The sequence below is a fragment of the Lysobacter sp. CCNWLW3 genome, assembly GCF_036697405.1.
Lineage (GTDB): Bacteria > Pseudomonadota > Gammaproteobacteria > Xanthomonadales > Xanthomonadaceae > Lysobacter.
In genome coordinates this window covers 102223-159893 of sequence record NZ_JBAHWA010000006.1, presented here as the reverse complement: position 1 = coordinate 159893, position 57671 = coordinate 102223, and the positions used below count along the sequence as shown (strand labels likewise).

Sequence of the window (57671 nt, the reverse complement as noted above, 5' to 3'; positions counted from 1 at the left end):
GATGCGCGTCCGGATCCTGCGGTGCCAGCCGCAGCGCGTTGCGCGCGGCCGCGATCGCCTGCGGATACTGCTGCAGCCGGCTGTGCGCCGCCGACAGGTTGTTCCAGGCCTCGGGCCAATTCGGATCGCGCGCGGCCGCGGCGCCGAACCCGCTGGCGGCGGCGGCGTAGTCGCCCAACTGGAAGGCGGCGTTGGCATAGCGGAACGCCGCGCGCGCGTCCTTGGGCAGGCTTTGCATGGCCAGGCGCAGCAGCGGCAAGGCGGCGGCGGCCTGGCCGCCGTGCAGCAGGCGCGTGCCCAGGTCCAGCGCGGCCGGGCCGTCGTCGGGACGCAGTTGCTGCGCGCGCGTGGCCGCCGCCAGGCCGCGCTGCGTATCGCCCAGCGCCTGCGCGGCGACCGCGAGCATGCGCCAGGCATCGAAATTGGCCGGGTCCTGGGCCAGCACCGCTTCGCAGCGCAGGCGCGCCTGGGCGGCGTCGCCGCGTTGCAGCGCCGCATAGGCTTCGCGCAGCAGTCCCGCTGTCGCGCTCATTCCGGCGAACCGCCTTGGATCGCGAGAAAACCGTCCCGGCTGCAGGACGCGATCGGCACCGGATCGGGCATCAGTAACCCGCCGCCTGGCCGTCCTTGCGCGATTCGCTGGCGCCGACGTAACCGCCGTGGGGATTGACCATGATCGCCTGGTAGCCGCCGTAGGGCCCGTTGGCGAAGCGCACGCTGTGGCCTTTGCGCATCAGCTCGCGCACGGTCTCGTAGGGATAGCCGGTTTCCAGATCCAGCTCGCCGCCGTCGCTCATCGCCGTGGCCTGCCCGGCCGGGTCGGTGGAGCCGTCGTGCTGGATGCGCGGCGCGTCGCCGGCTTCCTGCAGGTTCATGCCGAAGTCGATCAGGTTCATCACGATCTGCGCGTGGCCCTGCGGCTGCATCGCGCCGCCCATCACGCCGAACGACAGCCAGGGCTTGCCGTCCTTGGTCACGAACGCGGGAATGATGGTGTGGAACGGACGTTTGCCCGGCTCGAACGAATTGGGATGGCCTTCCTTGAGCACGAACTGCTCGCCGCGATCCTGGAAGATGAAGCCCAGGCCCGGCGCCGCCATGCCGCTGCCCATGCCGCGGTAGTTGGACTGGATCAGCGAGACCATCATGCCGTCGGCGTCGGCGACGGTCATGTAGATGGTGTCGCCCTCGTCCAGTTCCTTCGGCGTGGCCGGCTGCACTTCGCGCGCGGCCTTGTCCATCGAGATCAGCTTGCGGCGCTGCTGCGCATACTCCTTGGAAATCAGTTGCTCGACCGGCAGCTTGCCGAAGGCCGGGTCGGCGTACCAGCGCGCGCGGTCGGCGAAGGCCAGCTTCTTGGCCTCGGCGAACAGGTGCACGTGCTCGGGGCTGCCGAAGCCGTAACGCGTGAGGTCGTAGCCTTCCAGGATGTTGAGGATCTGCAGCGCGGCGATGCCCTGGCCGTTGGGCGGCAGTTCCCAGACGTCGTAGCCGCGGTAGTTGCTGCTGACCGGCTCCACCCATTCGCCCTGGTGCGAGGCCAGGTCGTCGTAGCTCAGATAGCCGTCGTTGGCCTTGAAGTAGGCGTCGATGGTGCGCGCGATATCGCCCTTGTAGAACGCGTCGCGGCCGCCGTTGGCGATCTTCTCCAGGGTCGCGGCCAGGTGAGGGTTCTTCCAGGTCTCGCCGGTGCGCGGCGCGCGGCCGTCGATGGTGAACTGCTCCTTGAAACCCGGCCATTTCGACAAACGCGGCACCGAGGCGTTCCAGTAGTAGGCGATCACCTCGTGCACCGGATGGCCTTCGCGGGCGTAGCGGATCGCCGGAGCGAGGTCGTCGGCCATGGACTTGCGGCCGAAACGGCCGTGCAGGGCGAACCAGGCGTCGACCGCGCCGGGCACGGTCACCGGCAGCGGGCCGTAGGAGGGCACGTCGCTGAGGCCGCGCTTGCGGAACTCGGCCAGGCTCAGCGACTTGGGCGAACGCCCGGAGCCGTTGTAACCGTAGAGCTTCTTGGTCTTGGGGTCCCAGACGATCGCGAACAGGTCGCCGCCGATGCCGCTGCCGGTGGGTTCCATCAGCCCCAGCGCGGCGTTGGCCGCGATCGCCGCGTCGACCGCGCTGCCGCCGCCCTTCATCACGTCCAGCGCGATCTGGGTCGCCAGCGGATGCGAGGTCGCGGCGATCGCGTGCGGTGCGTAGACCTCGCTGCGGGTGGCGAAGGCCTTGCCGGTGACGCGGTCGGCGGCGGCGGCCGGCGCGGCGTGGCCGGCGGCGAGCAACACGCCGAGCAGGACGAGCGGCAAACGGTGGGGCACGAGGCGTGAGGTCATGGCGCGGCTCCGCGGATCGGACCGCGACGATAGCGCAGACCGGCGCGTCAGGGAGCGACGCGATCGGGTGGATCGCGACCCGACGCCGGCGTATGCGCGATATTCAACGGCCGTGGCCTGCGTGGCCGGGAATGCGCGCGCTTCAGGCCGACGGCAACTGCGCCGCGACCAGGCGCAGGTGCTGCACGGCGCTGTCCAGCGCGGCCGCCAGCGGCAGGATCGCCGGCCAGTCGTCCTGGCGGCCGGCGGCTTCCAGTTCGCCGGCCGCCTGCGCCAGTTCGGTCGCGCCGACCATGCGCGCGGCGCCCTTGATCTTGTGCGCCTGGCGCGTGAGGGCGATGGCGTCGCCGCCGTCGCGCGCGGCGTGCAGGGCGGACAGGTCCTGCGCGGTCGCGGCCAGGAATTCCTCGAGCAGGCCGATCGCCTCCGCGGCCGAGCCGCCGGTGAGCGCGCCCAGCACCTCGGCGTCCAGGGCCCGGGCACGATCGAGTTGCGGCAGCGCCGCCGTCGCGTCCGCGTGCGCGCCGTCGCCATCGGCCGGCCGGGTATGCGGCAGCCAGCGCTGCAGGCAGGTCGCCAGCACCGGCACCGACACCGGCTTGCTCAGGTAATCGTCCATGCCCGCGGCCAGGCAGCGTTCGGCCTCGCCCTTCAGCGCCGAGGCGGTCAGGGCCACGATCGGCGTGCGTGCCAGGCCTTGGCTCTGCTCGGCCTCGCGGATCGCGCGCGCCAGCGCATAGCCGTCCAGACCGGGCATGTGCACGTCCGACAGCAGCAGGGCGTAGCGGCCGCTGCGCCAGCGTTCCAGCGCCTGCAGGCCGTCCTCGGCCGACTCGCTGGCGTAACCGGCCAGGGCCAGCTGACGCGCGATCACCATGCGGTTGGTCGGGTGGTCGTCGGCCAGCAGCACCAGGCTGCGTTCGCGTTCGGCCTGCTCCAGGCTGGGCATGGGGCGCGGCGCGATCGCAGGCGGCGCCTCGGCGCTGTCGGCGTCGGCGGGCAGCTCCGACTCCGGCGCGCGCGCCAGGCTCACCACCAGGCGCATGCTGGTGCCCAGGCCGGGCCGGCTTTCCATGCTCACCTCGCCGCCCATCAGCTCGGCCAGGCGGCGGCAGATCGCCAGGCCCAGGCCGGTGCCGCCGTAGCGGCGCGTGGTGTCGCCCTCGGCCTGGCTGAAGGGCTGGAACAAATGGCGCTGCTGCTCCTCGCCCACGCCGATGCCGGTGTCGGTGACGCGGAAGCACAGCGTGTCGCGCACCGTGCCGTCGGCGTCCTTGGCGCTGGACCGCCATTCCAGCGCCGCCTGGACCAGGCCCTGCTCGGTGAACTTGAGCGCGTTGGACAGGAAGTTGCCGATCACCTGGCGCAGGCGCAGCCCATCGGCGCGATGCGCCGGGCCGACCCGCGAATCGATGTCGCACAACAGGTTCAGGCCCTTGCTCGAAGCCGCGCCGGCGTAGTTGGCGACGGTGCTGCGCAGCAGCGCCGGCAGCGCGACCACGGTCGGCGACAGTTCCAGGCGGCCGGCCTCGATCTTCGAGAAATCCAGGATGCCGCCGATGATCTGCAGCAACGAGGCCGAGGACTGCTGGATCACGTTGAGCGCGCGCCGCTGCTCGGGGTCCAGGCGCGAGTGCGCGAGCACTTCGATCATGCCGGTCACGCCGATCATCGGCGTGCGGATTTCGTGGCTCATCGCGGCCAGGAACGAGGACTTGGCGCGGCTGGCTTCCTGAGCGCGCGCTTCGCTGGCGCGCAACTCGCGTTCGAGCCGGCGGATCGCGCTGAGATCGGCGGCGACCAGCAGCAGACCGCCGTCGCCGCCGTCGCTGTCGCTCATCGCCGATACCGCCAGCAGGGCCGGCACCCAGGTGCCGTTGCGATGGCGCAGCATCGCCTCGCGCGGCGCGGCGCGCATCAGGGCCAACTCGCGCAGCGCGGTCCAGTCGGCCTGGACCGGACGGCCGAGACGGTCGCCGAGCTCGTAGGCCAGCGCCTGCAGGGCCTTGGGCTCGAACAGCGCATGCAAACGCTCGCGCGCCAGCAGGTCGGTGGCGTGCCAGCCCAGCAGATGCTCGGCGAAGGGATTGACCAGGGTGAACTGGCCCTGCGCGTCGACCGCGACGATGGCGGTCTGGGCCGCGTCCAGCAGCGAACGCTGGAAATGCTCGCGGCGCTCCAGCTCGGCACGAGTGCGTTCGTTGCGGATCAACTGCCCGGTGAGTTCGTTCTCGAAGCCCAGCACGTCGCGGCGCATCTCCATGAAGGCCTGCATCACCGTCGCCAACTCGCCGCTGGGCTGGTACTTGGGAGTGGCGGTGTAGTCGTGCTCGCGCATGCGCCGCGCCAGCCAGGTCAGGCTTTCGACGCCACGATAGGCGTTGCGCAGCACCTGCCGCCCGACCACCGCAGCGATCAGCAGGGCCAGCGCCGACAGGCCGATGCGCAGGAAGCTGGTGCGCCGGCTGCGCACGATGTCGTCGCGGACCACGCTGTCGGCCTCGACCAGGGCCAGCTCCGACAACAACTTCAGGCGCTCGGTGACCGGGTCGATGGCCGGATACAGGCGGGTGTCGGCGAAGCGCCCCAGGGCGTCGATGTCCTCGCGCACCAGGATCGCGCGCAACTCGGCGGCGGCCGCGTCGGCGGCCACGCGCGCCTCGCCGGCGGCGCGGAAGTGGACTTCCTCCTCGGGCGTGCGCGGCAGTTGCGCCAGCACCGCCCAACTCTCGTCGATGCGCCGGCGCGCTTCGTCGACGGTGGCCACGCCCTCGCGCCAGGGCACCAGGTCGTTGCGCACGCGGAAGGTGGTGTCGACCACGTCCAGGCCGTAGGCATCGGAGACCATCTTGATCCGGCGCAGGCCGCGCAGTGAATCGTCGCGCAGGGTCAGCAGGGATTCGCGTGCGCGGTACTGGGCGACTTCGTCGATCACCAGCACCGTCGCGCCGGTCAGCAGCAGCAGGCCGAACAGCGCCCACAGCTGGCGCCGGATGCTGAGCGTGCCCAGCCAGGCGCGCATGCGCGCGCCCTACTCCGGCCGCCGCCAGCGGCCGAGCACGCTCGGCAGATCCTCGCCGGGCACCGGCTCGGCGATCAGATGGCCCTGGGCCATGCCGCAGCCCAGTTCGGCCAGCATCTGCCAATCGTCGACGGTCTCCACGCCCTCGGCGACCACGTCCAGGCCGAGCTTGCGCGCCAGGTCCAGGCTGGCCTCGATCACCGCGCGCTTGCGCGGCTGCTCCTTGGCGCCGGAGACGAAACCCTGATCGATCTTGAGCTCGGTGAACGGAATCTGCGACAGCTGCGCGAGCGAGGAATAGCCGGTGCCGAAATCGTCGATCGACAGGCCGAAACCCTTCAGGCGCAGGCGCGCCAGCACGCCCAGGCCGCGCGCGGCGTCGCTCATCAGCGAACTCTCGGTGATCTCCAGCACCACCTCCTCCGGCTCCACGCCGGCCTCGCGCACCAGGTGCTGGAAGCGGTCGGCCGCGCCGCTGTCTGCCAGGGTCGCGGGCGAGACGTTGACCGAAAGATTCAGGCGGATGCCCTGCTGGTCCCAGCGGCGTTTCCAGCGGCAGCCCTCGATCAGCATGTGATCGGTGAGCAGGTCGACCAGACCTTCGCGCTCCATCATCGGCACGAAGTGCTGCGGACGCACGATGCGGCCGTCGCGATGGCGCCAGCGCGCCAGCGCCTCGACCCCGACCGGCTTGCCGTTGCCGAACTCGACCTGCGGCTGGAACCACGGCCCGATCTCGCCGGCGGCCAGGGCCTCGCGGATCAGCGCAGGCGTGACCTCGACCGGCTCGTCGGCTTCTTCGGCGTGCAGCGCATCCTCGTAGCCTTCCAGCGCCAGCTGCAGCTTGGCCAGGGTCAGCGGCTTTTCGACGTTGCCCAGCACGCGCAGGCCGTAGGCGCGGGCCATGGTCTGCACGGTGTTGAGCAAGGCCGGATCCAGCGCGCTGACCACCGCCACCGAACGGGCGAGGCCGCGCTGGGCGACGTGGTCGATGAACTCGATGCCGTCCATGCCGGGCATGTCCAGGTCGACCAGGATCACGTCCGGCGGCGTGCGCACTTCCTCGAGCAGGCGCAGCGCGCCGGCGCCGTCGGCGGCCTCGAACACCTGGGTGACGCCCAACTCGGCAAGCAGGCGCAGCGCCATGCGGCGCTGGAAACCATGGTCCTCGACCACCATCACGCTGAGCGCCGTAATCGACATGCCGTTCCCTGGTGAGACTGCCGCCCCTGGCCGCGGCGCAGCGCGCCGCGATCGCAACGGATTCGACTGTATCCGCGCATAGCGTTCAACGGGAACGGCGCCGACGAACGGTCGCGGTCGCTGCGTGGACGAGGGCACAGGCCCGCCCCGCCTGAGTCTTACGGCGAGAGCACCCGGCTGCGAGCAAGGCGCGACGCTGCGTCGCATAAAAAAAGCGGAGCCGAGGCTCCGCTTTTTTGTTCCGATCCGGACGCGTGCGCGCTTAGGGATACTTGGGCGGATTGGCGGCCCAGGCCGCCTGCACTTCCGCCAGCATCTTGCGCTCGGCCTCGGTCCAGGCCGGCAGCAGGCGCGCGTACTGGGCGGTGTTGCTCCACTGCAGCGGCTCGGTGCGCACGGCGGCGGCGTACCACTGCACGGCTTCGTCCTTGCGGCCCATCGACCACAGCACCAGGGCGAAAGTCGGCGGCATCCAGCTGGCGGTCACGCCGCGCGTGGTGGCCAGGGTGCGCCACTGTTCGAAGGCGCCCTTGTCGTCGCCGGCGCGGTACAGGTCCCAGCCGTAGTTCCACATCACCGAGCGCCAGATGCCGTCGGTGGCGTCCAGGCCGGACAGAGAGCGCGCATAGAGCTGACGGCCGAGGTCGACGCGACCGGCTTCCATCGCCAGGTGCGCGAGCTGCGCGGCTTCGGCGTCGGCACCGGCCTTGCGCTCGATGATGCGGCTGAGCTTCTGCATCGCCACTTCGCCGGTTTCGCGCACCACCACCACCGGCTTGACGGTGTTGGCGTCGGCGTCGAAATAGAACTCGGCGGGCTTGGGCAGCGGCTGCGTGGTGGACGTCTGGGCCGCCGCGGTTCCGGACACGGCCAGCGCGGCCGTCAACAACAAACTACGAATTCGCATGATCGATGGATCCCCCGTGATACCCCTACATGCTAACCCGAGCGGGGTCCGGATCGGGCCGTTCATCACGCTTTCTGCGCTGAATCGGGCGCAGCCGGGCCCCGGCGCGAGCGCCGGAGCCTGTATGGGCGGCGGACCTCAGCGCGACTGCAGGGTCACCCGCTCGATCGCCCATAGGGGGTCGTGGCTGCCGCTGGCGAACACCAGGCACAGATCGTGGGTGCCCGCGGTCGGTGCGATCTTGGCGCGCAGCGTGGTGAGACCGGCGGTGCGGCGCGCCGAACCCAGCGGCAGCACCGCGATCGGTGTGCCCTGGCAGCCGTCGGCGCGCACTTCCAGTGCGCCCTCGGCGCCGTTGGCGGCGCGGCTGACGATCTTGGGCGTGTCGCGCCAGAGCTGGAAGTTGTACGGCACCTGGCCGACCCGGACCTCGATCGCGCCGACCTGGTCCAGGGCCGCGCCCTCGTAGATCCAGCACGGGTCGAACACGTCGGCCTGCAGGACCGCGCGCGGCGAGCGCCCGCCGATGCCATCGGCCGGCGCATCGTCCTCCATGCGCAGGTTCAGCCCGCCCTTGCACTGGCGCAGGCGGTTGCCGGTGCGCTGGCTCAGCGCGGCCAGGTCGGCCGGCGCGTAGCGGCGCGGCGCCGACAGCGCGCGGCCGTCTACATAGGTGGCGGCCTGGAACACGGTCGGCGGACGCAGCTGCAGCGGCGCGGCGTACAGCGGCGACTGCGTGCTCAGCTCGCCCTTGCCTTCGAGGTAGCGGATCTGGCCGAAACCGGCCTGGTTGGACAATTTCAGCATCGGCTGGCCCTGGCCGTCGCGCTCGACTTGGTAGCGCACCGCGAACGCGGCGTCGGAGGCCTGCACCTTCTGCGCCTGGTAGCGCGCCATCTGCGGCACCAGCCGGCGCAGGAAGCCGTCCCAGTCGCGCGCGCCCTTGGGCGACCACACCGCTTCGGCCAGCGCGGCCGTGCGCGGGAAGTAGGCGCGTTCGACCGCGTCGAAGCTGCGCTTGTGCTCGGTCCACAGATTGGCCTGCGCGCCCAGCACGTGCTTGGCCTGTTCGGGCGTGAGCTCGGCGGGCACCGGCTCGAAGCCGTACACCGATTTCAGGGTCATCGCGGCCAGGCGGCCGGTGGCTTCGTCGTCGTTGTCGCTTTGCACATGATCGAAATACAGGTCCGGCGCCGGCGACAGCACCACGTCGTGGCCGGCGCGCGCGGCTTCGACCGCGCCCTTGGTGCCGCGCCAGGACATCACCGTCGCGCGCGGCGGCAGGCCGCCTTCGAGGATCTCGTCCCAGCCGACCAGGCTGCGGTTCTGGCTGCCCAGGTATTTCTCGATCCGGGCCACGAACCAGCTCTGCATCGCCATCTCGTCCTTCAGCCCCAGCGCGGCCTTCTGCGCCTGGATGGCGGGCGAGGCCTGCCACTGGTCCTTGGCCGCCTCGTCGCCGCCGATGTGGATGTAGCGGCCGGGGAACAGGGTGGCGACTTCGGCCAGCACGTCCTGCAGGAACGCGAAGGTGGCGTCGTCGGTGTTGAACAGATAGGTGTGCACGCCCCAGTCCGGCGACACCGGCGGCGGCGCCTTGAGCACGTCGCTCACGCCCAGCTCGGGATAGGCGGCGATCGCGGCCTGGGCATGGCCGGGCATTTCGATCTCGGGGACGATGGTGATGTAGCGTTCGGCGGCGTAGCGCACCACGTCGCGGATCTGGTCCTGGGTGTAGTAGCCGCAGTACGGGATCGGCGCGCCGCTGACCGGATCGTGGCCGGAAGCGCCGGCCGGGACGCGGCAGGCGCCGACTTCGGTCAGCTTGGGATACTTCTTGATCTCGATCCGCCAACCCTGGTCGTCGGTGAGATGCCAGTGGAAGGTGTTGAGCTTGTGCAGCGCCATCTGGTCGATCAGGGTCTTGACCTGTTCGACGCTCTGGAAATGGCGCGCCGAGTCCAGCATCAGACCGCGCCAGCCGAAACGCGGCGCGTCCTCGATGCGTTGCGCGGCGATCGTCGCCGCGCCGCGGCCGCCGTCGGCGGTGGCCAGCTGCCACAGCGTGACCGCGCCGTAGAACAGGCCGGCCGGCGCGCGCGCTTCGATGCGCGCGCCCTGCGGGCCGATGTCGAGGTTGTAGGCTTCGTCACTGGGCAGGGCGGCCTGGCGGTCGATCGCGAACACCACCGTGTGCGCGGCCTCACCGGCGGCGTTGCCGCTGGCGTCCACGTTGGGCGCGAATCCGCGCATGCGTTGCAGGCGGGCCGCGAAATCGCGCGCGATCCGCGCCGCGTCGGCGTTGCCGCCGGCGGCCTGCAGGCGCGTGCTCACGTCCAGCGCGAATACGCCCTCGCGCGCGAGCACCTTGGCCGGCAGCGGAATCACCGGCGTGATCTGCGAGGCCTGTGCGGCGGGCACGTCCGCCGTCGCGTCCTGGCCGCCGCGCTGGCAGGCCGACAATGTGATCGCCATCACCATCGACAGCGCTACCGTCGCGGCCACCGCCGCGCGCATGCGTTTACCGCTCATCCCCGCCCCCTCGTTGTCGTCCGACACTCATACAACAAGCGGGCCCGGCGTAACCGAGCCCGCTGTCGCAGCTGAACGCTACCGGATTGCCCGAAGCAGCGGTAGCGCATGAATCGTAGGGTGCGGTGAGCCGTAGGCGAACCGCACCATCGCGTCGGCCCGAAGGTTCGCGACGGTGCGGTTGCCACCGCACCCTACCTAGCTGCGGTCCCACCGCGAGGGTGGTCTATCAGTAGTTGAAACGGAAGTTCAAGTAGTACTGACGGCCGTTCTCATAGACCGAACGGGGACGGTCCTTGGTGGCGTAGTACGTGGTCTTGGGGTTGTTGAGGTTCATCGCGTCCAGGCTCAAGGCCATGTGGTCGTTGATCTTGTAACCGAACGAGGCCGACACGGTGTCGATTTCGTCCTGGTAGAAGGCCGAGGCGCGATCCAGGCCGCTGTAGAACTCCGAGCGGTAGGTGTAGTTGACGCGGGCGTTGAAGCGGTCGTTCTCGAACCACAGGCCGACGTTGTAGGTGTTCTCGGACGTGCCCAGCATCGGGGTGCCGTCGTCGGTGTCGGACTCGGCGTAGGTGTAGTTGGCGAACGCACCGAAGTAGTCGCCGATCGGACCTTCCCAGGCCAGCTCGAAGCCGTTGACCTTGGCGTTGGAATTGACCGGGATGGTCACGTCGTAGTCGACCATCGCGCCGTTGGGACGCTGCGCATCGATGGTCAGGTACTGACGGCGCACGTTGGCCAGCGAAACGTAGTTGTCGATGTTCATGCTGAACACGCCGAAGGAGAACAGCGCGCGCTCGCCGTAGTACCACTCCACGGTCGCGTCGAGGTTGGTCGACAGGATCGGGGCGAGGTTGGGGTTGCCGCCGGTGCCGGTACCGACGCCGTTGACCGCGGCCGGCGGGAGCAGCGAGACCGCGCCGGCAATGGCCGAGAAATCCGGGCGGGTCAGGGTGCGCGAAGCCGCCAGGCGCAAGACCACGTCGTCGGTGATGTCGAGCTTGAGGTTCGCGCTCGGCAGCCAGTCCTTGTACGTGTTCTTGGTCAGCACGGTCTTGTAGGCGCCGAACGCCGACGTGGTGATCGCGGCCGGATCGGTGGCCGAGGTACTCACGTAGTTGGTGACGTCTTCCTGGGTCTCCACGTAACGCAGACCGACGTTGGCCGTCCAGCGCTCGCCCTGGAAGTTGAGCTGGCCGTAGGCGGCGGTGCTCTTCTCCTCCAGGCCGTAGGCGCCCAGGTAATAGAAGCGCGAGACCGGATCGCGGTTGGCCAGGCGGTTGAACGCGGCCAGGCTTTCCGGCGAGAAGTACCAGATGTTGCGCGGGAAATTGCCGCCGATGCCGTTGGCGAAGTCGCCCGGGTAGTTGCTGAAGCCCTGCGGCCAGTTGGCCGGGTTGAACGGATCCTGCGGCAGGGCGAAGTTCGGGCCCTGCGCGGTGACCTGGTCGAGGTTGCGCTCGTGACGGGCCTGGCGCACGCCGAAGTCGATCGAGGTCACCAGGCCGCCGTCGAAGAAGTAGGTGCCGTCGACCTGGCCCCAGTCTTCCTTGTCTTCGACGTCGATGTCCTGGAAGCCGAAGATCCAATCCAGGCGGTAGTCGGTGTTGGGGATGCCGGGCGCGCCGGTGTTGGCGTTGCCCAGGTGCCAGTCGGCCGCGCCGACGCCGTTGAGGCCCCAGCCGCCGCCGCTGTTGAGGCCCACGTCCCACTCGGCCACGTCCTGCACCGGGGTTTCGCCGTGGCCTTCGGAGGTGCCGGCCTGGGCCGAGAAACGCAGCTTGTCGCTGACGTCCCACTTGCCTTCCAGGCTGAAGAACTCGGTGCTGGACTTGGCGCCCGGGCGCGAGATCTGGTCGTAGATGCCGAAGGCGTTGGACGGCGTGGCGCCCGGGGTCGGCGCGAAGTTGGCCGAGACCAGGGTGTTGTTGCGCACCACGTAGCCCGGCAGCGGCACTTGACCGTTGGTGCCGTCGAGGCCGTTGATGATGCGGCTGCCCCAGATCATGTAGTTGCGGTTGTAGTTGTCGGCCTTCATGTCCGAGCGGAAGTAGTTCGCTTCCAGCTCGAAGTTGTCGGCCGGCTTCCACTGCGCGGTGAACATGCCTCCGGTGCGCTTGCGCTCCTGTTCGAACAGCGCCGAGCCCAGCAGGGTCGGGAAGAACACGCCGACCAGGTCCGGATGGGCGATGCCGGCGGCTGTGTTGGCGCCGATCGCCTCGTAGCCGAGCAGTTCCTGGCCGTCGCGGCGCAGGTGGCGCTCCTCGCTGAAGGCCTGCACGGTGATGCCGAACGTGCCGTCCTCGTTCTTCCAGTTGCCCAGCACCGAGATCTGCGGGTCGGTCTTGCTGGGCTGCTCGGCGTACACGCCGCCGACCGAGCCGAAGATGCTGAAGCCCTTGTCGAAGTTGAGCGGGTTGCGGGTGACGATGTCGACGCTGCCGACCGCGCCGCCCTCGACCAGCTTGGCCTCGGACGACTTGCGCACGATCACCTTGTCGACCAGTTCGGACGGCAGCAGCGAATAGCTGACGCTGCGGCCCACGGTGCCGGTCTGGTTGAGCACGAACCAGTCGCCGGTGGCGATGTTGTGGCCGTCGATCAGGGTCTGGGTGAGGCTGGGGCTGGTACCGCGCATGGACACGCGGTCGTTCTCGTCGAACGCGCCCTCGTTGGCGCTGGCCGCCGAGATGTTGACGCCCGGCACGCGCGCCAGCGAGTCGGCCACGTTCTTGTCGGGCATCTTGCCGATGTCTTCGGAGGTGATGACCTCGACACGGGTGACGTCGTCGCGCTTGGTGTCCAGCGACTGTTCGATCGCGCCGCGGATGCCCTTGACCACGATGGTGTCCAGGTCCTTGGCGTCCGGCGATGCGGTGCTTGCGTCCTGGGCCACGGCCTGGCCGGCAAAGCCGAGGGCCGCGACGATACTGACGGACAGAATGGTCTTGCGAACTTTCATTGGGTTCTCTCCCTCGGGCTATGGTCCTCTCCGCCGCTCGATCTGCGTCGATTGGGCGAAGCCTGGTACGTCTGTTCCAGCGCCGTTGGTGGCCGGCGCCGGCAATTCAGCGGATAACGCGAAGCGCGCTGCCGGGCTCAGGCCTCATTGGCGTGCTCCAGGTACCAACTGGCGGCGCCGATGACGCCGAGTTGTTCGTTCTCGATCAGGCGCACCGGCACGCGCTCCAACACCGGGCGCATCGCGCCCTTGTTGAGCAGGCGCTCGCGGAAGGCGCTGGCGTCGAGGAAATCCTTGAGCTGCGGCAGGATGCCGCCGGCGATGAACACCGCCTTGGCGCCGCTGACCACGGTCAGGTCGCCGATCACGCTGCCCAGCAGCGCGCAGAAGGTCAGCACCGCTTCGCGCGCGATCGCGTCGCCGCGGCGCGCGGCCTGGGTGATCGCGGCCGGCGCGCGCAGGCTGGGCTCGATGCCGTCGATCGCGCACAGCGCGTCGTACAGGTTGACCAGGCCGGGGCCGGAGACCAGATGCTCGGTGGACACGTGGGCGCCGCGCTGCTGCATCCAGCGCAGGATTTCGATTTCGCGCGCGCTGCCGGGGGCGAACGCGGTGTGGCCGGATTCGGTGGGCAGCACCACGGTGGCGTCGCGGTACGGGATGCGCACCGCCGCGCCCAGACCGGTGCCGGGGCCGATCACCAGCACCGGGCCCGGCGCGGAATCGCTGACGCCGGGGGTGAGCAGGGTCGAGTCGCCGGGCGCCATGCACTGGGCGGCGTGGGCGGCGGCCTGGAAATCGTTGATGAACAGCACTTCGCGCAGGCCGAGCTCGCGGCGCAGCTCGGACAGCGAGATCCGCCAGGGCAGATTGGAATTGATGACCGCGTCGTCCAGGACCACGCCCGCGCAGGCGATCGCGACCCGGTCGGCGCCGGCGCCGGCGCCGGCGCCGGCCAGGAAGTCGGCCAGGATCGCGGACAGGCTGGGGTAGTCGGCGCACACGTACTTGCGGTGCGCGAGCACGGCGACCGCGCTTTCGCCCGGACCGCCCGCACGCACCAGGCCGACCCGGGTGTGGGTGCCGCCGACGTCGGCGGCGATGAACGGGGACGCGGCCGGGGCCAGCCTGCTGGCAGCGCTCATGCGGTCCGCTCCGGTCCGGTCGGGGTTGCGACGAGGGTTTGACCGCCCGCCCTTCCGGCGCGCATCGGCCGCGCCGCGCGGGGCGAAACCGCCGTCCGCTTCGAATCCCACTGCATCGCTTCCCTCCGTTGATCCCGGCCAGCCCCCGCTGGCGGAGCCGAGATTGCCCACCGTTTGACAACGTTGTCAACTAGCGGTCACGGATCCCTAACAAATGCACGAAAACTGCGAACTCGCGGCGTTTCCGATGATGCGGCGCAACATAGAACCGCGCTCGGCCGGGCCTGGCTCGGGCTGAGTTTTGGGGCTCCTTCTGGCTTGTCGGACAAAGTTGTGACACCTTGAGCCAACGGATGTCGTGCAGGTCAAATGCGATAGTGCCGTAACGCCGCGGGGCGCTCCCCGCGTTCCTGGAGGGGAGTCCTGAACACATGTCCACGCCCAATACCGGCGGCCCGCCGCAGCGCTATCTCGGCTCGATCGCGATCGTAGGCGCGCTGTTCTTCATCTTCGGCTTCGTCACCTGGCTCAACGGCCCGCTGATCTCGTTCGCGCAGCTGGCGTTCGACGTGAGCGAATCGCTCGCGTTCCTGATCCCCAGCGCGTTCTACATCTCCTACTTCTGCCTGGCCCTGCCTTCCTCGTCGATCCTGAAGAAGACCGGCATGAAGAAGGGCATGGCGCTGGGCCTGTTCCTGATGGCCGTCGGCGCGGCGGTGTTCGGGCACTACACGACGCAACGCATCTATCCCGGCGCGGTGACCGGCGTGTTCGTGATCGGCGCGGGCCTGGCGATTCTGCAGACCGCCGTGAACCCCTACATCAGCATTCTCGGGCCGATCGAGGGCGCGGCCCAGCGCATCGCGGTGATGGGCATCTGCAACAAGCTCGCCGGCTGGGCGGCGCCCTTCGTCATCGGCACCTTGGTCATGCACGGCATGGGCGACGTCGCCAGCCAAGTGGCGGGCGCCGACGCCGCCACCAAGGCCGCGGTGCTCAACGAGTTCGCCGCGCGCATCCACACGCCCTACATGGTCATGGCCGGGCTGCTCGCTCTGCTCGCGGTGGGCATCCTGTTTTCGCCGCTGCCGGAAATCCAGGCCGAGAAGGTCAACGCCGAAGGTGCCGACGGCGCGGCCGACGGCAAGCCGGCCGGACTGCTGCAATACCCGCACGTCTGGCTGGGCGCCCTGTGCATCTTCGTATACGTCGGCGCCGAGGTGATGGCGGGCGACGCGATCGGCACCTACGGCCACGGCTTCGGCCTGCCGCTGGACCAGACCAAGTTCTTCACGTCCTTCACCCTGGGCGCGATGCTGATCGGCTATCTGGTGGGTCTGATCGCGATTCCGCGCTTCATCTCCCAGGAGCGCTACCTCAGCCTCTCGGCCGTGCTCGGCGTGATCTTCACCATCGGCGCCTACCTGACCCACGGCATCGTCTCGGTCGGCTTCGTCGCCGCGCTGGGTTTCGCCAACGCGATGATGTGGCCGGCGATCTTCCCGCTCGCGATCCGCGGCCTGGGCCGTCTCACCGAACGGGGATCGGCGCTGTTGATCATGGGCATCGCCGGCGGCGCGGTGATCCCGCAGCTGTTCGTGCATCTCAAACAGCACTACGACTTCCAAGCCGTGTTCGCGCTGCTGATGATCCCCTGCTACCTGTACATCCTGTACTTCGCGCTGCGCGGCTATCGCGTCGGGCTGCGCCGCAACGCCAGCGTGGGCGCCGCGGCGACCCAACGCGGCTGATCGCGACGCGGCGGACCGGCGTACGTCCGGTCCGCCGCGAACGCCGATACCATAGGCGGCCGATACCGGCGCCAGGATCAGCCAGGACTTATGCAGCACGCGGATAGCAGCACCATCGCCACGCCCGGCGTCGCCGCCGGCGGCGACACCCAGTACACCAAGGACTGGTTCCAGGCCCATGTGCGCAACTGGGAACGCTGGCTGGACGGCTTTCGCGACCGCCCGGGCCTGCGCTTTCTCGAAATCGGCAGCTTCGAGGGCCGCTCCACGGTGTGGTTGCTGCAGAACGTGCTGACCCAGCCCGACAGCCGCATCGACTGCATCGACCTGTTCCGCCCCGACCCGCTGCAGGGCGACTACCACCAGCGCTTCCGCGCCAACGTGGCTCCGTGGAAGGACCGCGTCGGCGAGTATGCCGGCCCCAGCGCCGAGCAGCTCGCGCGCGTGCGCGGCCCCTACGACATGATCTACGTCGATGGCTGGCATACCGCCTTCGGCGCGCTCGCCGACGGCGTGCAGGCCTGGCCGCTGCTCAAGGTCGGCGGGCTGATGATCTTCGACGACTACCTGTGGATGCCGCCGGCCTATTACCAGGCCAGCAAGCCCAACAAGCTGGTGCGCGAGTTCTGGCGCGCGCTGGGCAAGCGCTGGCAGGACCGTGCGATCGCGCGCATCGCCGCGCAGACGCCCAAGCTGGGCATCGACGGCCTGCTGCGCACGCTGGAAGGCCAGTACGAGCTGGTCGAGCGCGGCTACCAGTTGGCGATCCGCAAGACCCGGGCGTTCGAGGACGTGACCCTGGAACTGGACACGTGAACCGCCGGCGCGCGCCTGTGCCGAAGCCGGCCGGCCGCGCGCGGCGCTTGCGTCGCGTCGGCGCCCGAGTAGGCTAGGCGCAACGCCCTTGCGTGCGAACGCGGCGGCGACTCCGATCGACTACCCCGAGGCAGCGGTGCGCCGACCCACGATCAAAGATGTCGCCGAACGCGCGCAGGTCTCGCTGAAAACCGTATCGCGGGTGATCAACGACGAGCCCAGCGTACGCGCCCGCACCCGCGCGCGGGTGAACCAGGCCATCGCCGAACTCGACTACCGCCCGGACCCGTCCGCGCGCAGCCTGCGCAGCGCGCAGCCCTACGCGATCGGCGTGGTCTACGACAATCCGAACCCCTACTACATCATCAGCGTGCAGAACGGCGTGCTCGCCGCCTGCCGCGAAACCGGCTACGGCCTGCAGATCCATCCCTGCGATTCGTCCTCGCCGCTGCTGGCCGCCGACCTGATCGACCTGGTCCAGGGCGCGCGCCTGGCCGGCCTGGTGCTGGCGCCGCCGATGTCCGAGCGCATGGAACTGGTCAGCGAACTGGTCGCGCACGGCATCCGCCTGGTGCGCATCGTCTCGGCCGCCGAGGACCCCAAGGACGGTGCGCCCTGCGTCTGGGTCGACGACCGCGACGCCGCCTACGACATCACCGAGCACATGATCCAGCTCGGCCACCAGCGCATCGGCTTCCTGTGGGGCGGCAAGTCGCACCGTTCCAGTTGGGAACGCTACAAGGGCTATGCGCAGGCGCTGGCCGACTACGGCATCGGCGAGGACGAGGACCTGGTGCTGCCGGGCGATTATTCCTTCGACGACGGTTTCCGCGGCGCGCGTCGCTTGTTCGCCCTGCCCAACCGCCCGACCGCGATCTTCGGCAGCAACGACGAGATCGCCGCCGGCGTGCTCGCGGCGGCCAAGTCCAGCGGCATGCACGTGCCCTACGACCTGTCGATCGCCGGCTTCGAGGACAGCCCGTTCTCCAAGCAGTCCTGGCCGACCCTGACCACCGCGCGCCAGGCCACCGAGGAGATCGCGCGCCACGCCGCCTACCGCCTGATCGCCGACCTGCGCCGCGAGACCGACCAGCCGCTGCAGATGCCGGGGAACGAAGGCTTCAGCCCGATCCTGGTGGTGCGCGGCTCGACCGCGCCGCCGCGGCCGCCGCAGGCCTGAGGCGCGGCGAGACGATCGCCGGCGTTCGCTTCGGGGTAGGAGCGGCGTAAGCCGCGACCACGACCCTTCGGCCGCTGCGCGATCGCGGCTTACACCGCTCCCACAGGGTCGGTGGCTTTGCACCTCTATGCGCTGGCGCGTTGGCTCGGCAACTGCTTTCTGTGGGAGCGACGTGAGTCGCGATTACGAATCTGCGGCCACCGCGAGCTCGCGGCTTACGCCGCTCCTACTCCATCGCCATGGCCGCCGCCTCTTGCGGCGATCAGCCGCGCAGCTTGGCCGCCGCGCGCGCCAGGGTTTCGATCTGCGCCCAGTCGCCGGCTTTTACCGCCGCCGGCGGGCACACCCAGGAGCCGCCGACGCAGGGCACGTTGGCCAGGGCCAGGTACTGCGGCGCATTGTCGGGGCCGATGCCGCCGGTGGCGCAGAAGCGCAGGTCGGGCAGCGGCCCGCCGATGCCGCGCAGCGCGCTGGTGCCGCCGATGGATTCGGCCGGGAAGAACTTGAGGTAACGGTAGCCGTGATCGGCCAGGGTCATGGCTTCCGAGGCGGTCGCCGCGCCCGGCAGCCAGGGCAGGTCGGTGCATTGGGCGGCGGCGATCAGGCTGGCGGACGCGCCCGGCGACACCGCGAAGGTCGCGCCGGCTTTTTGCGCTGCGGCGAAGTCGGCGGGCCGGCGCACGCTGCCGACGCCGACCGCCGCGCCTTCGACTTCGTTGGCGATCGCGCGCACCGCGTCCAGCGCCACCGGCGTGCGCAGAGTCACCTCGATCGCGGGCAGGCCGCCGGCGACCAGGGCGCGCGCCAGGGGCACCGCATGGGCGAGCTCCTCGATCACCAGCACCGGTACCACCGGCGCCAGCGCCAGCACGGCGGCGATGCGCTCCTGCAGATCTTGGATCGAATTCATCGCGGACTCCGGAAGGCTGGGGACTTAGGAACTAGGAACTAGGAACTAGGAACAGGCTACTCACTACTGGCTGCTCGTTGCCAGTAAGCCATCGCTCGCTGTCGCCGCGTTCAAGCGCGCGCGGCGACCTCATCGATGTGCTTGAGCAGATCGGCCGGATCCTCGTAGACCCGGAACGCGCCAGCGCGTTCGAGTTCGTCCTGGCCGTAGCCGCCCGACAGCAGGCCCACGCCCAAGGCGCGCGCGCGGCGTGCGGCCAACAGGTCCCAGATGCTGTCGCCGACCACGATCGAATGCTCGATGTCGGCCTGCAGCGCGTCGGCCGCGGCCAGGAACAGGTCGGGGTCGGGCTTGGCATGGCGGACCATGTCGCGGGTGATCACCGGCACCTGCTCCGGATCCACACCTAGCGCGAGCAGGTTGTGGCGCGCGGTCTCCATGCGGCCGCTGGTCGCGATCGACCAGGGGATGTCGTTCTGGCTGAGGTAGGCCAGCAGCTCGACCGCGCCCGGCAGCGGCCGGATCTGGCCGGCCTGCGCGCCATAGGCCTGCGCGTGCAGGCGGTGCAGGCGCTCGACCCGTTCCGGGGTGATGTCGATACCGGTTTCGCGCAGCAGGATGTTGGTGAACAAGCCGCCGCTCATGCCGATCTTGCGGTGGATGCGCCACACCGACAGCGGGATGCCGTCGGCATCCAGCGCCTGCTTCCACGCCAACACGTGCTGGTAGACGCTGTCGACCAAGGTGCCGTCGAGGTCGAACAGGAAGGCGGTGCGGGCGGGGGCGGGCATGGGGGCTTCCAGGATCGACTGCGGTGGTGAGCGAGGGTATCGCGGTTTGTGGTTTTCTGTTTTCTGTTTGCGGTTTGTGGTTTGTGGTTTGTGGTTTGTGGTTTGTGGTTTGTGGTTTGCGGATCAGCTTCTGCTTCGCATTGCTCTTTGGCCGTCATTCCCGCGAAGGCGGGAATCCAGTGACTTGGTTGTTACCGCCAACCCGACGGGACTGATCGAAGCCGTGCTGCATCGCCGCTCTGCATTGCATCCGCAGTTGACCCGGCGACGCGCTGAAGTCACTGGATTCCCGCTTTCGCGGGAATGACGGAAAAAAACGCGAGTTGCGACATCGCAACATTCAAACCGGCGTCGGCGCAAACACTCCCGCGCCCCTGTCCGCCGGCGCGGCGTAATCGCGGAACGCGGCGAACAGTTCACGGCCCAGGCCGACGTGGTGCCCGGACAAGTCGACGCGCGCGTGTTCGCGCCGGGTCCAGTCGTCCTCGGTGCGCAGGCTGAGGGTGCCGGCGATCGCGTCCACGCGCACGACATCGCCGTCGCGCAGCTGCGCCAACGGCCCGCCGCAGGCGGCTTCGGGGGTAACGTGGATCGCCGCCGGCACCTGGCCGGAGGCGCCGGACATGCGGCCGTCGGTGACCAGGGCGACGCGGTGGCCGCGCTTTTGCAGCACGGTCAGGGTCGGGGTGAGCTGATGCAGTTCCGGCATGCCGTTGGCGCGCGGGCCCTGGAAGCGCACCACCACCACCACGTCGCGATCGAGCTCGCCGCGCTCGAAGGCCTGCTTGACCTCGTGCTGCTCGCTGAACACCCGGCACGGCGCCTCGACCACCCAGCGGTCCTCGGGCACGGCCGAGACCTTGATCGCGGCGGTGCCGAGCTCGCCGACCAGCACCCGCAGGCCGCCGTCGGCGCGAAACGGCTCGGCGACCGGACGCAGTACGGAGGGGTCGCCGCTGCGGCCGGTCGCCGGCACGTAGGCGATGCGCCCATCGCCTTCGAGCCTCGCTTCGACGCGGTAACGGCTCAGGCCGGGGCCGGCCACCGTTTCCACATCGCCATGCAGCAAACCCGCGTCGAGCAGCTCGCCTATCAAGAACGCCAGACCGCCGGCGGCGTGAAAATGATTCACGTCGGCGCTGCCGTTGGGGTACACGCGCGCCAGCAGCGGGATCGCCGAGGACAGCGCGTCGAAGTCCTCCAGCCGCAGTTCGATGCCGGCCGCCGCGGCGATCGCGATCAGGTGCAGCAGGTGATTGGTGGAGCCGCCGGTGGCGTGCAGGCCGATCACGCCGTTGACGATCGCGCGCTCGTCGACGATGCGCCCGATCGGCCGGTAGTCCTCGCCCAGCGCGGTGATCTGCGCCGCGCGCTGCGCGGTTTGCGCCGTCAGCGCGTCGCGCAGCGGGGTGTTGGGATGGACGAAGCTGGAGCCTGGCAGATGCAGGCCCATCAGTTCCATCAGCATCTGGTTGGAATTGGCGGTGCCGTAGAAGGTGCAGGTGCCGGGGCCGTGGTAGCTGCGCGCCTCGGCTTCCAGCAGCTCGTCGCGGCTGGCCTCGCCGGTGGCGTAGCGCTGGCGCACGCGCGATTTCTCGTCGTTGGGCAGGCCCGAGGTCATCGGGCCGGCCGGCACGAAGATGCCCGGCAGGTGGCCGAAGTGCAGCGCGCCGATCAGCAGGCCCGGCACGATCTTGTCGCACACGCCCAGGTAGAGCGCGGCGTCGAACATGTCGTGCGAGAGCGCGATCGCGGTCGACATCGCGATCACGTCGCGCGAGAACAGCGACAGCTCCATGCCTTCGCGGCCCTGGGTCACGCCGTCGCACATCGCCGGCACGCCGCCGGCGACCTGCGCGGTCGCGCCGGCCTCGCGCGCGGCGGCCTTGAGCAGGTCGGGGAAGCGCTCCAGCGGTTGGTGCGCCGACAGCATGTCGTTGTAGGAGGTCACGATGCCCAGGTTGGGCGCGTGGCCCGAACGCAGCGCCTGCTTGTCGCCGCTGGCGCAAGCCGCGAAACCGTGGGCGAGGTTGCCGCAGGACAGGCGCCGGCGCTGCGGCCCGCTGCCCTGGGCGGCGTCGATGCGGGCCAGGTAGGCGTCGCGGCGGGCGCGGCTGCGTTCGACGATGCGTTGCGTGACTTGTGCGACTACGGGATGCAATGAGGTGTTCACGGGGACTCGTTGGCTGCAAAGCGCTGGCGATGGAGGTCCGGATCGGCGCGTGGCCCAGCATAGGGCGACAGCGCGCCGCGGGTGGGAGGGGCGAACTCCGCGGCGACGCTGTCTATGAGGTCCGCGACGATCACGGACTCCAATACAGGGTCGGCGGCGTGGGCGCGCCCGCCAGGACCGAACGGATCGGCAGGACGCTGCGCGGATCGCGCTGCACGGCGTCCAACAGGGCGCGCTTCTTCGCGCCTTCGATATGCAGGTATAGCGCCGGCGCGGTGAAGATCGCGCTCAGGGTCAGGCTCATGCGCGGCTCGGGCATGGCCTCGGTGCGCACCGCCATCACCGGCGCGCGCCCGCGCGGCTGCAGGCCGATTTCGCGCAGGCCCGGATTGTCGCGACCCAGGTCGGGGAACAGCGACGCGACATGGCCGTCCTCGCCCATGCCCAGCACCGCCACGTCCAGCGGCAAGCCTTCGTTAGCGATCTTGGTCAGCACCGGCATCAAGGCCGCTTCCGGAGTTTCGGTGGGGCGGTACATCGGCAGCAGGCGCGCGGCGGCGGCGTTGTGCCGCAGCAGATGATCGCGCAGCAGCTTTTCGTTGGAACGCGGATGCTCCGGCGGCAGCCAGCGCTCGTCGACCGGCAACACCGTCACCCGCGCCCAGTCCAGGGTCTGGGTGGCCAGCGCCTCGAAGAAGCGTTTGGGCGTGTTGCCGCCGGACAGCGCGATGCAGGCCTCGCCGTGGCGCGCGAGCGCGCCGCGCAGATCGGCCGCGACTTGTTTGGCCAGGGCCTGGGCGAGTTGTTCGGCATCGTCGAACAAGCGCTCGTGCAAAGGCAACGGCAGCGGTTCGATCACGGTCAAGCGCTCAGCCTGCATCTTCATGCCAGGTCCTCCCGTCGCGTTCTATCAAGGCGACCGCGGCGCTGGGGCCCCAGCTGCCGGCGGTATAGGGGCGCGGCGCTTCGGCGCCCGCGGCCCAGGCGGCGCGGATCGGGTCGATCCACTTCCAGGCCGCGTCGACTTCGTCGCGGCGCATGAACAGCATCGGATTGCCGCGCACCACGTCCATCAGCAGGCGCTCGTAGGCGTCGGCCTGGCGGCCGCCGAAGGCCGCGGCGAAACTCATGTCCAGGGGCACGTGGCGCAGGCGCAGGCCGCCGGGGCCGGGCACCTTGTTCATCAGCCACAGCTTCACGCCCTCGTCGGGCTGCAGGCGCAGCACCAGCTTGTTCGGCGCCAGCCGGCTGGACGGATCCTGCTCGGTGAGGTCCTCGAAGATCGAATGCGGCACCTGGCGGAAGGTCACCACGATTTCCGACACGCGCTCGGCCAGGCGCTTGCCGGTGCGCAGGTAGAACGGCACCCCGGCCCAGCGCCAGTTCTTCACTTCGGCCTTGAGCGCGACGAAGGTTTCGGTATGCGACTGCGCGCCCAGCTCCTGCGCGTAGCCCGGCACCGCGCGGCCGTCGACCGCGCCGGCCTTGTACTGGCCGCGCACGGTGTACTGGGCGGCGTTGCCGTTCTCGATCGGGCGCAGCGCGCGCAGCACCTTGAGTTTCTCGTCGCGGATCGCGTCTGCGGCCAGCGAGGACGGCGGCTCCATCGCCACCAGGCACAGCAGCTGCAGCAGATGGTTCTGGACCATGTCGCGCAGCGCGCCGGACTTGTCGTAATACGGCGCGCGCGATTCCACGCCCACCGTTTCGGCCACCGTGATCTGCACGTGGTCGATGTGCTCGGCCTTCCACAGCGGCTCGAACAGCGCGTTGCCGAAGCGCAGCGCGGTCAGGTTCTGCACCGTCTCCTTGCCCAGGTAATGGTCGATGCGGAAGATCTGGGTTTCGGCGAACACGCGGCCGAGCGCGTCGTTGATCGCGTCGGCGCTGGCGCCGTCCTTGCCCAGCGGCTTCTCCACCACCACCCGCGTCTTCGGCCCGACCAGGCCGTGCGACTGCAGGCGGTCGCCGACGACGCCGAACAGATCCGGCCCGACCGCCAGGTAGAACACCCGCACGCGCTCGTCGCCGGCGAACTCGGCCGCGAACTCCGGCCAGGCCGCGTCCGAGCTCAGGTCCAGACGCCGGTACAGCAGCAGCGCCAGGAAGCCGTCGATGGCGTCGGCTTCGCGCGCATCGAGGTTGGCGAACTTGGCCAGCGCCTCGCGCACCCGGCCGCGGTAGTCGTCGTCGCTCTGGTGGTCGCGCGCGATCGCGACGATGCGGGTGCCGGCGACGATCTGGCCGTCGGCGTAGCGATGGAACAGCGCCGGCAGCAGCTTGCGCATGGCCAGGTCGCCGGTGCCGCCGAAGATCACCAGGTCGAAGGGGGCCAGCGGCGCCAGATGCGGCGTCTGGGACGGGGACGGCACGGAGTACACGCTCATGGACGGGCTCGGACTGGTATGGGCAAAACCATACCAGGAAAGATACCAGTGAGATACCAGTTACGCAAATTAGCGGTAAATCAACCGTTTAGCCTGGCGGTCCAGGCCGATGTTGCCGCCAGTGGTCTGACACTGGTATCTTTTCGCCATGGAGCCCTACCTCGTCAGCGAGTTCCGCCGTCAGGCCCAGGCGCGTCGCGCCCCGGCCTACCAGCACCTGCGCCGGACCTTGCAGCATGCGATCGAGAACGGCGAGATCACCGCCGGCCAGGCCCTGCCCGGCGAACGCGAGCTGGGCAAGCTGCTGGACCTGTCGCGGGTGACCGTGCGCAAGGCCATCGCCGGCCTGGTCGCCGACGGCCTGCTGGTGCAGCGCCAGGGCGCGGGCACCTTCGTCGCCGAGCGCATCGTCAAATCCTTCTCGCGCCTGACCAGCTTCACCGACGACCTGCGCGCGCGCGGGCTGGACCCGCGCTCGACTTTCCTGGAGCGCGGCGTCGGCGAGGTCACCCCCGAGGAGGCGATGGCGCTGAACCTCTCGCCGGGCGCCCCGGTGATCCGCTACTACCGCCTGCGCACCGCCGACGGCGTGGCCCTGGCGCTGGAGCGCACCGTGGTGCCGCTGGCCGTGCTGCCGGACCCGGCCCTGGTCGAGAACTCGCTGTACGAAGCCTTCGCCAAGCTCGGCATCCGCCCCGCGCGCGCCTTGCAGCGCCTGCGCGCGATCGCCTTCGACGCCGAGCAGGCGCGGCTGATGGGCCTGCCCGAGGGCGCGCCCGGCTTGTTCATCGAACGCCGCACCTTCCTCGACGACGGCCGCGTCGTCGAGTTCACCCGATCCTTCTACCGCGGCGACGCCTACGACTTCGTCGCCGAACTGCAGAGCGAAACCACGCCGTGAGCACACCGACCCTGCTGGACCCGACGAGCACGCGCATGTACGCCGAGGCGCAGGAGGCCGGCGACGCGGTCGCGCGCCAGTTCGCGGCCAACGCCGACGCCATCGACGATCTCAGCGATCGCCTGCGCCAGCGTCCGCCGCGCTTCATCGTGACCTGCGCGCGCGGCAGCTCCGACCATGCCGCGACTTACGGCAAATACCTGTTCGAGACCCAGCTCGGCCTGGTCACCGCCTCGGCCTCGCCCTCGGTGGGCTCGGTCTACGCGATCCGACCGCGCCTCGAAGACGCGCTGTTCGTGACGATCTCGCAATCGGGCAAAAGCCCGGACCTGATCCGCAACGCCGAGATCGCCAAGGCCGCAGGCGCGCACGTGGTCGCCCTGGTCAACGTGCTCGACTCGCCGCTGGCGCAAGTCGCCGACACCGTGCTGGGCCTGCACGCCGGTCCGGAAACCAGCGTCGCGGCGACCAAGAGCTATCTGTGCTCGCTGGCCGCGCTGCTGCAACTGACCGCGCGCTGGAGCAACGAAGCCGCGCTGTTCAACGCCGTGCATTCGCTGCCCGAGGCGCTGCGCCAGGCCTTCACGCAGGACTGGTCGCCCTTGGTCGAAGGCCTGATCGATGCGCGCAATCTGTTCGTGGTCGGTCGCGGCCTGGGCCTGGGCGCCGCGCAGGAAGCCGCGCTCAAGTTCAAGGAAACCTGCGGCCTGCACGCCGAGGCCTTCAGCAGCGCCGAGGTCAAGCACGGTCCGATGGCGATCGTCGGCCCCGGTTTCCCGGTGCTGGCTTTCGCCCAGGACGACGGCACCGGCGACGGCACGGTCGCGGTGGCCGAGGAATTCCGCGCGCGCGGCGCGCCGGTGTGGCTGGCCGCGCCGGGCCGCGGCGGCCCCGGCACCCTGCCGATGCCCGCCTCGCTGCATCCGGCGATGACGCCGCTGCTGACCGTGGCCAGTTTCTACAAGGCGGTGAATGCGCTGTCGGTGGCGCGCGGGCACAATCCGGACCTGCCGCCGCATCTGAACAAGGTCACCGAGACCGTCTGATGTCCGCCTCCGTCGCCACCGCCTTCGTCAACGGCCGCGTGCTCGACGAGCGCGGCTTCGAATCCGACCTGTGCGTGATCGTCGAGGACGGCCATATCGTCGCCGTGGTTCCGGGCGTCGCCCCGGCCGGCGCGCAGGTGGTCGATCTGCAGGGCCGTCATCTGGTGCCCGGTTTCATCGACACCCAGGTCAACGGCGGCGGCGACGTGCTGTTCAACGATGCGCCCACGGTCGACGGCCTGCGCCGCATCGCCCAGGCGCACCGTCGCTACGGAACCACCGGCCTGATGCCGACCCTGATCAGCGACGACGTGGCGGTGATGCTGCGCGCGATCGACGCCGTGCGCGAGGCGATCGCGCGGCGCGTGCCCGGCATCCTCGGCATCCACCTCGAAGGCCCCTACCTGGCCAGCGCGCGCAAGGGCGTGCACGACCCCGGCAAGTTCCACACCCCGGACGCGGACGAACTCGACCGCATCGCCTCGTTGGGCGTCGGCAAGACCATGCTCACGCTGGCGCCGGAGCGCTTCGACAACGCCACCCTGCAGGCCCTGGCCGCGCGCGGCGTGCTGGTCTGCGCCGGCCACACCGCCGCCGATTATCCGCGCCTGCGCGAGGCCTTCGCCCACGGCGTGCGCGGCGTGACCCATCTGTTCAACGCGATGACCCCGATGGGCAGCCGCGAACCCGGCGGCGTCGGCGCGGCGATCGAGGACCCGAACAGCTGGTGCGGCGTGATCGTCGACGGCGAACACGTGCACGACGCGTCCCTGCGCATCGCCATCGCCGCCAAGCCGCGCGGCAAGATCATGCTGGTCACCGACGCGATGCCGCCGGTGGGCGGCGAGCGCGAGGACTTCGTGCTGTACGGCCAGACCATGACCTGCCGCGACGGCAAGTGCAGCACCGCCGACGGCACCCTGGCCGGCTCGGCGCTGGACATGGCCGGCGCGGTGCGCAACACCGTGCGGCGCCTGGGCCTGCCGCTGGACGAAGCCTGCCGCATGGCGTCGACCTATCCGGCCGAGTTCCTGGGGCTGGGTCACGAACTGGGCCGGATCGCACCGGGCTATCGCGCCGACCTGGTGGTGCTGGACGAAGCGCTGCAGGTCGCCGGCACCTGGATCGACGGCCAAGTCTGAGTCGGCGCGGGCGCGTCGAAGCTAAACCGCGACCGTAGGGTGCGGTGAGCGCAGCGAACCGCACCGTCGCGCAGCGCCGACGCCCATCGCCCCCCGAAGCATCACCGCAAGCCCCGCAAGCAAGGCTTGAACCGCAACACGATGCGGTTCGCTGCGCTCACCGCATCCTACGGTGGCGCGGGCGGCTCGGGGTCGATGTCGTCTTCGACCTCGTCCCAGGTCACCAGGCTTTCGCCGCTTCCGCTCACCTCCAAAAACACCGGCGAGTACGGGCTGACCTCGGGATACGCCGCGCCCGGATCGCAACGCACGACGCACGCCAGGGCCTGCGCCAGATAGCGCGCGAATGCGACATCGTCGGGCCACAGGCGGCAGCGCGCCAGGTACACGCTCAGAAAGCCGTCGACGCTTTCGCTCAAGGTCAGCACGATCTCGCCGCAGCCGTACATCGCGGTGTCCTCGTCCGCGTACTCCGGCACGAACGCGCCGATCCGCGCCGACAACAGCGCCAGCACCTGCTCGTGACTCGGGCCGAGCACGTAGGCACCGAGGTCGAAGATACGTTCTGAGGGCGGGCTGGGAATACTCATCATGGGATTCACGGACGCCTGGATGCGGCCTCGGCTAGCGCTCAGGCAAGCCCGTCGCGCGCAAGCAAAGGATGATGCACCGCCAACACCGTCGCCCCCCCCACGTCGCGCGCGCCCTCCGCCACCTTCAGCGTCCGCCCGACCCAAAGGCTGCCCGGGTAGTTTTCCGGCACCGGGAACCAGACCTGCGCGCGTGCGCGGTCGCCGGTTTCCACGTGCGGCACATCGAGAAACTCGTGGCTGGTGGAAGTCCAGGTATCCGTGGTGATGGCGTACAGCGGCCGGTAGCCGGAGAACACGCGCTTGACGTTGCCGGCCCGGGTGCGCGCGGTCAGCTCGAACAGCACCGTGGCGTGCGCGGGAGCAGGCAGGCGGCTCATGCGCTCGGCCGCCGCGTGAACGCACTTTCGACGGGAGCCAGTTCCGACGCCTTTACGTCCGCCAACCAGCGGGCGCGTCCGTCATCGGCCACGCATTCGACGATGAACATCGCTTCGTGCGCCGGCAGTATCGGGTAGACGTGAACGACCACCCCGATGTCGCCTATCGCCGGCTGATGGCCGGCGCCGAAGCTTCCGTCCACGCGCTCGGCGGGAACCGCGGCGACGATGCGAACCAAGGCGTGCTCAGCCATCCTCATGGCCGCGCGCTCATGCCCGCTGCCCCGACCGCGCCGCCAGCCGCGCGATCGCCGCGATCCCCGCCTCCATGCGCAGGCGCGCCGACGGATTGGCCGAGTGCACCGCGATCGCCGGCGGCTGGAAACCGTCCAGCGCCACCGCCTCCTCGATCCAGGCGATCACGTCGTAGCCGGTGCCGCGGGCGTCGTCGCCGAGGTCGTGGTCCAGGCTGAGTTCGGTCACCACGCCCTGGCGCAATAGGGCGATCGCCTGGTCGGGCCAGTAGACCCGGACCCAGCCGACGGGCGTCGTTCGTTCGTCGTCGAGGTACACGCGCATGTCGGCGACCTTAGCCGCTGCCCGGCGCGAGCGCGAGCGCGGCCGCCAGGGCGTAACCGATTCCGCGCAGCTCGTTCCCAGCGGGCCCGTTCCAGCGCGCGCGCCGTCCACACGGGAAGTGCCCAGGGCCCCATACGATGGCGGCCGGCATGCCGCACCGGGTCCGCCTGGCGGCCGGTTTACGCACAAAGGCTATAATTCCGAGTCTTTGCTCGGACCCGGCGGTCGCCGGCTCCCGCCCGGACGCCGCCGTCCCTCCCCCGCCAGCCCACCCGCGGCACCGCCGCGAGAGCCCGCCATGACCAGCACCGCAGAACTCAGCTCGCCCTCGTCGGCGAACACCGCCCTGACCAACAGCGTCCTCGACCCGGACTACGGGCTGGATCACAAGTACACCCGTCAGGAAGGCCGCATCTACCTGTCCGGTGTGCAGGCGCTGGTGCGCCTGCCGCTGATGCAGCGGCTGCGCGACCAGGCCGCCGGGCTGAACACCGGCGGCTTCATCTCCGGCTACCGCGGCTCGCCGCTGGGCGGTTTCGACCTGGAACTGTGGCGCGCACGCAAGTACCTGGAGGCGGCGGGCGTGAAGTTCACCCCCGGCCTCAACGAAGACCTGGGCGCGACCATGGTCTGGGGCACCCAGCAGACCAACCTGTTCCCGGGCGCCAAGGTCGAAGGCGTGTACGGCATGTGGTACGGCAAGGGCCCGGGCGTGGACCGCACCGGCGACGTGTTCAAGCACGCCAACGCGGCCGGCACCGGCAAGCATGGCGGCGTGCTGGCGCTGGCCGCCGACGACCACGCCTGCCGCTCCTCGACCCTGCCGCACGGCTCGGAAGGCGAGTTCGTCAGCGCGATGATGCCGATCCTGAACCCGGCCGGCGTGCAGGACATCCTCGACATGGGCCTGGTCGGCTGGGCGATGTCGCGCTACACCGGCCGCTGGGTCGGCTTCAAGACCATCGCCGAGACCGTCGAATCCTCGTCCTCGGTCGACGTCAATCCGCTGGCGCTGCAGATCGTCACCCCCGACGACTTCCAGCTGCCGCCGGGCGGTCTCAACATCCGTTGGCCGGATCCGCCGATGGACCAGGAAATGCGCCTGCACCAGTACGCGGTCAAGGCCGCGCAGGCGTTCGCGCGCGCCAACAAGATCGACCGCCTGGTCATCGATTCGCCGAACGCGCGCCTGGGCATCATCACCACCGGCAAGAGCTACCTCGACGTGCTGCAGGCCCTGGAATACCTGGGGCTGGACGCGCGCGCGTGTTCGGACCTGGGCATCCGCGTCTACAAGGTCGGCATGACCTGGCCGCTGGAGCCGGTGGGCCTGCGCGCGTTCGCGCGCGGCCTGCAGGACATCCTGGTGGTCGAGGAGAAGCACGCCTTCATCGAAAGCCAGATGAAGGAATCGATGTACAACTGGGACGGTGGCCAGCGTCCGTCCATCGTCGGCAAGTACGACGAGAGCGGCGAGTGGATCCTGCCGTCCACCGGCGAGCTGACCCCGGCGCGCATCGCCGGCGTGATCGCGCGCCGCATCCAGCGCTTCCACGACAGCGAGCACATGCGCGACGTGCTGCGCTGGATGGAGGAGAAGGAATCCGAACTGGCCCTGCCGCGCGCCGCGTTCCCGCGCGTGCCGCATTACTGCTCGGGCTGCCCGCACAACACCTCCACCGTGGTGCCGGAAGGCTCGCGCGCGCTGGGCGGCATCGGTTGCCACTATATGGTGACCTGGATGGACCGCAGCACCGACACCTTCACCCACATGGGCGGCGAAGGCGTGACCTGGTCGGGCCAGGCCGCGTTCACCGACACCCCGCACGTGTTCCAGAACCTCGGCGACGGCACCTACTTCCACTCCGGCTCGCTTGCGATCCGGCAGTCGGTCGCCACCGGCGTCAACATCACCTACAAGATCCTCTACAACGACGCGGTCGCGATGACCGGCGGCCAACCCGTCGACGGCACCCTGTCGGTGCCGCAGATCGCGCACCAGGTGCGCAGCGAAGGCGTGCAGACCATCGTGCTGGTGTCCGACGACATCGCCAAGTGGCACAAGCGCGAGATCTTCCCGGGCGAGATGGAGTTCTACGACCGCAAGGAACTCGACGAGGTGCAAAAGCGCCTGCGCGAAGTGAAGGGCGTCAGCGTGCTGATCTACGACCAGACCTGCGCCACCGAGAAGCGCCGCCGCCGCAAGCGCGGCAAGATGGTCGATCCGCAGAAGCGGGTGATGGTCAACAGCCTGGTCTGCGAAGGCTGCGGCGACTGCGGCAAGAAGTCGTTCTGCGTGTCGGTGCTGCCCAAGGAAACCGAGTTCGGGCGCAAGCGCGAGATCGACCAGTCCAACTGCAACAAGGACTATTCCTGCGTCAACGGCTTCTGCCCCAGCTTCGTCACCGTGCACGGCGGCGGCTTGAAGAAGAACAAGCCCGATAAGAGCGGGGGCTCCAACACCAAGGACCGCCTCAGCGATCTGCCGCTGCCGCAGCTGCCGGCGCTGGACCAGCCCTGGAACATCCTGATCACCGGCGTCGGCGGCACCGGCGTGGTCACCATCGGCGCGCTGCTGGGCATGGCCGGCCACCTCGAAGGCAAGGGCGCGTCGGTGCTGGACCAGACCGGTCTGGCCCAGAAGGGCGGCGCGGTCACCACCCACATCCGCATCGCCAAGACCCCGGCCGACATCCACGCCGTGCGCATCGCCGCCGGCGAGGCCGACCTGGTGCTGGGCTGCGACATGGTCGTGGTCAACGACTACTGGGCGCTGTCCAAGGTGCGCGCCGGCCGCAGCGCGGTGGTGCTCAACAGCTACGAAGCGATGCCGGGCACCTTCACCACCCGTCCGGACATGCAGTTCCCGGCCACCGACATCGTCGCCGCAGTCAAGCTGGCGCTGGGCGGCCAGGATCCGCACGTGGTCGACGCGACCCAGCTGGCGACCGCGCTGATGGGCGACGCGATCGCGACCAACCTGTTCATCCTCGGCTACGCCTGGCAGCGCGGCCTGGTGCCGATCGCGTTCGAGGCGCTGATGCGCGCGGTCGAACTCAACGGCGCCGCGATCGAAATGAACAAGACCGCCTTCGCCTGGGGCCGCCTGGCGGTGATCGACCCGGCCGCCGTGGCCGAGGCCGCCGGCCTGGTGCGCAATGCCCAGACCCGCGCCGAAGCCACCCCGCGCGACCTGCCGCACCTGGCGCCGGGCGAGTGGGAAGGCAACGAGTGGGGCGCGACCTCGGCCCCGCGCGCGACCCGCAACGAAGACGAACTGCGCCATGTGCCGGCCCGGGCCGACAGCGACAACCTCGCCTTCCTGCCGCTGGACGATTTGCGCCTGTCGCGTTCGCTGGACGAACTGATCTCGCGCCGCATCGCCTTCCTCACCGATTACCAGGACGCGAACTACGCCAAGCGCTACAGCGACTTCGTCGCCAAGGTGCGCGAGGCCGAGCAGCGCAAGGCGCCGGGTTCGACCGACCTGACCGAGGCGGTCGCGCGCTACTTCTTCAAGCTCATGGCCTACAAGGACGAGTACGAAGTCGCGCGCCTGTACACCAGCGGCGAGTTCCAGCGCCGCCTGCAGCAGCAGTTCGACGGCGACTACAAGCTCAAGTTCCACCTCGCCCCGCCGCTGCTGGCCAAGAAGGACGCGCAGGGCCGCCTGATCAAGCAGGAGTTCGGCCCCTGGGTGTTCACCGCGTTCAAGTGGATGGCCAAGCTGCGCAAGCTGCGCGGCGGCAAGCTGGACATTTTCGGCTACACCGAAGAGCGCAAGATGGAGCGCCAGCTGATCGCCGACTACGAGCGCACCGTGGGCGAACTGCTGGACACGCTGGACAACGGCAACGCCGGCCTGGCCGCCGAGATCGCCTCGATCCCGGAGCACATCCGCGGCTACGGCCACGTCAAGGAAGCGCACCTGCACCAGGCCAAGGAGCGCGAGGCGGAGCTGATCAAGCAGTACCGCAATCCGTTGCGGATCGTGCAGGCGGCGTAAGCGGCTTCCCTATGCCATGCGGCTTAGAGGGCCGCTTGACTGGGCGCCTCTTAGAGTCTTGACGACATGTCCGCCACTAGGGACCCTCGGCGACGTGCAGCGTCGTCGAGGGTCCCTAGTTGAGCAAAAAAGTATCTATTCACAGAACCACTTGATTCGCTGAGTTTTGCCGGGTTAGACCCGGTTTAAAGGCACTCTGGATTTGACTATCTATTCATAAATAGATTCAAATCCTATCATGACCCGGCATACCGAAGCCGTTGAAACCCTGTTGCGACGAGGGCCGCAAACCGCGGCATCCTTGGCGGCCGCCATGGACGTCAGCCAACCCACGGTGTCGCGGGCACTGGCTGCATTGGGGCCGCGCCTGGTCCGTATCGGGCGAGCCCGCGCCAGCCGCTATGCCCTGGCCCGCCCGTTGGGGCGAGCCGGCAGCGATTGGCCGCTGCACCGGATCACTCCCGACGGCCAACCCGATCGGCTGGGCCAATTGCATGCCCTGCACGGCGGCTGGCTCCTGCGATCCGAGCGCTCGTTGCCCCTGTACAAGCACGACGAATTCTCCGACGGCCTGTACCCGGACCTGCCCTGGTTCATGGATGATCTGAGGCCGCAGGGCTTCCTTGGCCGCGCCTTCGTGCAGCGCCATGCCGCCGAGCTGGAGGCGCCGGCGGATATCGCGCTGTGGCAGGCCGAGGACGTGGTGACCGCACTGCTGCGCCGAGGCAGCGATCTACCCGGCGACCTGGTGCTGGGCGAGCAGGCGCTGGAACAGGCGCTGCTGGACACCATGCTCGACAACCTCGACACCATCATCGCTCCCGACGAGCGCGCCCGCGTCTACCCTCAGCGTGCGCTCCAGGCCGAGGAAGGCGAGATCGCCGGCTCCTCCGCCGGCGGCGAGCAGCCCAAATTTACCGCCGAACTCGAACTGCCCACCGGCGAACGGCAGAGCGTAATCGTGAAGTTCGCGCGCAACGACCCCGGCAACGCCACCGCACGCCGGTGGGTCAACCTGTTGGCCTGCGAGCACCTGGCGGGAGCGGTATTGTCCGAACGCGGCATCCCAACGGCCGCCACCGAGTTGATCGACAGCGATGGCTGGCGTTTCCTGCAATCGACGCGCTTCGATCGCACGGTGCAACGCGGTCGTCGCGGAATCGTGTCCTTACATGCGCTGGACGCGGCCTATGCGGGCAGCGATCCGGGCAACTGGCCGGTATCGGCAGTCTCGCTGCAACGCGAAGGCTTGATCGACAACGACGACGCGGAGCGCATCCGCCGCCTGCACCTGTTCGGTCGTTTCATCGGCAATACCGACATGCACTTCGGCAACCTCAGCTTCTACTCCGAGCCGGAACGTTTGCAGGTCGTGTTAGCACCGATCTACGACATGCTGCCCATGCACTACCGACCAAGCGCCGGCGGCGCGGTGCACGAGCGACCCTACATTCTGCCGGTTCCGATCGACGCGATGGACAGCTGGCGCTGGGCGGCCGATGCCGCGCTCGAACTGTGGCAACGCGCGCGAGCCGATAAGCGCATCGGGCCGGCCTTCCGCGCCGTCGCGGAAGGCAATGCACAGCGGATCGAGCAGTTGCTGCGGCGCTTCCCCGGCTGAGCGCGCTCGTTTGCGCCGGCTTTACAGCGATGCAAACTGCTTGCGACGAAGTCGTGCGTTCGATCGCGGCTTGCACCGCTCCCACAGGAAGCGCGAGGTTACGCGGCGGGTTTGGCGATGCGGGTCGGGCGCGGTTGCAGCTGGCCGCCGCAGTTGGGGCAGGCCCCACCCAGGGGGCCGCGCACGCAGTCGGCGCAGAAGGTGCATTCGTAGCTGCAGATCAGCGCCGCCGCGCTGTCGGGCGGCAGCGCGGCGGCGCAGCGTTCGCACTGGGATTTCATTTCGAGCATGCGGGCGGCCCCGGTCGCGATGGATGCGCGCAGCCTAGCGCGCGACGGTGGCGGCGGCGAGGATCGAATACCTCGGGTCGCTCGGGCTGCAGCGACTTCGGGGTAGGAGCGGGGGGGGGGGGGGGGGGGGGGGGGGGGGGGCGGGGGGCGCCCCGCCGGCCCCCCGGCGCCGCCCCGCTTGCGCGGATCGGCGTGAGCCGCGACCATGTCGTGGCCGAAGCCTCGCGGTCGCGGCTCACGCCGCTCCTACCCCAAGGCGAACGCGGCGCGGCTCGCGGCGCCGGCCTACTTCGGCGCGAGGATCTTCGACAGCCGGTCCGGCGTGCCCGGGATGCGTTCCAGGCTCGGGTACTTGAGGCCGTCGCGGTAGTCAATGCGCACCGTCTTCACCACTTCGCCCTGCTTGACCACCAGCTCGATCGGCTGGCCCTGGTCCTTGGCCGCGGTGATCGCATCCTTCAGGCGTTCGCCCTCGTAGGCATAGCCGTTGACGGCCAGCAGGGTCGAGCCGGGCGCCAGGCCGGCGTTGAAGGCCGGGCCGTCCCAGCGCACCGACGACAGGTTGCCGTCCTTGTTCGACACGATCAGGCCCAGCGACCAGTTCAGGTCGGTGACCTTGCGCGCGCCTTCGGTCTGCTTGACGTAATCGCTGGGCTTGTCGGTATAGACCAGCTTCCAGCCGCTCGCGGCCAGGCCGTCCAGCGGCGCGGCGTTGGCGTCCAGGCGTTCGCGCAGGAAGCTCGCCCAGTCGTGCTTGGCCACGCCGTCCAGGGTCGCGACCACGTCGTCGAAGGTGTAGGTCTTGACCGCGTAGCTGCCGTCGTCGCCGCCGAAGAAGGCGGCGGCGAAATCGTCCAGCGAGCGCTGCTCGCGGCTGAGCTCGCGCAGCTTGGCGTCGACCGCCAGCCAGATCAGCTGGCCGGCGGCGTAGTAGTCCTCGCTGAGTTGCTGGCTGCGGTAGGCCTGCGGCCGGCGCAGGGCGATGATCGGGTCGTTGGTGGTGTCCTGGACGTTGCGCCAGGCGAAGCCGGGGCGATCGGTGGCGTAGGTGGCGACGGTGGTCGCCAGTACCTCCAGCGCGGTCTTGGGCTTCCACATGCCGGCGCGCGCGGTCAGCACATAACCCCAGTACTGGGTCTGGCCTTCGTAGACCCACAGCAGGCTGTCCTGCATGGGTACGTTGAAGTTGGGCGTGGACAGGTCGGCGGGACGGCGGAATTTGCCGTTCCAGGAGTGGGTGTACTCGTGCGCCAGCAGATCGCGGCCGACCGCGCTCTTGTCCCAGTCGGTGAAGTACTCCGGGTCCAGCCCGTTCTCGCTGGAACGGTGGTGCTCCAGGCCGATGCCGCCGAGCTGGTCTGACAGCGAGAACAGGAAGTCGTAGTGATCGTAGTGCTGGGCGCCGAACAAGCCGATCGCCTGTTCGACCATGCGCTGATGCGCGGCGATCTGCTCGGGTTTGGCTTCCAGGTACTTGGGGTGGTCGGCGACCACATTCAAACGCACCGGCACCTTGGCGCCGGGCGCGAGATCGATCTGCTTGTAATAGCGGCCGGCGAACAGCGGCGAATCGACCAGGGTCTCGAAGGAGACCGGCTTGTAGCGCAGGGTATCGCCCTCGCGCGTGTCGATTTCCAGGGCGGTACCCGACTGCCAGCCCGCGGGCAGCTTCAACGAGGGCGCGATCCGGATGCGGCCGGCCTCGTGGCCGGCCGGGTACAGCGCGACCGCGTTCCACTGCAGGCTCAGCATGTCCTGGGTCATGACCACCCGGCCCTGCTCGCCGCCGGTGGGCGAGAGGTAGTCGAACGCGAGCTCGATCGTGCTCACGCCCTCGGGCACGACCAGCTTGAAGGCGTAGACGTCGAGCGGGTCGCGCTTCCAGGCGATGCGCTGGCCGTTGCCGGTGACGACCAGGCCGGCGAGCTTGTTGATCGGGCCGGTCGGCGAATGGTTGCCCGGCAGCCATTGCGGATACAGCAAGGTCAGTGGGCCGGCCTGCACCGGGATGCGCTGTTTGGCGTGGAATACGCGGTGGGCGAGGTCGGTGGCGTCGACCTCCAGCGTCAGCGTGCCCGGGTAGGGCGTGTCGGCCGGCGGCGCGGTCTGTGCGGCGGACGACAGGGGCAGCAGCGCCGCGATCAGCAGCGGCAGCACGGCGGGCGACGGACGAACGGACATGCAGGCGGCTCCGGCGGAACAAGGACGAATCCGCATCCTACGTGCGCCGGCCGCGCGCTCCCCTCCCATAGGTCACGTTTCACGGCGGCCCGCGGCCGAATGCCGCCCCCGGCACAGGCCGGAGGCGGATCGCGCACGCGGGATGCCTACGGCGCGCGCTGGAACTCCAGCACCGCGCCGCCCTGGCGCAGGGTCAGGGTCTTGGCCGGACCGGGCTCGGGCGCGAATTCCAGCACCGCGCCGACCGAGTCGATCGCGAACCGCGTCGGCGAGGTCGCGGCCAGCGCGAACGCCGGCTGGCCGACCATCTGCGCCATCAGCTGCTCGCCCTGCGGGAACACGGTGAGCACCATGGCCTCGCGCGTGTAGCGCCCGACCACGCGCTCGCGCGCGGTCGCGGGCAGGGCGATGGCGACGGTCTCGGCGGGCAGCGCTTCCTGGGTACGCGCGGAGAACTCGCCCTCGCCTTCGCCCTCGGCGTAGAAGCGCGTGCCGGTCACCGCGCCTTTCGCGTCGCGCTCGAAACGCAACCGGCTCAGGCCGTCCTCGTACAGGAACTCGTCGGGACCGATCGCGCTCAGCGGCACGCGCTGGCCGCCGATGCGCTGCGACACCAGGCGTCCATCGACCACCCGCATCGCACGCGCGGTCTTGGCGTCGCTGCGGTACACGCCTTCCAGCGGCTTGAGCCGGTCGACGCTCGGCGGCGTCGCGCTGGGTTCCGGATAGGGCTGGCCGATCGCGTAGGCGGCGATCTTGCGCGCGAGCACGCCGGGATTGCGCCGGCCCGGCGCCACGCTGTCGCTGTTCTGCACGATCGCGACGGTGACGTCGCTGCCCGGCAGGTACAGCAGATAGGACAGCGAGCCGAAGATGCCGCCGCTGTGCGAGAGCAGATCGCCGCCGCGCATGGTGGCGTGGCCGATGCCGTAGCCGTAGCGTTCCTTCTGCGCGGCGCCCTCGGGCGCGATCATCCTGGCGTAGGTGTCGGCGCGCAGCACCTTGCCCTCGTGCAGCGCGCGGTTCCAGCGCAGCAGATCGTCGACCGTGGACACCAGCGCGCCGGCCGCGTGCGGCTGGCTCATGCTGGCGTAGTTGGCCGGCGCCGGATGCCCGTCCCTGAGGGTATAGCCCTGGACCTGGTCCGGGATCAGCGCGTGATCGTCGCCCCAACGCGTATGCGTCAGGCCCAGCGGCTGGAACAAGGCCTGCTGCAGATACTCGTGCCAGGGCTGGCCGCTGGCCGCTTCGATCACCGCGCCCACCAGCACGTAGCCGGAGTTGTTGTAGGCCCAAGCTGCGCCCGGCGCGAAATCCACCGGCTGGGCCTTGAAGGTATCGATCAGCTGGGCGGTGCTCAGGTCCATGCGGATCGGGCCGGCCATCACGCCCGGGATGCCGGTATAGCTCTTCACGCCGGAGGTGTGATTGAGCAATTGGCGCACGCTGATCTTGGCGCCGTTGGGATAGTCGGGCAGGTACTTTGACAGCGGATCGTCCAGCGACACCTTGCCGGCCTCCACCAGCTTGAGCAGGCCGGCGGCGGCGAACTGCTTGGTCACCGAGCCGATCCGGAACACGCTGTCGGGCTTGAGCGGCACGCCGAGCTCGAGGCTGGCCTCGCCGCGCGCGCCGCGGAACAGCACTTGGTCGCCGCGCGCGACCAGCAGCGCGGCGCCGGGGCCGTCGGTCGAGTAGTTGTCCTGCAGTTGCTGCTGGGCGAAACGCGCGACCTCGGCCGCGGACGGCGGGTTCCCCGCCAAGCAGGGCAACGAGGCGGCGCTCAGCGCGAGGGACAGGATCCAAAGACGCATGCAGGAAAGCTCCGGGGGGCGACGGCGTCGGGGCCGCGCCCGTGGATCGGGCGTCCCTGCCGTGGTGGCGACGATACGGGCTGGACCGCGTGCGCCGCCAGTGTCCTGCCGTCCGCACTGCGCCGGCGCCAACGGCGCGAGGACCGCTCAGGTGGCGGGCATACCCGTCAGTTTTTCCGCCGATCGGCGCAGCTGGCCGAGCACCGCCTCGGCGATGTGCGCGGGGAAGCTGGCCGGCAGCTCGGCCTCGACCTGCGCGATGACGTTGGGCGTCTTGGCGATCAGAGCCTGGATGTCGGCTTCGAAATCCAAGCCAAGTCCGGTAGACCGCGCCATCGCATTCCAATGCCGGCGCTGGATTTCGGCGATGCGGTAGTGATTGCTCTTGCCGCGCACGGCCATCGCCAGCTTGAGTTTCTGGTGCGGAATCTTGCCGCCGCTCGCCCCGGTGATGGGCCACGCCGACAGCACGTCGTACAGCGGCGTCATGCGGTAACTGCCGCCCACACCAATGAACACGCTGAAATTCTTCGCATGACCATCGGTGGCCGCCAGCATCCAGAACACCAGTTGCGCGCGATAGAACGCCTGCCGGTCGGCATCGCGCTCGGTGGAGTTTTCCAGCACTCTCAGGATGTCGGATATGCCGGGACCACCGTCGGCCTCGTACTTGCGCCAGGCGGGCTGCCCCAGCACCTGGCAGAAATCCTCCTGCGGAATACGCGCGATCCAGGAACCGTCCGCGGCCAGGCTGCGGTCGAAACGCTCCACCACCAGTGCCTGCTGATCGCCGAACCGGCGCATCTCGCAATCGGCGACCGGAATGCCATAGGCGCGGACGATGCGCGAGCACAACCACTCGTTCTCGACCGAATCGCGCAGGTCAGCGCGCATGTTTCCCACCAGCCCGAGCGGCAGTTTGAAGATGTGGGTACTGGGCGTCGCGCCCAGCGGCCGCTGCCAGCGGCCTTCATGCCAGAGCAGCGCGGTCTTTTCCTGAGCGCCGGCGATCGAGATGCGGAGATCCTCGTCCTCGTCACGATTCGCGGTGCCGTCGGAGCGGACCACGTTCTGGAGCACGCGCTCGATCTCCGCCTCGTCCAGCGGCTGGCCGCGGATGGTGCGTACGCGTTGCGGAGGCTCGTCTTCGGGCATCAGCTGCAAGGCGCCTACGCAGTCCCGGCCGACCTCGTGCAGCAAATCGAAGGCCTGCTGCGACTCGGCTGCGTATTTGGCCGCCAAGCGTTCGCGGATCTTCTGGCTGTCGGGCAGCAGGTTTTCGAAGTAGTGGCGCACTTTGTCGCCACGATGCGCCGCGTTGTCGGGAGTGAACGGTAACGACAGCGACACAGGCCTGGCGCGCGGCGATTGCAGCCACGCCGGGTCGTATTGCAATTCCTGCTGGTCGCCGTGCGCGTTTCGCCAGTGACCCACGCGCTCCCCATTCATCCACAGGCTGAGGACCTTGCTGCGCTTCCTGCGGGCCATGGATCACCAGCTCCCGGGGTGGCCTTCATCGCCATTGGGCTTTCGTTCGCGCAGCAGAATTTCCACATCCAACGCAGCCAGCACCTGCAGCAGCCGCGAGAAGCTGGCGCTTTCAGGTTCGCGCTCCAAGGCCGAAAGCGCCTGCTGGCTGATCCCCAGGCGGTTCGCCAACGTGGATTGGCTGTACTTCTTGGCTTTCCGGAAACCCTTCAGCAAGGGCTCCAGCTGCCCGACCGTCCGCACGATGTAGTCCATGAGGGTGCTCCTACGGCTCAGAGCACATAGTATCAGTTGTATTTCACAAATACAAATTAAAAGTTGTTATTTTAAATAACAACGGATAAGTTGTTTTTTACATTCACAAACTGAAGATTGTGAATTTGCCCCGTGCGCGGTAATGCGCAGGTGCTCAGCGCCGCCAGACCAGGCAGCGGTTGTTGGCCGGCATCTCCACGTCCGCGACCGGTGCCAAACCGATCCCTCGCGCCAGCGCATCGACCGCCTCGAAATCGCGGATGCCCGACGCCGGATCGCGCGCCTTCAGCCAGACGTCGAAATCGCGGTTGCTGTCGCTGGTGTAGGCGCCGGCGTAATTGAACGGGCCGTAGACCGCCACGGTCGCGACGTCGGCCAGCACCGTCGCCAGGCCGGCGAACAGCGCCTCGACCTGCGACCAGCTCATGATGTGCAGGGTGTTGGCGCTGAAGACGGCGTCGTAGCCGGACATCGACGCGACCGGATCGGAAGGAATCGGCGGCGGCGGCGCGAAGCCCGGCACCGGCGCGGTCGCCGCGGCCAGTTCGAACGGCGCCGGCGTGTTGGCCAGGGCGGCCTCGTCCAGCCAGGCGCGGATGCCGGGCAGATACTCGGCGCGATCGGAGCATTGCCAGGTCCAGCCCGGCATCGCCGCGGCGAAATGCACCGCGTGCTGGCCGGTGCCGCTGCCGATCTCGAGCACGTTCGCGCGCGCCGGCAGGTAGCGCCGCAGCACCGCCAGGATGGGTTCGCGGTTGCGTTCGCACGAGGGCGAATGCGGCTTGTCGATCATGCGCCTAGGCCGCGCACGTCACGCGTTCGCGCCGGCGCGCGCCAGGCCGGCGACCATGCTCAGCGCCACCGCCTCAGCGGTCTTGATGCCGTCCACGCCCGCCGAGAGGATGCCGCCGGCGTAACCCGCGCCCTCGCCGGCCGGGAACAGGCCGCGGGTGTTGAGGCTGTGGCCGTCTTCGCCGCGGGCGATCCGCACCGGCGAGGAGGTGCGCGTTTCCACGCCGGTCAGCACCGCGTCGTGCATGGCGAAGCCGCGCAGCTGTTTGTCGAAGGCCGGCAACGCCTCGCGGATCGCCTCGATCGCATAACCGGGCAACGAAGCCTCCAGGCTGCCCAGGCGCACCCCGGGCGTGTAGGAAGGTTTCACTTCGCCGAATGTGCTGGACGCGCGACCGGCGATGAAATCGCCGACCAGCTGCGCCGGCGCCTCGTACTCGCCGCCGCCTAGCTCGAAGGCCAGCGCCTCCCAATGCCGCTGCAGGGCGATGCCCGCAAGCGGGCCTTCGCCGTAGGCGGCGTAGTCCTCCGGCGTGATCCCGCACACGATCGCCGCGTTGGCGTTGCGCTCGTTGCGCGAGTACTGGCTCATGCCGTTGGTGACCACGCGCCCGGGCTCGCTGGCGGCGGCCACCACGGTGCCGCCCGGGCACATGCAGAAGCTGTAGACCGAACGGCCGTTGCGGCAGTGGTGGACCAGCTTGTAGTCGGCCGCGCCCAGGATCGGATGCCCGGCCTGCGGACCGAAGCGCGCGCGATCGATCAGCGACTGCGGGTGCTCGACGCGGAAGCCGATCGAGAAGGGCTTGGCTTCCACGTACACGCCGCGCTGGTGCAGCATCGCGAAGGTGTCGCGCGCGCTGTGGCCCAGGGCCATCACCACGTGATCGGCGCGCAGCTGCTCGCCGCTGGCCATGGTCACGCCGCGCACCTGGCGCAGGCCGGCGGCGTCGGTCTCGATCAGCAGGTCGTCGACCCGCTGCGAGAAGCGGATCTCGCCGCCCAGGGACTCGATGGTCGCGCGCATGTGCTCGACCATCGACACCAGGCGGAAGGTGCCGATGTGCGGCTTGCTGACGTAGAGGATTTCCTCGGGCGCGCCCGCGGCCACGAACTCGGTCAGCACCTTGCGGCCGTGGTGCTGCTTGTCGCTGATCTGGCTGTAGAGCTTGCCGTCGGAGAAGGTGCCGGCGCCGCCCTCGCCGAACTGCACGTTCGACTCGGGGTTGAGCACTTTCTTGCGCCATAGGCCGAAGGTGTCGACGGTGCGTTCGCGCACCGCCTTGCCGCGTTCCAGCACGATCGGGCGGAAGCCCATCTGCGCCAGCACCAGGGCGGCGAACAGGCCGCAGGGGCCCATGCCGATCACCAGCGGACGCAGCGGCAGCTGGGCCGGGGCGCGCGCGACGAACTTGTAGCGGGTGTCCGGGGCCGGGCCCAGCTTGACCGGCGAGCCGGCGCTTCGCGCGGTCGCGGCCTCGGACTGCGCGCGCCGCAGCAGCTCGGCCGCGCGCGGCGTGTCCACGTCGACGGTGTAGATCAGGACGATGCCGCCGCGCCGGCGCGCGTCGTAGCTGCGCTTGGCGACGGTATAGCCGGTGAGTTCGTCGGCGCCGATGCCCAGCCGGGCCAGGATCGCCTCGGCCAGGGCGGACTCGGCGTGGTCCAGCGGCAGCTTGATGTCGGTGAGTCGGAGCATGGGCCAGGGCCTGGACGGTGGCGCATTTTAGCGGGTCGTGGGCCGGCATCGCGGCCGCGCCGGCCACGGGCGCGCCCGGCGCCTGCGCAGCGCTGGCTGAACGTCTCACAGGCTGAGACGGCGGCGGGCTTAACTCGCGGTTTCGAGCAGCGGAGCGGACATGGCACAGGCATTGGCGCGTCACGACGACGACGAACGCGGGCTGGTGCCGGCGCAGGGCGCGCGCGGCGACGGCGCCGCGCTGGTGCAGGCGCTGGGCCGCCGCTACGCCGACCGCATCACCGGCCACTACCTGCTGCCGGGGCGCGAGGGCCGCTACGCGCCCCTGCCCGAGGACGTGCCCGCGGCCCTGCAGGCGGCGCTGCGCGCGCGCGGCATCGAACGCCTGTACAGCCATCAGGCCGAGGCCTGGGCCGCGAGCCAGGCCGGCGAGCACGTCGCCGTGGTCACCCCGACCGCCTCGGGCAAATCGCTGTGCTACACCCTGCCGGTGCTGTCGGCGGCGATGACGGCCGGCAGCAAGGCCCTGTACCTGTTCCCGACCAAGGCCCTGGCCCAGGACCAGGTCGCCGAGCTGCTGGAGCTCAACCGCGCCGGCGAGCTCGGCGTCAAAGCCTTCACCTTCGACGGCGACACGCCCGGGGACGCGCGCCAGGCGATCCGCCTGCACGGCGACATCGTGGTCTCCAACCCGGACATGCTGCACCAGGCGATCCTGCCGCATCACACCAAGTGGGCGCAGTTCTTCGAAAACCTGCGCTACGTGGTGATCGACGAGATCCACACCTACCGCGGCGTGTTCGGCAGCCACGTCGCCAACGTGCTGCGGCGCCTGAAGCGGGTGTGCGCGTTCTACGGGGTGAATCCGCAGTTCATCCTGTGCTCGGCCACCATCGGCAATCCGCAGGCGCACGCGCAGGCCCTGATCGAGGCGCCGGTGCGCGCGATCGTCGATTCCGGCGCGCCCAGCGGCGACAAGCACGTGCTGCTGTGGAACCCGCCGGTGGTCAACGCCGACCTCGGCCTGCGCGCCTCGGCGCGTTCGCAGAGCAACCGCATCGCCCGCATCGCGATCAAGGCCGGGCTCAAGACCCTGGTGTTCGCGCAGACCCGGCTGATGGTCGAGGTGCTGACCAAGTACCTCAAGGACGTGTTCGACCACGACCCGCGCAAGCCGGCGCGCATCCGCGCCTACCGCGGCGGCTACCTGCCCAGCGAGCGCCGCGAGGCCGAGCGCGCGATGCGCGACGGCCGCGTCGACGGCATCGTCTCGACCTCGGCGCTGGAGCTGGGCGTGGACATCGGCAGCCTGGACGCGGTGGTGCTCAACGGCTATCCGGGCTCGGTCGCGGCGACCTGGCAGCGCTTCGGCCGCGCCGGCCGCCGCCAGCGCCCGGCCCTGGGCGTGCTGGTCGCCAGTTCGCAGCCCCTGGACCAGTACGTGGTGCGGCACCCGGAGTTCTTCGCCGACAGCCCGCCGGAGCACGCGCGGATCGCGCCCGACCAGCCGCTGATCCTGTTCGACCACATCCGCTGCGCCTCCTTCGAGCTGCCGTTCCAGGTCGGCGAGGCCTATGGCCCGATCGACCCGCAGGTCTATCTGGAGGCGCTGGCGGAAACCGAGGTGCTGCACCGCGAGGGCGAGCGCTGGGAGTGGATCGCCGACAGCTACCCGGCCAACGCGGTCAGCCTGCGCTCGGTGGCCGACGGCAACTTCGTCGTGGTCGACCGCAGCGACGGCCGCCAGACCATCGTCGCCGAGGTCGATTACTCGGCCGCCGCGCTGACCCTGTACGAAGGCGCGATCCACATGATCCAGTCCACGCCCTACCAGGTCGAGAAGCTGGACTGGGACGGGCGCAAGGCCTATGTCACCCGCACCCACGTCGACTACTACACCGACTCCATCGACTACACCAAGCTCAAGGTGCTGGAACGCTTCGACGGCGGCCCGGCCGGCCTGGGCGACAGCCACCACGGCGAGGTCCACGTGATCCGGCGCGTGGCCGGCTACAAGAAGATCCGCTACTACACCCACGAGAACATCGGCTACGGCCCGGTCAACCTGCCCGATCAGGAACTGCACACCACCGCGGTGTGGTGGCAGCTGCCGCCGGCGCTGCTGCGCTCGGCCTTCGCCTCGCGCCAGGACGCGCTGGACGGCTTCCTCGGCGCCGCCCACGCCCTGCACGTGGTCGCGACGGTGGCGGTGATGGCCGATGCGCGCGATCTGCAGAAGTCGGTCGGCAACGGCGACGGCGCCTGGTTCGCGGCCGCCGACCGCAACGGCCGCGGCCAGTTGCGCGGCGTCGAAGGCGGCGAGGTCGCCCTGCTGGAAGTGCAGCAGTTCCTGCCCACGGTTTATCTGTACGACAACTTCCCCGGCGGTGTGGGCTTGAGCGAACCGCTGTGGACGCGCCAGGCCGAGCTGCTGGCGCGCGCGGCGGAATTGGTGGAACGCTGCGACTGCCGGGCCGGCTGCCCGGCCTGCGTCGGTCCGGCCCTGGCCGCCGATGAGCGCGAAGGCGTGGCCACGCCCAAGTCGCTGGCGCGGCAGGTGCTGGGCCTGCTGCGCGAGGACGCGCCGGCATGAGCGTGAGCGCCGAGAAACTGCGCATGCTGCAGCGGCAGGCGCGCGGCACCTCGGCGCCGCCGCCCGCACCCGTTGCGATGCCGCCCGCGGCGGCGGACGCGCAACACAGCCTGGAACAGCTGCGCCGCCTGCTCGGCGTGCGCGAACGCGCGCCGGCGCCGTGGGCGGCGCCGCGCGCGCCGCTGGACCGCGCGCTGCCCGGCGAAGAGATCGCGCCCGGCCTGCGCCTGATCCAGCACCACCTGCCCTGCGAGCGGCCCACCCAGGCGCTGTCGCTGGCCTTCGCCAAACGCGCGCAGGACAGCGTCGATCCGCAGCGGCTGCTGTTCTTCGATACCGAGACCACCGGCCTGGCCGGCGGCACCGGCACCCGCGCCTTCATGATCGGCGCCGCCGACTGGTACCGCGATCCGCTGCACGGCGACGGGCTGCGCGTGCGCCAGTTGCTGATCGCCTCGCTGTCGGCCGAACCGGCGATGCTGCACGCCTTCGCCGGCTGGCTGCGGCCGGACACCGTGCTGTCCAGCTACAACGGCCGCTGCTACGACGCCCCGCTGCTGAAGACGCGCTATCGCCTGGCCCGCATCGAGGATCCGCTGCAGGCGCTGGACCACGTCGATCTGCTGTTCCCGACCCGGCGCCGCTACCGCGGCACTTGGGAGAACTGCCGCCTGGCGACGGTGGAACGCGAGTTGCTGCGGATCGTGCGCGAGGACGACCTGCCCGGCTCGCAGGCGCCGGCCGCATGGCTGCAGTACCTGCGTGGCGGCGGCGCCGGACTGCTGCGCCGCGTGGCCGCCCACAACCACCAGGACGTGGTCACCCTGGCGCGGCTGATGCAGCGCCTGGTCGAGGCCGAAGCCGCGAGCCCGCACTAGCGCACGCCTTCATGCCGCGCACACGCGGCGCGCCGCAGGCTGCGCGCTTCCATTCCTGCGGAGCCGTGCCATGTCGCGCCTCGTCCTGCCTGCCTTGCTGCTGCTGTCCTTGTCCGCCTGCGCCACCGCACCGCCGCCGCCCGGCGCCGCGGTCCCGCCCAGCGGCCAGTGCAACGCCGAGGGCGCGCGCTGGGCGATCGGCCGCGGCATCGACGACGACACCACCAACCGCATCCTGCGCGACACCGGCAGCCGCGACGCACGCGTGCTCAAGCCCGGCATGGGCGCGACCATGGACTACCGCCCCGACCGCATCAATATCGACGTCAACGACCGCGGCGCGATCACCGGCCTGCGTTGCGGCTGAGGCGTCCGCGCACAGTTTCGAAACGTGGACCCGCGGCGGCGGGTTAATCTCCGGCACAGCCAGGGGCGCGCAGCCTGAGCGCGCCCCACGAACCGGAGTTCCGCCATGTCCTCACCCCGTATCGCGCTCGTCGCCGGCGCCCTCGCCGTGGCCGCCCTCGCCGCTTGCGCCAGCCAGGCCAATCCGCCGCAAATGTCGCGCCCCCTGCCGCCGGAAGTCATGAGCTGCAACGCCGATGCCGCCAAGGCCGCGGCGCTGGGCAAGGTCGCCAGCGCCGACGTGGTCGAGCGCGCGCGCACCGAGGCCGGCGCCTCCGCCGCGCGCGTGCTCAAGCCCGGCCAGATGGTGACCATGGAATACATGGAAGGCCGGCTCAACGTCGACGTCGACGAGAAGAACGTCATCATCGATCTGCGCTGCGGCTGAGCCCCGCGCGCGGGCGCCGGCGCGCGCTAGACTCGGGACGCCCCTTTCGGAGTTCCGCATGCGTCGCGCGCCCTGGCTGATCGCCGCCATCGTCCTGCTCGGCCTGTGGCTGTGGTCGCAGCGCCAGGCGCCCCTGCCCGTCGTGCCCGACGCCTCCTCGCGTTCGGCGCCTGCAGCCTCGTCCGCGCCGCAGGCCGCGCCCAGTCCCGATACGAGTTTCCTGCCGGCCGAGGCCGACGAGGTGCTGGCGCGCATCGCGCGCGGCGGCCCCCACCCGTATCGCCAGGACGGCAGCATCTTCCAGAACCGCGAACGCCGCCTGCCCGGCCGGCCGCGCGGTTACTACCGCGAGTACACGGTCGAGACCCCGGGCTCGGACGACCGCGGCGCGCGCCGCATCGTCACCGGCGGCGACCCGCCCAGCGAGTACTACTACAGCGACGACCACTACCGCAGCTTCCGCCGCTTCGATCCCAGCGGGGCGCGGCCATGAGGGCGGCGGAACTGCGCGAGCTGCTCGCCGATCCGGCCCAGGCCGGCGCCTACTTCGTCGACGCGGCCGATACCCAGGCCCTGGCCGCGGCCGGCGCGGCGCTGGAGTTCGCGGTCGCGCGCATCGACCTGGACGGCTGCGGCGACAAGGCCGAGCTGCTCAGGCGCGTGGCGGCGGCGCTGAATTTTCCGGACTGGTTCGGACACAACTGGGACGCGCTGGCCGACAGCCTGGAAGACCTGTCCTGGCTGCCGGCGGCCGGTTATCTGCTGCTGTTGGAGCGCGCCCAGGATTGGCAGGCCCAGGCCGGCGACGACGCCGCGACCCTGCTCGACATCCTCAACGAAGCCTCGGCGCAATGGGCCGAAGCGCGCAAGCCGTTCTGGGCTTTGTTCCCGATGCCCAGCGACCGCTTGGATGCGATTGCGCCGTAGGCCGCGGCCAGGGTCGGCCGTTCGATGGTGCGGTTATCACCGCACCCTGCGCCCAACGACGATGCGAACACCACGAGCACCGTAGGGTGTAGGGTGCGGTAAGCCGAAGGCGCACCGCACCATCGCCATCCTCATGACGCAGCGGCGCCCACCAACACCCGCGCGACTGCCTCAACGGCGCTTAATCGTCCTTGTCCTCGCCCTTGAGATCGATCTTGTCTTCCTTGTCGCTCCAACGCACTTCCTGCTTGCGCTCGCACCAGGCCGGCACCGGTTCGCCGGGGCGGTCGGGCTGGCTGGTGCATTCCGGACGCGCGTCGACCGCGGCATTGGTGTCCAGGTAGTCGGGCGAGCTGGCGCAGGCGCCCAGCAACAGCAGCGGCGCGAGCAAGGACAAGCGGGCGGGCGTGGACATGGCGGCTCCGTGACGAGGGCGAAGCTCGACCTTGCCGCAGCGGCGGGCGCCGCGGCAAGGCCCGTCGGTCAGGCCGTCTCGGCGGCCACGGCCGAAGGCAGGTTGCGGGTGCGCGCGAAGCGCCAGGCGATCAGCACGCCCAGCACCAGCAACGAAGAAGCGATGAACCAGGGCACGCCGGGCAGATGCACCGGCGTGGAGGCGCCGACGAAGTAGCCGAAGCTGCCCGCGAACAGGGTCGGGCCGACGATGCCGGCCAGGCTGATCAGGCTCATCAGCGCGCCCTGGATGCGGCCCTGCACGTCCGCGCCGACCTGGCGCGTGATCAGGGCCTGGGTCGCCGGCGCGGCCATCGCCCACAGTGCGCTGATCGGCAGGCCGACCAGGAACATCCAGCCCGCATCGGCGAAGCCGTAGATCATGAAACCGAGCGCACCGCAGCCCAGCCCCAGCAACAGCGTGCGGCGCTCGCCGAAAGCCTTCACCGCGCGCCCGATCAGGACCACGTTGACGATCACGCTGAGCACGCCGACCACGCCCAGCACGTAGCCCACCTCGCGCTCCTTCCAGCCGTACTGGTAGTCGGCGAACAGCACGAACACGCTGGGATAGACGTAGTGGGCGAGGTTGGCGATGAACACCACCGCGGCCAGGCCGAACACCTGCGGATAGCGCTTGAGCAGGACCAGCGAGCCGATCGGATTGGCGTGCGACCAATCGAACTTCGCGCTGCGCTTTTCCGGCGGCAGGGATTCGGGCAGCACGAACAGGCCGTACAGGAAGTTCAGCAGCGCCAGGCCGGCGGCGAACCAGAACGGCAGGCGCACGTCGAAATGGCCGAGCTGGCCGCCGATCACCGGACCGACGATGAAACCCAGGCCGAAGGCCGCGCCGATCATGCCGTAGCTCTTGGCGCGCTCTTCCGGCGCGGTGACGTCGGCGATGTAGGCGTTGGCGGTGCTGAAGCTGGCCGAGGTGATGCCCGAGATCACCCGCCCGACCAGCAGCCAGGGCAGGGTGTTGGCCAGGGCCATGAAGATGAAATCCAGGCCCAGACCCAGGCAGGACAACAGGATCACCGGACGCCGGCCGTAACGGTCCGACAACGAGCCCTGGATCGGCGCGCACACGAACTGGATGGCGGCGAACAAGGTGCCGAACACCGCGATCCAATAGGCCGCGTGTTCGGTGTCGCCACCGGCGAATTCCTTGATCAGCCGCGGCAGCACCGGAATGATCAGGCCGAACGACAACACGTCGATCAGCACGGTAATGAAAATGAAAACGAGCGCGGCGCGGCGCGCGCCGGGAACGGATGCGGTCACGTGGGGGGCGTCGAAGCGGAAGCGATGGCGCAGTCTAGCGCGCGCGCTCCGCCGCGACCCGTGCCGGAGCGCGCGCGGGGATGGTTTCCGACGTTACTAATTGCCCGTCTCGCGACGGATTTCACGATTGCGATCAGTCACTTGCGAACGCCGCGCCAGCGCCGTAGCGCACGCTGTACGGGCCCCCGTGACAAACGCGCCGGAGCGCGCGCGGGAACGAATTGCCGCAGCGCACAAATTGTGATTTATTCGAATCACGCTCGGTCACGACACGCTGGTACGGGACATGTCCCGCGCCCTTGGCAGGTCTGCCCGCGCGTGCAGCGAGCAAGCGATCCATCCGTGTTCCCAACATGCCTTGCCGGCATGTTCCCCGAGCGCCTTTGCGGAGATGCGATGCAAGCCAACCAGCAAGCGATGCTGTACGACCCTGGCGACGAGCGGGACAGCTGCGGCTTCGGCCTGATCGCGCAGCTCGACGACCGCCCCAGCCGCGCGCTGGTCGATCGCGCGCTGGAAGCGCTGGCGCGCATGACCCACCGCGGCGGCATCGCCGCCGACGGCCTCAGCGGCGACGGCTGCGGCCTGCTGATCCGCCACCCCGACAGTTTCCTGCGCACGCTCGCGCGCGAAAGCGGCATCGCCCTGGGCGCGCACTACTGCGCCGGCTTGGTGTTCCTGCCGCACGACGAAGCCGAAGCCGCGCAGGCGCGCGCGGTCCTCACCGAAACCCTGGAGCACGAGAACCTGCGCCTGGCCGGCTGGCGCATCGTGCCGTTCGATATCAGCGCCTGCGGCGAACTCGCGCGCCGGACCATGCCGCGCATCGAACAGGTGTTCGTCGAAGCCGCCAGCCCGTTCGATCCGGCCGGCTTCCAGCGCTCGCTGTTCCTGGCCCGCCGCCGCGCCGAGCAGCGCCTGCGCGCGATCAAGGACTTCTACGTGGTCAGCCTGTCCTCGGCCAGCATCGGCTACAAGGGCATGGTCCTGCCCGACCGGCTGACCCAGCTGTACCCGGACCTGCAACGCGAGGACCTGGTCGCCAGCGCGGTGGTGTTCCACCAGCGCTTCTCCACCAACACCACGCCGCGCTGGCCGCTGGCGCAGCCGTTCCGCCTGCTCGCCCACAACGGCGAGATCAACACCATCGCCGGCAACCGCGCCTGGGCGCAGGCGCGCGCGCATGCCTGGCGCACGCCGACCCTGGACCTGCGCGAATTCGACCAGGTGGTCAGCACCGACGGCTCGGACTCGCAGAGCCTGGACAACATGCTGGAGGTGCTGCAGGCCGGCGGCATGGACCTGCTCAAGGCCATGCGCATCCTGATTCCGCCGGCGACCCAGTCGCTGGAATACAAGGACGCCGACCTGGCCGCGTTCTACGAGTACTACGCGCTCAACACCGAACCCTGGGACGGCCCGGCCGGCATCGTCACTTGCGACGGCCGCTACGCCGCCTGCACCCTGGACCGCAACGGCCTGCGCCCGGCGCGCTGGCTGCGCTCGCGCGACCGCCACTTCCTGATCGCCTCCGAAGCCGGCGTGTGGGAACTGCCGGCCAGCGAGATCGAGGCCAAGGGCAAGCTCGGCCCGGGCGAGATGATCGCCGCCGACCTCTATCAGGGCGAGCTGCTCGACTCCGAGGCGATCGACCGCATCAACCGCGCGCGCGCGCCGTACAAGCGCTGGCTCAAGCAGGGCATGACCTACCTGCATAGCGAGCTGATCGATCCCAACTTGGCCGCCGAGCCTTTCGATCCGGACACCCTGGCCGGCTTCCAGAAGCTGTTCCAGCTCAGCCGCGAGGAACGCGAGCAGGTGCTGCGCCCGCTCGCCGAGACCGAGCAGGAAGCCACCGGCTCGATGGGCGACGACGTGCCGATGGCGGTGCTGTCGCAGCAGGTGCGGCCGCTGTACGACCACTTCCGCCAGGCCTTCGCCCAGGTCACCAACCCGCCGATCGACCCCTTGCGCGAGGATTGCGTGATGTCGCTGGCGGTGCAGCTGGGCCGCGAGGGCAACGTCTTCGTCGACGGCCCCGGCAACGTCGGCCACATCCATCTCAACTCGCCGGTGCTGGCGCAGCGCAAGCTGCGTCAGCTGCTGGCGTTGGCGCCGTTCGACACTTCGCATCGCTTCATCGACCTCAACTTCGATCCGGCCGAAGGCCTGAAGGCGGCCCTGCACCGGGTCTGCGCCGAGGCCGAGGCGGCCGCGCGCGAAGGCGTGGTGCTGCTGATCCTGAGCGACCGCCGCCCGCGCCGCGACGCGCTGATGCTGCACGCCCTGCTCGCCACCGGCGCGGTCCACCAGCACCTGGTGCGCACCGGCCTGCGCTGCGAATCCAACCTGATCGTCGAGACCGGCACCGCGCGCGACCCGCACCACTTCGCCTGCCTGCTCGGCTTCGGCGCGACCGCGGTCTATCCCTACCTGGCCTACCAGACCCTGCACGACCTGGGCGTGCGCGGCATCCTCAAGACCAAGCACGCCGAAGTCGCGCAGATCGGCCGCAGCTACCGGCGCGGGATCAAGAAGGGCCTGCTCAAGATCATCTCCAAGATGGGCATCGCCACCATCGGCAGCTACCGCGGCGCGCAGCTGTTCGAGATCATCGGTCTGGACCGCGAAGTGGTGGAGCTGTGCTTCGACGGCGCGCCCTCGCGCATCGGCGGCGCCGGTTTCGCCGAGCTGCAGGCCGATGCCGCGCACCTGGCCGAACAGGGTTGGGACGCCAACCGACTGCCCGAGATCGGCGGCCTGCTGCGCTACGTGCCCGGCGGCGAATACCACCTGTTCAATCCCGACGTGGTCACGCGCCTGCAGCGCGCGGTCGGCAGCGGCGACTGGGCCGACTGGCAGTCCTACGCCGAAGCGGTCAACGAACGCCCGACCGCGGCGCTGCGCGATCTGCTGGAACTGCGCCGCGAAAGCGTGACCCCGATCGACATCGACGAAGTCGAACCGGTGTCGGCGATCGTCAAGCGCTTCGATTCGGCGGCGATGAGCTTGGGCGCGCTGTCGCCGGAGGCGCACGAAGCGCTGGCGATCGCGATGAACCGGCTGGGCGGGCGTTCGAATTCCGGCGAAGGCGGCGAAGACCCGGCGCGCTACCGCAGCGACAAGGTCTCCAAGATCAAGCAGATCGCCTCGGGCCGCTTCGGCGTGACCCCGGAGTATCTGGTCAACGCCGAGGTGCTGCAGATCAAGATCGCCCAGGGCGCCAAGCCCGGCGAAGGCGGCCAGCTGCCCGGCCATAAGGTCAACGAGCTGATCGCGCGGCTGCGTTTCGCCATGCCCGGCATCGGCCTGATCTCGCCGCCGCCGCACCACGACATCTATTCGATCGAAGACCTCGCGCAGCTGATCCACGACCTGCGCCAGGTCAATCCGCAGGCGCTGATCTCGGTCAAGCTGGTCTCGCACGCGGGCGTGGGCACCATCGCCACCGGCGTGGCCAAGGCCGGCGCCGACCTGATCACCGTGTCCGGCCACGACGGCGGCACCGGCGCCAGCCCGCTGTCGTCGATCCGCTACGCCGGCACGCCCTGGGAACTGGGCCTGGCCGAGGCGCGCCAGGCCCTGGTCGCCAACGACCTGCGCGAACGGGTGATACTTCAAACCGATGGCGGCCTGAAGAGCGGGCTGGACGTGGTCAAGGCCGCGCTGCTGGGCGCGGAGAGTTTCGGCTTCGGCACCGCGCCGATGATCGCGCTGGGCTGCAAGTACCTGCGCATCTGCCACCTCAACAACTGCGCCACCGGCGTGGCCACCCAGGACGACAAGCTGCGCCGCGAGCATTTCACCGGCCTACCCGAGCGCGTGGAGAACTTCTTCCGCCTGCTGGCCGAGGAAGTGCGGCAGTGGCTGGCGACGCTGGGCGTGCGCACGCTGGGCGAGATCGTCGGCCGCACCGACCTGCTGCAGCAGATCGACGGCGACAGCGCGCGCCAGCAGCGCCTGGACCTGGCGCCGCTGCTGGCCGGCTCCGGCCTCAGCCATGGCGGCCATTGCGGCATGCCGGCGCCGCCGGTCGAACCCGAAGGACTGGCCGCGCAGCTGGAAACCGAACTCGCGCAGGTGATCGCCGACAAGCGCGGCGGCCAATTCGCCTATGCGATCCGCAACACCGACCGCAGCATCGGCGCGCGCCTGTCCGGCCGCATCGCGCGCGCGCACGGCGACCGCGGCATGAGCGATGCGCCGCTGGACCTGCGCTTCACCGGTACCGCCGGCCAGAGCTTCGGCGCCTTCCAGGCCGGCGGCCTGCGTTTCGAGCTCGAAGGCGAAGCCAACGACTACGTCGGCAAGGGCATGGCCGGCGGCCGCATCGTGCTGCGCCCGCCCGCCGGCGCGCGCTACGTCGCCCACGAAACGCCGATCCTGGGCAACACCTGTTTGTACGGCGCCACCGGCGGCGAGCTGTACGCGGCCGGCCGCGCCGGCGAACGCTTCGGCGTGCGCAACTCCGGCGCGACCGCGGTGGTGGAAGGCGCCGGCGACCACTGCTGCGAGTACATGACCGGCGGCGTGGTCGCGGTGCTGGGCCGCACCGGTTTGAACTTCGGCGCCGGCTTCACCGGCGGCATGGCCTACGTGCTGGACACCGAGCGCGATTTCGTCGACCGCTACAACCACGAGCTGATCGACATCCTGCGCATCTCCGCCGATGGCTTCGAGCACCATCGCTCGCACCTGCGCGACCTGCTGGAAACGCATGCCGAACTCACCGGCAGCGTGTGGGCGCGCCGGATCCTGGACGAGATGCGCGACTACATGGGCAAGTTCTGGCTGGTGAAGCCCAAGGCGGCGAGCCTGGAATCGCTGGCCGAGACATTGCGGAGCGCGGCATGAATTCGATCGCTTTCGTGGCAAGAGCAAATCCCCCCTGCCCCCCTTTTTCAAAGGGGGGAACAGCAAGAACGATTGCGTCTGAGATCCGTAGGTCGCCCTACAAACCGGTACGTCTCCCCCCTTTGAAAAAGGGTGAAGCGGCGTGCTTACGAACCGCAGGTTCGTGCGCCGCTGAACGCCGGCAGGCGGTGCCTGCCGGCCGGGCGGGCCGGGGGGGATTTGCTCTGAGCGCGAATGCCCCGGCCAGCCAGCGACAACGCCGCCAGCGGGGACGAGCGCAATGAGCAAGAAGCAGGTGTTCCAATTCCGCGAGGCGCCGCGCGAGATGCCGGCGCGGATTCCGCTGGCCCTGCGCCAGAACGGCGACTGGGGCGAGTTGTACGGCCGCTTCGGCGAGGCCGAGGCCAAGAAGCAGGCCGGGCGCTGCCTGGACTGCGGCAACCCCTACTGCGGCTGGGCCTGCCCGCTGCACAACTACATTCCGAACTGGCTGGAGCTGGCGCGCGAGGGCCGCGTCGACGAAGCCGCGGCGCTGTGCCACGAAACCAATCCGCTGCCCGAGATCTGCGGCCGGGTGTGTCCGCAAGACCGTCTGTGCGAAGGCAGCTGCACCCTCAACGACGGCTTCGGCGCGGTCACCATCGGCGCGGTCGAGAAGTACATCGTCGACAAGGCGCTCAGCGGCGGCTGGCGCCCGGACCTGTCGGCCGTGCAGCGCCTGGGCAAGCGCGCGGCCGTGGTCGGCGCCGGACCGGCCGGCCTGGCCTGCGCCGACCGCCTGGCGCGCGCCGGCATCGACGCGGTGGTGTTCGACCGCTACGAAGCCATCGGCGGCCTGCTGCACTTCGGCATTCCCAGCTTCAAGCTGGAGAAGTCGGTGATCGCGACCCGGCGCGAGGTGCTGGAAGGCATGGGCGTGGAGTTCCGGCTCGGCGTCGAGATCGGCCGCGATGTCGCCTTCGACAGCTTGCTGAGCGACTTCGACGCGGTGTTCCTGGGCCTGGGCAGCTACCGCTACACCGACGGCGGCCTGCCGGGGCAGGACCTGGCCAACGTGTTGCCGGCGCTGCCGTTCCTGGTCCAGAACGGGCGCCTGGTGCAGGGCGCGGCGATGACCGAAGGCCGCGCGATCGCGGGCTGGGAAGACCATATCGAACTGCCCGACCTGCGCGGCAAGCGCGTGGTCGTGCTGGGCGGCGGCGACACCGGCATGGACTGCGTGCGCAGCGCGGTGCGCCTGGGCGCGGCCGAGGTCAGCTGCGTGTACCGCCGCGACGAGGCCAACATGCCCGGCTCGGCGCGCGAGGTCGCCAACGCGCGCGAGGAAGGCGTGCGCTTCCTGTTCAACCGCCAGCCGCTGGCGCTGCTGGGCGAAGAGCGGGTGGCCGGCGTGCGCGTGGCCGAGACCGTGCTGGGCGCGCCGGATGCGCGCGGGCGCCAGCGCGCCGAGATCGTGCCCGGCAGCGAGTCGGTGCTGGACGCGGACGTGGTGGTGATCGCGTTCGGCTTCCAGCCCGATCCGCCGGCCTGGCTGGCCGCGCACGGCATCGAGCTGGAGAACGACGGCCGCATCCGGGTGCCGAACAAGGGCGGCTGCAAGTCGCGCGGCGCCGCCGTGGCGGCGACGCGCCCGTTCCAGACCACCCACCCGCGCGTGTTCGCCGGCGGCGACGGCGTGCGCGGCGCGGACCTGGTGGTGACGGCGGCCTACGAGGGGCGCGAGGCGGCGGCGGGGATCGTGGACCTGTTGCGTTCGGGTTCGAAGGGCTAAGAGCAAATCCCCCCTGGCCCGCCCGGCCGGCAGGCACCGCCTGCCGGCGTTCAGCGGCGCACGAACCTGCGGTTCGTAAGCACGCCGCTTCACCCTTTTTCATAGGGGGGATCCTTCGGTTGGATCATGGACCTATGCAGGTCATCGCTTCTGGGAGCGACGCGCCTGGGTTCGTCGAGCGCGCCCATTGCCGGCACACGACGCGCCTCGTTGTTCCAGGGGGGCTAGGGGGGATTTGCTCCTCCCCGCCTTACCGCCCCGGTCCCACGTCGATGAAGCGCAGGAACTCGGCGCGCGTGCGCGCGTCCTCGCGGAAGGTGCCGAGCATCTTCGAGGTGATCATGCTGACGCCGCGCTTGTGCACGCCGCGGGTGGTCATGCACTCGTGCGCGCCTTCGATCACCACGCCCACGCCCAGCGGCTGCAGCACGTCCTGGATCGACTGCGCGATCTGCGCGGTCATCTTTTCCTGGACCTGGAAGCGGCGCGCGTAGGTTTCGACCACGCGTGCGAGCTTGCTGATGCCCACGACCTTGCCGTTGGGCAAATAACCGACGTGGGCCTTGCCGATGATCGGCGCCATGTGGTGCTCACAATGGCTTTCGAACTCGATGTCGCGCAGCACGATCAGCTCGTCGTAACCGGCGACTTCCTCGAAGGTACGCGCCAGGTACTCGCGCGGGTCGTCGTCGTAGCCGCTGAACCAGTCGCTGTAGGCCTCGACCACGCGCTTGGGCGTGTCGAGCAGGCCCTCGCGGGCGGGGTCTTCGCCGGCCCAACCCAGCAGGGTGCGCACGGCCGCCTCGGCCTGCTCGCGGGTCGGCTTGTTCTTGTCGTCGGCCATGACGCGGCCTCAGCAATGGGGGATGGGCATCCTACTCCACTGCGCTCGGGCTTCGGAAACACACAGTGTTCCGCGTTCGGTCCGGGCTCAGCCCGCTTCCGGCGCCGACAGCGCCGCCGCCGGCGCCACCCCGACCGTGTTGCGGCCGGCGCTGCGGGCGCCGAGCAGGGCCTGCTCGGCGCGATCGAGCAGGCTCTGCACCGGCTCGCCGCGCTGCGCCATCGCCAGGCCGACGCTGGCGCTGACCGCGATCTCGTGGCCGTCGATGCGGAACGGCCGCTGGCCGAAGGCGTCGGCCAGGCGCCGGCCCAGCAGTTCGCAGTCCACGCGCTCGCATTCGGCGACCACCGCGAAACTGTCGCCGCCCATGCG

The 57671-nt window shown here is 69.8% G+C and carries 44 protein-coding genes (2 of these 44 only partly in view); 16 read left to right on the top strand and 28 right to left on the bottom strand.

Translation table 11 applies throughout. From position 1 onward, the window contains the following. From V1318_RS12320 to V1318_RS12285, 8 genes are all read right to left on the bottom strand, one after another. Window positions 1-532 carry the beginning of a putative 2OG-Fe(II) oxygenase gene (locus V1318_RS12320; RefSeq protein ID WP_332939972.1) on the bottom strand. The gene continues 1109 nt to the left of window position 1, outside the view, so 532 of the gene's 1641 nt are visible here — the first part of the coding sequence; the start codon lies at window positions 530-532; its stop codon lies off the left edge, out of view. Window positions 533-602: 70 nt separating this feature from the next. Continuing rightward, the gene (ggt, locus tag V1318_RS12315; RefSeq protein ID WP_332939971.1) at window positions 603-2333 is read right to left on the bottom strand and encodes a gamma-glutamyltransferase; all 1731 of its coding nucleotides are present in this window, start codon (window positions 2331-2333) and stop codon (window positions 603-605) included. Between the two features lie 142 nt (window positions 2334-2475). Beyond that, a complete protein-coding gene (locus V1318_RS12310) occupies window positions 2476-5355 on the bottom strand; it encodes an ATP-binding protein (protein WP_332939970.1) in 2880 nt (959 codons plus the stop codon). 9 nt (window positions 5356-5364) lie between these two features. After that, entirely contained in the window at window positions 5365-6558 is a 1194-nt protein-coding gene (locus V1318_RS12305; protein WP_332939969.1) for an EAL domain-containing response regulator, read from the bottom strand. 262 nt (window positions 6559-6820) lie between these two features. Then, complete coding sequence (locus tag V1318_RS12300; protein ID WP_332939968.1) at window positions 6821-7465, bottom strand: tetratricopeptide repeat protein; 645 nt, start codon at window positions 7463-7465, stop codon at window positions 6821-6823. Window positions 7466-7603: 138 nt separating this feature from the next. Further along, window positions 7604-9997, bottom strand: a complete 2394-nt coding sequence (locus V1318_RS12295; protein WP_332939967.1) for a family 20 glycosylhydrolase — start codon at window positions 9995-9997, stop codon at window positions 7604-7606. 229 nt (window positions 9998-10226) lie between these two features. After that, a complete protein-coding gene (locus V1318_RS12290; RefSeq protein WP_332939966.1) occupies window positions 10227-12962 on the bottom strand; it encodes a TonB-dependent receptor in 2736 nt (911 codons plus the stop codon). A gap of 137 nt (window positions 12963-13099) precedes the next feature. Further along, entirely contained in the window at window positions 13100-14107 is a 1008-nt protein-coding gene (locus V1318_RS12285) for a glucokinase (RefSeq protein WP_332939965.1), read from the bottom strand. A 431-nt stretch (window positions 14108-14538) separates the two neighbouring features. Here V1318_RS12285 and V1318_RS12280 point away from each other — a divergent pair, with 431 nt between their 5' ends. From V1318_RS12280 to V1318_RS12270, 3 genes are all read left to right on the top strand, one after another. Further along, a complete protein-coding gene (locus V1318_RS12280) occupies window positions 14539-15858 on the top strand; it encodes a sugar MFS transporter (RefSeq protein ID WP_332939964.1) in 1320 nt (439 codons plus the stop codon). Between the two features lie 90 nt (window positions 15859-15948). Then, window positions 15949-16674 carry a class I SAM-dependent methyltransferase gene (locus V1318_RS12275; RefSeq protein ID WP_332939963.1) on the top strand — a complete coding sequence of 242 codons (726 nt, stop codon included), beginning with the start codon at window positions 15949-15951 and terminating at the stop codon, window positions 16672-16674. A gap of 136 nt (window positions 16675-16810) precedes the next feature. Further along, the gene (locus tag V1318_RS12270; protein WP_332940059.1) at window positions 16811-17854 is read left to right on the top strand and encodes a LacI family DNA-binding transcriptional regulator; all 1044 of its coding nucleotides are present in this window, start codon (window positions 16811-16813) and stop codon (window positions 17852-17854) included. A gap of 262 nt (window positions 17855-18116) precedes the next feature. Here V1318_RS12270 and eda read toward each other — a convergent pair whose 3' ends face one another. From eda to zwf, 5 genes are all read right to left on the bottom strand, one after another. Further along, window positions 18117-18764: a bifunctional 4-hydroxy-2-oxoglutarate aldolase/2-dehydro-3-deoxy-phosphogluconate aldolase gene (eda, locus tag V1318_RS12265; RefSeq protein WP_332939962.1), complete on the bottom strand. Its 648-nt coding sequence runs from the start codon at window positions 18762-18764 to the stop codon at window positions 18117-18119. 110 nt (window positions 18765-18874) lie between these two features. Beyond that, window positions 18875-19555 carry an HAD family hydrolase gene (locus V1318_RS12260; protein WP_332939961.1) on the bottom strand — a complete coding sequence of 227 codons (681 nt, stop codon included), beginning with the start codon at window positions 19553-19555 and terminating at the stop codon, window positions 18875-18877. Between the two features lie 340 nt (window positions 19556-19895). Continuing rightward, the gene (gene edd / locus V1318_RS12255; protein WP_332939960.1) at window positions 19896-21728 is read right to left on the bottom strand and encodes a phosphogluconate dehydratase; all 1833 of its coding nucleotides are present in this window, start codon (window positions 21726-21728) and stop codon (window positions 19896-19898) included. 130 nt (window positions 21729-21858) lie between these two features. Continuing rightward, entirely contained in the window at window positions 21859-22614 is a 756-nt protein-coding gene (gene pgl, locus V1318_RS12250) for a 6-phosphogluconolactonase (RefSeq protein WP_332939959.1), read from the bottom strand. Next, window positions 22598-24115, bottom strand: coding sequence for a glucose-6-phosphate dehydrogenase (zwf, locus tag V1318_RS12245; protein WP_332939958.1), 1518 nt, complete (start codon window positions 24113-24115; stop codon window positions 22598-22600). Before zwf ends, pgl begins: the two co-directional genes overlap by 17 nt. 148 nt (window positions 24116-24263) lie before the next feature. Between zwf and V1318_RS12240 the strand changes: the two genes are divergently transcribed. From V1318_RS12240 to nagA, 3 genes are read left to right on the top strand one after another with little or no spacing between them, the layout of a single operon-like run. Further along, window positions 24264-25016: a GntR family transcriptional regulator gene (locus tag V1318_RS12240; RefSeq protein ID WP_332939957.1), complete on the top strand. Its 753-nt coding sequence runs from the start codon at window positions 24264-24266 to the stop codon at window positions 25014-25016. A 35-nt stretch (window positions 25017-25051) separates the two neighbouring features. After that, the gene (locus tag V1318_RS12235; protein ID WP_332940058.1) at window positions 25052-26062 is read left to right on the top strand and encodes an SIS domain-containing protein; all 1011 of its coding nucleotides are present in this window, start codon (window positions 25052-25054) and stop codon (window positions 26060-26062) included. Then, window positions 26062-27204 carry an N-acetylglucosamine-6-phosphate deacetylase gene (gene nagA / locus V1318_RS12230; protein ID WP_332939956.1) on the top strand — a complete coding sequence of 381 codons (1143 nt, stop codon included), beginning with the start codon at window positions 26062-26064 and terminating at the stop codon, window positions 27202-27204. Before V1318_RS12235 ends, nagA begins: the two co-directional genes overlap by 1 nt. A gap of 167 nt (window positions 27205-27371) precedes the next feature. Here nagA and V1318_RS12225 read toward each other — a convergent pair whose 3' ends face one another. From V1318_RS12225 to V1318_RS12210, 4 genes are read right to left on the bottom strand one after another with little or no spacing between them, the layout of a single operon-like run. Continuing rightward, a complete protein-coding gene (locus V1318_RS12225) occupies window positions 27372-27794 on the bottom strand; it encodes a hypothetical protein (RefSeq protein WP_332939955.1) in 423 nt (140 codons plus the stop codon). Between the two features lie 41 nt (window positions 27795-27835). Further along, on the bottom strand, window positions 27836-28174 hold the full coding sequence (locus V1318_RS12220) for a hypothetical protein (RefSeq protein ID WP_332939954.1): 339 nt from the start codon (window positions 28172-28174) through the stop codon (window positions 27836-27838). Then, window positions 28171-28428 (bottom strand): hypothetical protein, encoded by a 258-nt coding sequence (locus V1318_RS12215; RefSeq protein ID WP_332939953.1) that lies wholly within the window; start codon window positions 28426-28428, stop codon window positions 28171-28173. Before V1318_RS12215 ends, V1318_RS12220 begins: the two co-directional genes overlap by 4 nt. Window positions 28429-28444: 16 nt before the next feature. Then, the gene (locus V1318_RS12210) at window positions 28445-28753 is read right to left on the bottom strand and encodes a cyclic-phosphate processing receiver domain-containing protein (RefSeq protein WP_332939952.1); all 309 of its coding nucleotides are present in this window, start codon (window positions 28751-28753) and stop codon (window positions 28445-28447) included. A 298-nt stretch (window positions 28754-29051) separates the two neighbouring features. On the opposite strand from V1318_RS12210, the gene V1318_RS12205 reads away from it, so the two are divergent. Together V1318_RS12205 and yjjJ are read left to right on the top strand one after the other, a co-directional pair. Beyond that, entirely contained in the window at window positions 29052-32759 is a 3708-nt protein-coding gene (locus tag V1318_RS12205) for an indolepyruvate ferredoxin oxidoreductase family protein (RefSeq protein WP_332939951.1), read from the top strand. 238 nt (window positions 32760-32997) lie between these two features. Continuing rightward, window positions 32998-34380 (top strand): type II toxin-antitoxin system HipA family toxin YjjJ, encoded by a 1383-nt coding sequence (gene yjjJ, locus V1318_RS12200; protein ID WP_332939950.1) that lies wholly within the window; start codon window positions 32998-33000, stop codon window positions 34378-34380. A gap of 98 nt (window positions 34381-34478) precedes the next feature. Here the strand turns inward: yjjJ and V1318_RS12195 are convergent, their stop codons facing one another. The 7 genes from V1318_RS12195 to V1318_RS12165 all read right to left on the bottom strand — a co-directional run bounded on the left by V1318_RS12195 (window position 34479) and on the right by V1318_RS12165 (window position 42899). After that, window positions 34479-34661 (bottom strand): DUF1272 domain-containing protein, encoded by a 183-nt coding sequence (locus tag V1318_RS12195; RefSeq protein WP_332939949.1) that lies wholly within the window; start codon window positions 34659-34661, stop codon window positions 34479-34481. A 294-nt stretch (window positions 34662-34955) separates the two neighbouring features. After that, window positions 34956-36851, bottom strand: a complete 1896-nt coding sequence (locus tag V1318_RS12190; protein ID WP_332939948.1) for a peptidase M61 — start codon at window positions 36849-36851, stop codon at window positions 34956-34958. A gap of 146 nt (window positions 36852-36997) precedes the next feature. Then, window positions 36998-38665 (bottom strand): serine hydrolase domain-containing protein, encoded by a 1668-nt coding sequence (locus V1318_RS12185; protein ID WP_332939947.1) that lies wholly within the window; start codon window positions 38663-38665, stop codon window positions 36998-37000. Window positions 38666-38812: 147 nt separating this feature from the next. Then, window positions 38813-40153 (bottom strand): type II toxin-antitoxin system HipA family toxin, encoded by a 1341-nt coding sequence (locus tag V1318_RS12180; protein WP_332939946.1) that lies wholly within the window; start codon window positions 40151-40153, stop codon window positions 38813-38815. Between the two features lie 3 nt (window positions 40154-40156). Continuing rightward, entirely contained in the window at window positions 40157-40408 is a 252-nt protein-coding gene (locus V1318_RS12175; protein WP_332939945.1) for a helix-turn-helix transcriptional regulator, read from the bottom strand. A 154-nt stretch (window positions 40409-40562) separates the two neighbouring features. After that, complete coding sequence (locus tag V1318_RS12170; protein ID WP_332939944.1) at window positions 40563-41201, bottom strand: DUF938 domain-containing protein; 639 nt, start codon at window positions 41199-41201, stop codon at window positions 40563-40565. A gap of 18 nt (window positions 41202-41219) precedes the next feature. Beyond that, window positions 41220-42899, bottom strand: coding sequence for an NAD(P)/FAD-dependent oxidoreductase (locus V1318_RS12165; protein WP_332939943.1), 1680 nt, complete (start codon window positions 42897-42899; stop codon window positions 41220-41222). A gap of 160 nt (window positions 42900-43059) precedes the next feature. Between V1318_RS12165 and V1318_RS12160 the strand changes: the two genes are divergently transcribed. The 6 genes from V1318_RS12160 to V1318_RS12135 all read left to right on the top strand — a co-directional run bounded on the left by V1318_RS12160 (window position 43060) and on the right by V1318_RS12135 (window position 48090). Next, on the top strand, window positions 43060-45492 hold the full coding sequence (locus V1318_RS12160; RefSeq protein WP_332939942.1) for a DEAD/DEAH box helicase: 2433 nt from the start codon (window positions 43060-43062) through the stop codon (window positions 45490-45492). After that, window positions 45489-46370: a ribonuclease H-like domain-containing protein gene (locus V1318_RS12155; protein WP_332939941.1), complete on the top strand. Its 882-nt coding sequence runs from the start codon at window positions 45489-45491 to the stop codon at window positions 46368-46370. Before V1318_RS12160 ends, V1318_RS12155 begins: the two co-directional genes overlap by 4 nt. 70 nt (window positions 46371-46440) lie before the next feature. Next, the gene (locus V1318_RS12150) at window positions 46441-46737 is read left to right on the top strand and encodes an I78 family peptidase inhibitor (RefSeq protein ID WP_332939940.1); all 297 of its coding nucleotides are present in this window, start codon (window positions 46441-46443) and stop codon (window positions 46735-46737) included. A gap of 105 nt (window positions 46738-46842) precedes the next feature. Continuing rightward, window positions 46843-47163, top strand: a complete 321-nt coding sequence (locus tag V1318_RS12145) for an I78 family peptidase inhibitor (protein WP_332939939.1) — start codon at window positions 46843-46845, stop codon at window positions 47161-47163. A 58-nt stretch (window positions 47164-47221) separates the two neighbouring features. Then, on the top strand, window positions 47222-47656 hold the full coding sequence (locus V1318_RS12140) for a ribonuclease domain-containing protein (RefSeq protein ID WP_332939938.1): 435 nt from the start codon (window positions 47222-47224) through the stop codon (window positions 47654-47656). Continuing rightward, entirely contained in the window at window positions 47653-48090 is a 438-nt protein-coding gene (locus V1318_RS12135) for a barstar family protein (protein ID WP_332939937.1), read from the top strand. Before V1318_RS12140 ends, V1318_RS12135 begins: the two co-directional genes overlap by 4 nt. Window positions 48091-48271: 181 nt before the next feature. On the opposite strand, the gene V1318_RS12130 is transcribed toward V1318_RS12135, so the two are convergent. Further along, a complete protein-coding gene (locus V1318_RS12130; protein WP_332939936.1) occupies window positions 48272-48505 on the bottom strand; it encodes a hypothetical protein in 234 nt (77 codons plus the stop codon). Window positions 48506-48573: 68 nt separating this feature from the next. Continuing rightward, entirely contained in the window at window positions 48574-49830 is a 1257-nt protein-coding gene (locus tag V1318_RS12125) for a TCR/Tet family MFS transporter (protein ID WP_332939935.1), read from the bottom strand. Between the two features lie 396 nt (window positions 49831-50226). Here V1318_RS12125 and gltB point away from each other — a divergent pair, with 396 nt between their 5' ends. Both gltB and V1318_RS12115 read left to right on the top strand, forming a co-directional pair. Beyond that, the gene (gene gltB, locus V1318_RS12120; RefSeq protein WP_332939934.1) at window positions 50227-54684 is read left to right on the top strand and encodes a glutamate synthase large subunit; all 4458 of its coding nucleotides are present in this window, start codon (window positions 50227-50229) and stop codon (window positions 54682-54684) included. A gap of 280 nt (window positions 54685-54964) precedes the next feature. Continuing rightward, complete coding sequence (locus V1318_RS12115; RefSeq protein ID WP_332939933.1) at window positions 54965-56455, top strand: FAD-dependent oxidoreductase; 1491 nt, start codon at window positions 54965-54967, stop codon at window positions 56453-56455. A 250-nt stretch (window positions 56456-56705) separates the two neighbouring features. Here V1318_RS12115 and folE read toward each other — a convergent pair whose 3' ends face one another. After that, a complete protein-coding gene (gene folE / locus V1318_RS12110) occupies window positions 56706-57299 on the bottom strand; it encodes a GTP cyclohydrolase I FolE (RefSeq protein ID WP_332939932.1) in 594 nt (197 codons plus the stop codon). 87 nt (window positions 57300-57386) lie between these two features. Further along, window positions 57387-57671 carry the final stretch of a diguanylate cyclase gene (locus V1318_RS12105; RefSeq protein WP_332939931.1) on the bottom strand. 1431 nt of this gene lie beyond the right edge of the window, so the window shows 285 of its 1716 coding nt (coding positions 1432-1716); its start codon lies beyond the right edge, outside the window; it ends in the stop codon at window positions 57387-57389.

Bases quoted from the DNA above. Each gene is read 5' to 3' on its own strand.
- V1318_RS12280 (WP_332939964.1), top strand. From the start codon at position 14,539: ATGTCCACGCCCAATACCGGCGGCCCGCCGCAGCGCTATCTCGGCTCG.
- zwf (WP_332939958.1), bottom strand. From the start codon at position 24,115: ATGAGCGTGTACTCCGTGCCGTCCCCGTCCCAGACGCCGCATCTGGCG.
- V1318_RS12130 (WP_332939936.1), bottom strand. From the start codon at position 48,505: ATGTCCACGCCCGCCCGCTTGTCCTTGCTCGCGCCGCTGCTGTTGCTG.
- V1318_RS12240 (WP_332939957.1), top strand. From the start codon at position 24,264: ATGGAGCCCTACCTCGTCAGCGAGTTCCGCCGTCAGGCCCAGGCGCGT.
- V1318_RS12220 (WP_332939954.1), bottom strand. From the start codon at position 28,174: ATGAGCCGCCTGCCTGCTCCCGCGCACGCCACGGTGCTGTTCGAGCTG.
- eda (WP_332939962.1), bottom strand. From the start codon at position 18,764: ATGAATTCGATCCAAGATCTGCAGGAGCGCATCGCCGCCGTGCTGGCG.
- V1318_RS12225 (WP_332939955.1), bottom strand. From the start codon at position 27,794: ATGAGTATTCCCAGCCCGCCCTCAGAACGTATCTTCGACCTCGGTGCC.
- ggt (WP_332939971.1), bottom strand. From the start codon at position 2,333: ATGACCTCACGCCTCGTGCCCCACCGTTTGCCGCTCGTCCTGCTCGGC.
- V1318_RS12300 (WP_332939968.1), bottom strand. From the start codon at position 7,465: ATGCGAATTCGTAGTTTGTTGTTGACGGCCGCGCTGGCCGTGTCCGGA.
- V1318_RS12145 (WP_332939939.1), top strand. From the start codon at position 46,843: ATGTCCTCACCCCGTATCGCGCTCGTCGCCGGCGCCCTCGCCGTGGCC.
- V1318_RS12295 (WP_332939967.1), bottom strand. From the start codon at position 9,997: ATGAGCGGTAAACGCATGCGCGCGGCGGTGGCCGCGACGGTAGCGCTG.
- V1318_RS12190 (WP_332939948.1), bottom strand. From the start codon at position 36,851: ATGTCCGTTCGTCCGTCGCCCGCCGTGCTGCCGCTGCTGATCGCGGCG.
- V1318_RS12195 (WP_332939949.1), bottom strand. From the start codon at position 34,661: ATGAAATCCCAGTGCGAACGCTGCGCCGCCGCGCTGCCGCCCGACAGC.
- V1318_RS12260 (WP_332939961.1), bottom strand. From the start codon at position 19,555: ATGCCCGCCCCCGCCCGCACCGCCTTCCTGTTCGACCTCGACGGCACC.
- V1318_RS12185 (WP_332939947.1), bottom strand. From the start codon at position 38,665: ATGCGTCTTTGGATCCTGTCCCTCGCGCTGAGCGCCGCCTCGTTGCCC.
- folE (WP_332939932.1), bottom strand. From the start codon at position 57,299: ATGGCCGACGACAAGAACAAGCCGACCCGCGAGCAGGCCGAGGCGGCC.
- V1318_RS12275 (WP_332939963.1), top strand. From the start codon at position 15,949: ATGCAGCACGCGGATAGCAGCACCATCGCCACGCCCGGCGTCGCCGCC.
- V1318_RS12150 (WP_332939940.1), top strand. From the start codon at position 46,441: ATGTCGCGCCTCGTCCTGCCTGCCTTGCTGCTGCTGTCCTTGTCCGCC.
- V1318_RS12180 (WP_332939946.1), bottom strand. From the start codon at position 40,153: ATGGCCCGCAGGAAGCGCAGCAAGGTCCTCAGCCTGTGGATGAATGGG.
- V1318_RS12170 (WP_332939944.1), bottom strand. From the start codon at position 41,201: ATGATCGACAAGCCGCATTCGCCCTCGTGCGAACGCAACCGCGAACCC.
- V1318_RS12210 (WP_332939952.1), bottom strand. From the start codon at position 28,753: ATGCGCGTGTACCTCGACGACGAACGAACGACGCCCGTCGGCTGGGTC.
- V1318_RS12285 (WP_332939965.1), bottom strand. From the start codon at position 14,107: ATGAGCGCTGCCAGCAGGCTGGCCCCGGCCGCGTCCCCGTTCATCGCC.
- yjjJ (WP_332939950.1), top strand. From the start codon at position 32,998: ATGACCCGGCATACCGAAGCCGTTGAAACCCTGTTGCGACGAGGGCCG.
- V1318_RS12160 (WP_332939942.1), top strand. From the start codon at position 43,060: ATGGCACAGGCATTGGCGCGTCACGACGACGACGAACGCGGGCTGGTG.
- gltB (WP_332939934.1), top strand. From the start codon at position 50,227: ATGCAAGCCAACCAGCAAGCGATGCTGTACGACCCTGGCGACGAGCGG.
- V1318_RS12290 (WP_332939966.1), bottom strand. From the start codon at position 12,962: ATGAAAGTTCGCAAGACCATTCTGTCCGTCAGTATCGTCGCGGCCCTC.
- V1318_RS12140 (WP_332939938.1), top strand. From the start codon at position 47,222: ATGCGTCGCGCGCCCTGGCTGATCGCCGCCATCGTCCTGCTCGGCCTG.
- V1318_RS12155 (WP_332939941.1), top strand. From the start codon at position 45,489: ATGAGCGTGAGCGCCGAGAAACTGCGCATGCTGCAGCGGCAGGCGCGC.
- V1318_RS12205 (WP_332939951.1), top strand. From the start codon at position 29,052: ATGACCAGCACCGCAGAACTCAGCTCGCCCTCGTCGGCGAACACCGCC.
- V1318_RS12165 (WP_332939943.1), bottom strand. From the start codon at position 42,899: ATGCTCCGACTCACCGACATCAAGCTGCCGCTGGACCACGCCGAGTCC.
- V1318_RS12310 (WP_332939970.1), bottom strand. From the start codon at position 5,355: ATGCGCGCCTGGCTGGGCACGCTCAGCATCCGGCGCCAGCTGTGGGCG.
- V1318_RS12235 (WP_332940058.1), top strand. From the start codon at position 25,052: ATGTACGCCGAGGCGCAGGAGGCCGGCGACGCGGTCGCGCGCCAGTTC.
- V1318_RS12305 (WP_332939969.1), bottom strand. From the start codon at position 6,558: ATGTCGATTACGGCGCTCAGCGTGATGGTGGTCGAGGACCATGGTTTC.
- V1318_RS12175 (WP_332939945.1), bottom strand. From the start codon at position 40,408: ATGGACTACATCGTGCGGACGGTCGGGCAGCTGGAGCCCTTGCTGAAG.
- V1318_RS12115 (WP_332939933.1), top strand. From the start codon at position 54,965: ATGAGCAAGAAGCAGGTGTTCCAATTCCGCGAGGCGCCGCGCGAGATG.
- nagA (WP_332939956.1), top strand. From the start codon at position 26,062: ATGTCCGCCTCCGTCGCCACCGCCTTCGTCAACGGCCGCGTGCTCGAC.
- pgl (WP_332939959.1), bottom strand. From the start codon at position 22,614: ATGAAGATGCAGGCTGAGCGCTTGACCGTGATCGAACCGCTGCCGTTG.
- V1318_RS12135 (WP_332939937.1), top strand. From the start codon at position 47,653: ATGAGGGCGGCGGAACTGCGCGAGCTGCTCGCCGATCCGGCCCAGGCC.
- V1318_RS12215 (WP_332939953.1), bottom strand. From the start codon at position 28,428: ATGGCTGAGCACGCCTTGGTTCGCATCGTCGCCGCGGTTCCCGCCGAG.